The organism is Klebsiella sp. TF21-TM, from assembly GCF_019753495.1.
GTDB classification, from domain to species: Bacteria; Pseudomonadota; Gammaproteobacteria; order Enterobacterales; family Enterobacteriaceae; genus Klebsiella; species Klebsiella quasipneumoniae.
In genome coordinates this window covers 113,111-170,594 of sequence record NZ_JAIJYL010000011.1, presented here as the reverse complement: position 1 = coordinate 170,594, position 57,484 = coordinate 113,111, and the positions used below count along the sequence as shown (strand labels likewise).

Annotated in this window: 51 protein-coding genes, 1 pseudogene and 1 riboswitch; of the genes and pseudogenes, 32 read left to right on the top strand and 20 right to left on the bottom strand. The window is 56.1% G+C overall.

From position 1 onward, the window contains the following. Positions 1-213 precede the first annotated feature (213 nt). The 7 genes from K5R89_RS13135 (at position 214) to K5R89_RS13105 (ending at position 6,919) form a co-directional block, all read left to right on the top strand. Positions 214-1,236, top strand: a complete 1,023-nt coding sequence (locus tag K5R89_RS13135) for a LacI family DNA-binding transcriptional regulator (protein WP_072413204.1) — start codon at positions 214-216, stop codon at positions 1,234-1,236. A 380-nt stretch (positions 1,237-1,616) separates the two neighbouring features. Continuing rightward, complete coding sequence (locus K5R89_RS13130) at positions 1,617-2,363, top strand: ATP-binding cassette domain-containing protein (RefSeq protein ID WP_072199055.1); 747 nt, start codon at positions 1,617-1,619, stop codon at positions 2,361-2,363. An 18-nt stretch (positions 2,364-2,381) separates the two neighbouring features. Further along, positions 2,382-3,383 carry an ABC transporter permease gene (locus K5R89_RS13125; protein WP_072413205.1) on the top strand — a complete coding sequence of 334 codons (1,002 nt, stop codon included), beginning with the start codon at positions 2,382-2,384 and terminating at the stop codon, positions 3,381-3,383. Between the two features lie 3 nt (positions 3,384-3,386). Then, positions 3,387-4,466, top strand: coding sequence for a phosphotriesterase (locus K5R89_RS13120; protein WP_117127783.1), 1,080 nt, complete (start codon positions 3,387-3,389; stop codon positions 4,464-4,466). Between the two features lie 14 nt (positions 4,467-4,480). Then, positions 4,481-5,236, top strand: a complete 756-nt coding sequence (locus K5R89_RS13115) for a glutamine amidotransferase (RefSeq protein ID WP_023289712.1) — start codon at positions 4,481-4,483, stop codon at positions 5,234-5,236. Beyond that, on the top strand, positions 5,236-6,348 hold the full coding sequence (locus K5R89_RS13110) for a M20 family metallopeptidase (protein WP_049014095.1): 1,113 nt from the start codon (positions 5,236-5,238) through the stop codon (positions 6,346-6,348). Before K5R89_RS13115 ends, K5R89_RS13110 begins: the two co-directional genes overlap by 1 nt. A 142-nt stretch (positions 6,349-6,490) precedes the next feature. After that, positions 6,491-6,919 carry a cell envelope integrity TolA C-terminal domain-containing protein gene (locus K5R89_RS13105; protein WP_087827220.1) on the top strand — a complete coding sequence of 143 codons (429 nt, stop codon included), beginning with the start codon at positions 6,491-6,493 and terminating at the stop codon, positions 6,917-6,919. Between the two features lie 187 nt (positions 6,920-7,106). Here the strand turns inward: K5R89_RS13105 and K5R89_RS13100 are convergent, their stop codons facing one another. Next, complete coding sequence (locus tag K5R89_RS13100) at positions 7,107-8,012, bottom strand: LysR family transcriptional regulator (RefSeq protein WP_217259398.1); 906 nt, start codon at positions 8,010-8,012, stop codon at positions 7,107-7,109. A gap of 103 nt (positions 8,013-8,115) precedes the next feature. On the opposite strand from K5R89_RS13100, the gene K5R89_RS13095 reads away from it, so the two are divergent. Further along, a complete protein-coding gene (locus tag K5R89_RS13095; protein ID WP_044523261.1) occupies positions 8,116-9,324 on the top strand; it encodes an MFS transporter in 1,209 nt (402 codons plus the stop codon). Positions 9,325-9,424: 100 nt separating this feature from the next. Here the strand turns inward: K5R89_RS13095 and K5R89_RS13090 are convergent, their stop codons facing one another. Together K5R89_RS13090 and K5R89_RS13085 are read right to left on the bottom strand one after the other, a co-directional pair. After that, positions 9,425-10,054: a helix-turn-helix domain-containing protein gene (locus K5R89_RS13090; RefSeq protein WP_072413210.1), complete on the bottom strand. Its 630-nt coding sequence runs from the start codon at positions 10,052-10,054 to the stop codon at positions 9,425-9,427. 66 nt (positions 10,055-10,120) lie between these two features. After that, positions 10,121-10,780 carry a winged helix-turn-helix transcriptional regulator gene (locus tag K5R89_RS13085; protein WP_049014092.1) on the bottom strand — a complete coding sequence of 220 codons (660 nt, stop codon included), beginning with the start codon at positions 10,778-10,780 and terminating at the stop codon, positions 10,121-10,123. Positions 10,781-11,219: 439 nt separating this feature from the next. On the opposite strand from K5R89_RS13085, the gene K5R89_RS13080 reads away from it, so the two are divergent. The 6 genes from K5R89_RS13080 (at position 11,220) to K5R89_RS13055 (ending at position 17,368) form a co-directional block, all read left to right on the top strand. Beyond that, positions 11,220-11,750 carry a fimbrial protein gene (locus tag K5R89_RS13080; protein WP_023289719.1) on the top strand — a complete coding sequence of 177 codons (531 nt, stop codon included), beginning with the start codon at positions 11,220-11,222 and terminating at the stop codon, positions 11,748-11,750. A 57-nt stretch (positions 11,751-11,807) separates the two neighbouring features. Further along, the gene (locus K5R89_RS13075; RefSeq protein WP_049014138.1) at positions 11,808-12,485 is read left to right on the top strand and encodes a molecular chaperone; all 678 of its coding nucleotides are present in this window, start codon (positions 11,808-11,810) and stop codon (positions 12,483-12,485) included. A gap of 28 nt (positions 12,486-12,513) precedes the next feature. Continuing rightward, positions 12,514-15,048 carry a fimbria/pilus outer membrane usher protein gene (locus tag K5R89_RS13070; protein WP_217259399.1) on the top strand — a complete coding sequence of 845 codons (2,535 nt, stop codon included), beginning with the start codon at positions 12,514-12,516 and terminating at the stop codon, positions 15,046-15,048. Positions 15,049-15,082: 34 nt separating this feature from the next. Further along, complete coding sequence (locus tag K5R89_RS13065) at positions 15,083-16,090, top strand: fimbrial protein (protein WP_032452876.1); 1,008 nt, start codon at positions 15,083-15,085, stop codon at positions 16,088-16,090. 10 nt (positions 16,091-16,100) lie between these two features. After that, entirely contained in the window at positions 16,101-16,613 is a 513-nt protein-coding gene (locus tag K5R89_RS13060) for a fimbrial protein (RefSeq protein WP_217220570.1), read from the top strand. Positions 16,614-16,744: 131 nt separating this feature from the next. Then, a complete protein-coding gene (locus tag K5R89_RS13055; RefSeq protein ID WP_217220571.1) occupies positions 16,745-17,368 on the top strand; it encodes a LuxR family transcriptional regulator in 624 nt (207 codons plus the stop codon). A gap of 254 nt (positions 17,369-17,622) precedes the next feature. Here K5R89_RS13055 and K5R89_RS13050 read toward each other — a convergent pair whose 3' ends face one another. Both K5R89_RS13050 and K5R89_RS13045 read right to left on the bottom strand, forming a co-directional pair. Continuing rightward, entirely contained in the window at positions 17,623-18,813 is a 1,191-nt protein-coding gene (locus K5R89_RS13050; protein ID WP_217220572.1) for an OmpP1/FadL family transporter, read from the bottom strand. Between the two features lie 60 nt (positions 18,814-18,873). Then, positions 18,874-20,499 (bottom strand): mechanosensitive ion channel family protein, encoded by a 1,626-nt coding sequence (locus K5R89_RS13045; RefSeq protein WP_217220573.1) that lies wholly within the window; start codon positions 20,497-20,499, stop codon positions 18,874-18,876. A gap of 619 nt (positions 20,500-21,118) precedes the next feature. On the opposite strand from K5R89_RS13045, the gene K5R89_RS13040 reads away from it, so the two are divergent. The 9 genes from K5R89_RS13040 (at position 21,119) to K5R89_RS13000 (ending at position 30,936) form a co-directional block, all read left to right on the top strand. After that, positions 21,119-22,708 (top strand): arylsulfatase, encoded by a 1,590-nt coding sequence (locus tag K5R89_RS13040; RefSeq protein ID WP_049014088.1) that lies wholly within the window; start codon positions 21,119-21,121, stop codon positions 22,706-22,708. A gap of 96 nt (positions 22,709-22,804) precedes the next feature. Then, positions 22,805-24,100 carry an anaerobic sulfatase maturase gene (locus K5R89_RS13035; protein ID WP_032452881.1) on the top strand — a complete coding sequence of 432 codons (1,296 nt, stop codon included), beginning with the start codon at positions 22,805-22,807 and terminating at the stop codon, positions 24,098-24,100. Beyond that, the gene (locus K5R89_RS13030) at positions 24,097-25,101 is read left to right on the top strand and encodes a MoxR family ATPase (RefSeq protein WP_049014087.1); all 1,005 of its coding nucleotides are present in this window, start codon (positions 24,097-24,099) and stop codon (positions 25,099-25,101) included. Before K5R89_RS13035 ends, K5R89_RS13030 begins: the two co-directional genes overlap by 4 nt. Beyond that, positions 25,101-26,006 (top strand): DUF58 domain-containing protein, encoded by a 906-nt coding sequence (locus K5R89_RS13025; protein ID WP_101989582.1) that lies wholly within the window; start codon positions 25,101-25,103, stop codon positions 26,004-26,006. The genes K5R89_RS13030 and K5R89_RS13025 overlap by 1 nt, the downstream gene beginning before the upstream one ends. After that, complete coding sequence (locus K5R89_RS13020) at positions 26,007-26,447, top strand: DUF4381 domain-containing protein (protein ID WP_101989581.1); 441 nt, start codon at positions 26,007-26,009, stop codon at positions 26,445-26,447. Continuing rightward, entirely contained in the window at positions 26,440-27,417 is a 978-nt protein-coding gene (locus tag K5R89_RS13015; protein ID WP_101989580.1) for a VWA domain-containing protein, read from the top strand. The genes K5R89_RS13020 and K5R89_RS13015 overlap by 8 nt, the downstream gene beginning before the upstream one ends. Continuing rightward, a complete protein-coding gene (locus tag K5R89_RS13010) occupies positions 27,414-28,928 on the top strand; it encodes a tetratricopeptide repeat protein (RefSeq protein ID WP_217220574.1) in 1,515 nt (504 codons plus the stop codon). Before K5R89_RS13015 ends, K5R89_RS13010 begins: the two co-directional genes overlap by 4 nt. Further along, positions 28,925-29,938 (top strand): BatD family protein, encoded by a 1,014-nt coding sequence (locus K5R89_RS13005; protein WP_217259400.1) that lies wholly within the window; start codon positions 28,925-28,927, stop codon positions 29,936-29,938. Before K5R89_RS13010 ends, K5R89_RS13005 begins: the two co-directional genes overlap by 4 nt. Then, positions 29,935-30,936: an HAD family phosphatase gene (locus tag K5R89_RS13000; RefSeq protein WP_032452887.1), complete on the top strand. Its 1,002-nt coding sequence runs from the start codon at positions 29,935-29,937 to the stop codon at positions 30,934-30,936. Before K5R89_RS13005 ends, K5R89_RS13000 begins: the two co-directional genes overlap by 4 nt. Positions 30,937-30,996: 60 nt before the next feature. On the opposite strand, the gene K5R89_RS12995 is transcribed toward K5R89_RS13000, so the two are convergent. The 3 genes from K5R89_RS12995 to K5R89_RS12985 all read right to left on the bottom strand — a co-directional run bounded on the left by K5R89_RS12995 (position 30,997) and on the right by K5R89_RS12985 (position 33,750). After that, positions 30,997-31,617 carry a LysE family translocator gene (locus K5R89_RS12995; protein ID WP_165458204.1) on the bottom strand — a complete coding sequence of 207 codons (621 nt, stop codon included), beginning with the start codon at positions 31,615-31,617 and terminating at the stop codon, positions 30,997-30,999. Between the two features lie 198 nt (positions 31,618-31,815). Further along, the gene (locus K5R89_RS12990; RefSeq protein WP_101989577.1) at positions 31,816-32,607 is read right to left on the bottom strand and encodes an HAD-IIB family hydrolase; all 792 of its coding nucleotides are present in this window, start codon (positions 32,605-32,607) and stop codon (positions 31,816-31,818) included. Between the two features lie 222 nt (positions 32,608-32,829). Then, positions 32,830-33,750: a LysR family transcriptional regulator gene (locus tag K5R89_RS12985; protein WP_101989576.1), complete on the bottom strand. Its 921-nt coding sequence runs from the start codon at positions 33,748-33,750 to the stop codon at positions 32,830-32,832. Positions 33,751-33,854: 104 nt separating this feature from the next. Here K5R89_RS12985 and K5R89_RS12980 point away from each other — a divergent pair, with 104 nt between their 5' ends. Continuing rightward, positions 33,855-34,520, top strand: coding sequence for an SDR family oxidoreductase (locus K5R89_RS12980; RefSeq protein WP_101989575.1), 666 nt, complete (start codon positions 33,855-33,857; stop codon positions 34,518-34,520). 124 nt (positions 34,521-34,644) lie between these two features. Then, positions 34,645-35,283 (top strand): hypothetical protein, encoded by a 639-nt coding sequence (locus tag K5R89_RS12975; RefSeq protein WP_101989574.1) that lies wholly within the window; start codon positions 34,645-34,647, stop codon positions 35,281-35,283. Between the two features lie 42 nt (positions 35,284-35,325). Here K5R89_RS12975 and atzF read toward each other — a convergent pair whose 3' ends face one another. From atzF to K5R89_RS12940, 7 genes are all read right to left on the bottom strand, one after another. Beyond that, on the bottom strand, positions 35,326-37,122 hold the full coding sequence (atzF, locus tag K5R89_RS12970) for an allophanate hydrolase (protein WP_101989573.1): 1,797 nt from the start codon (positions 37,120-37,122) through the stop codon (positions 35,326-35,328). Beyond that, positions 37,119-40,724: an urea carboxylase gene (uca, locus tag K5R89_RS12965; RefSeq protein WP_217220578.1), complete on the bottom strand. Its 3,606-nt coding sequence runs from the start codon at positions 40,722-40,724 to the stop codon at positions 37,119-37,121. The genes atzF and uca overlap by 4 nt, the downstream gene beginning before the upstream one ends. A gap of 166 nt (positions 40,725-40,890) precedes the next feature. Further along, a complete protein-coding gene (locus K5R89_RS12960; protein ID WP_217220581.1) occupies positions 40,891-41,526 on the bottom strand; it encodes an urea amidolyase associated protein UAAP2 in 636 nt (211 codons plus the stop codon). Positions 41,527-41,536: 10 nt separating this feature from the next. After that, on the bottom strand, positions 41,537-42,265 hold the full coding sequence (locus tag K5R89_RS12955; RefSeq protein ID WP_032454968.1) for an urea amidolyase associated protein UAAP1: 729 nt from the start codon (positions 42,263-42,265) through the stop codon (positions 41,537-41,539). A gap of 4 nt (positions 42,266-42,269) precedes the next feature. Beyond that, a complete protein-coding gene (locus tag K5R89_RS12950; RefSeq protein ID WP_217220583.1) occupies positions 42,270-43,046 on the bottom strand; it encodes an ABC transporter ATP-binding protein in 777 nt (258 codons plus the stop codon). Beyond that, positions 43,043-43,858, bottom strand: a complete 816-nt coding sequence (locus tag K5R89_RS12945) for an ABC transporter permease (protein ID WP_221853867.1) — start codon at positions 43,856-43,858, stop codon at positions 43,043-43,045. Before K5R89_RS12945 ends, K5R89_RS12950 begins: the two co-directional genes overlap by 4 nt. Positions 43,859-43,882: 24 nt before the next feature. Then, positions 43,883-44,941, bottom strand: coding sequence for a putative urea ABC transporter substrate-binding protein (locus K5R89_RS12940; RefSeq protein WP_032452903.1), 1,059 nt, complete (start codon positions 44,939-44,941; stop codon positions 43,883-43,885). 56 nt (positions 44,942-44,997) lie between these two features. After that, positions 44,998-45,096, bottom strand: a riboswitch (guanidine-I (ykkC/yxkD leader). Positions 45,097-45,634: 538 nt separating this feature from the next. Here K5R89_RS12940 and K5R89_RS12935 point away from each other — a divergent pair. Continuing rightward, a complete protein-coding gene (locus K5R89_RS12935) occupies positions 45,635-45,985 on the top strand; it encodes a hypothetical protein (protein ID WP_049014075.1) in 351 nt (116 codons plus the stop codon). A 42-nt stretch (positions 45,986-46,027) separates the two neighbouring features. Beyond that, a complete protein-coding gene (locus tag K5R89_RS12930) occupies positions 46,028-46,255 on the top strand; it encodes a hypothetical protein (protein ID WP_101994829.1) in 228 nt (75 codons plus the stop codon). Between the two features lie 227 nt (positions 46,256-46,482). On the opposite strand, the gene K5R89_RS12925 is transcribed toward K5R89_RS12930, so the two are convergent. Next, complete coding sequence (locus K5R89_RS12925) at positions 46,483-46,914, bottom strand: DUF4354 family protein (RefSeq protein WP_217220589.1); 432 nt, start codon at positions 46,912-46,914, stop codon at positions 46,483-46,485. 710 nt (positions 46,915-47,624) lie between these two features. Here K5R89_RS12925 and oxlT point away from each other — a divergent pair. Beyond that, entirely contained in the window at positions 47,625-48,881 is a 1,257-nt protein-coding gene (gene oxlT, locus K5R89_RS12920) for an oxalate/formate MFS antiporter (protein ID WP_217259401.1), read from the top strand. A 38-nt stretch (positions 48,882-48,919) separates the two neighbouring features. Here the strand turns inward: oxlT and K5R89_RS12915 are convergent, their stop codons facing one another. Both K5R89_RS12915 and K5R89_RS12910 read right to left on the bottom strand, forming a co-directional pair. Beyond that, complete coding sequence (locus K5R89_RS12915; protein ID WP_217220598.1) at positions 48,920-49,492, bottom strand: GNAT family N-acetyltransferase; 573 nt, start codon at positions 49,490-49,492, stop codon at positions 48,920-48,922. A 24-nt stretch (positions 49,493-49,516) separates the two neighbouring features. Then, on the bottom strand, positions 49,517-50,134 hold the full coding sequence (locus K5R89_RS12910; protein WP_227523335.1) for an HAD-IB family hydrolase: 618 nt from the start codon (positions 50,132-50,134) through the stop codon (positions 49,517-49,519). 145 nt (positions 50,135-50,279) lie between these two features. Between K5R89_RS12910 and K5R89_RS12905 the strand changes: the two genes are divergently transcribed. Continuing rightward, positions 50,280-50,858 (top strand): TetR/AcrR family transcriptional regulator, encoded by a 579-nt coding sequence (locus tag K5R89_RS12905; protein WP_023289743.1) that lies wholly within the window; start codon positions 50,280-50,282, stop codon positions 50,856-50,858. Here the strand turns inward: K5R89_RS12905 and K5R89_RS12900 are convergent. After that, a pseudogene (locus K5R89_RS12900) lies at positions 50,834-51,932 on the bottom strand (iron-containing redox enzyme family protein). The gene K5R89_RS12905 and the pseudogene K5R89_RS12900 overlap by 25 nt on opposite strands. A gap of 202 nt (positions 51,933-52,134) precedes the next feature. On the opposite strand from K5R89_RS12900, the gene K5R89_RS12895 reads away from it, so the two are divergent. Then, positions 52,135-53,049 (top strand): DMT family transporter, encoded by a 915-nt coding sequence (locus K5R89_RS12895; RefSeq protein ID WP_217259402.1) that lies wholly within the window; start codon positions 52,135-52,137, stop codon positions 53,047-53,049. Between the two features lie 39 nt (positions 53,050-53,088). On the opposite strand, the gene K5R89_RS12890 is transcribed toward K5R89_RS12895, so the two are convergent. Continuing rightward, positions 53,089-54,321 (bottom strand): MFS transporter, encoded by a 1,233-nt coding sequence (locus K5R89_RS12890; RefSeq protein ID WP_049014070.1) that lies wholly within the window; start codon positions 54,319-54,321, stop codon positions 53,089-53,091. 275 nt (positions 54,322-54,596) lie between these two features. Here K5R89_RS12890 and K5R89_RS12885 point away from each other — a divergent pair, with 275 nt between their 5' ends. Together K5R89_RS12885 and K5R89_RS12880 are read left to right on the top strand one after the other, a co-directional pair. Further along, complete coding sequence (locus K5R89_RS12885) at positions 54,597-56,204, top strand: FAD-NAD(P)-binding protein (RefSeq protein ID WP_221853866.1); 1,608 nt, start codon at positions 54,597-54,599, stop codon at positions 56,202-56,204. Positions 56,205-56,311: 107 nt separating this feature from the next. After that, positions 56,312-57,412 carry an NADH:flavin oxidoreductase/NADH oxidase gene (locus tag K5R89_RS12880; protein WP_023289748.1) on the top strand — a complete coding sequence of 367 codons (1,101 nt, stop codon included), beginning with the start codon at positions 56,312-56,314 and terminating at the stop codon, positions 57,410-57,412. Positions 57,413-57,484: the final 72 nt, after the last annotated feature.

Sequence of the window (57,484 nt, the reverse complement as noted above, 5' to 3'; positions counted from 1 at the left end):
GCTTAATGTCATCCCGGCAACCGGTCCGTGTCGGTGCGCGACTGGAATGACTTAAACGGGTTTGGGAATGACTTCCCGGATGATGCGGTAAACTGTCTATACAATTCTCTGCTGATTAAAATTTGTCAAGCATTTATTTTCGGTTATTACGCACAGAGAAATTGCTGTATCCACCGCGCTTAACTATGTTACAGATAGCCGATTCTGGCAGAGATGGCGCAGGAAATGAGTATAAAACGCGTATTGTTATCTGATGTGGCAAAGCTGGCGGGACTGTCGAAAGCGACCCTGTCGCGCTATATGAACAACAGTATTGTGCTGCCGCAGGACACCATCGACCGTATCGAAACCGCCATTCGCGAACTGGACTATCGCGGCAATAGCCTGGCGCGCCGTCTGAGCAAAGGCGGCAGCGAGACGCTTGGCCTGGTGCTCCCCGACATTACCAACCCCTTCTTTGCCGAGCTGGCCGACGCTGCCGAAGAGGCCGCTTCTGCCAGCGGCTACAGCCTGGTGTTGTGTATCACCCGCAACAACCCGGAAAAAGAGTGCCAGTTCATCCGCTGGCTGGATACCTGCCAGGTAGACGGTCTGCTGTTCACCACCAACCGCCCCGATAACGGCCTGCTGCGCAAGGAGATCCAGCGTCACGAACGCATTGTCCTGCTGGATGAAGATATTCCCGGGAGTCAGGTTCCAAAAGTATTTGCCGATAACGTCCAGGGCGGGCGCATCGCCACCGAAAAACTGATCGCCGCCGGGCATCGTCATATCGCTTTCGTCGGCGGCCCGGACAAACTGATGAGCGTCCGTGAGCGCTATCAGGGTTTTTGCACCGCGATGGAGCAAGCCGGCCTGAGCTGGCCGCCCGAATGGGTGATGTACGGCGACTATCAGCGCGAGTTTGGCCAGCAGGCGCTGCGGCACCTCTTCAGCCAACCGGTTCGCCCTACCGCCGTCTTCGCGGCCAGCGACTATCTGGTGCTCGGTCTGCTTGACGGTCTACGCGCCAGCGGGCTCCAGGCGCCGGAGGCGCTTTCGCTAGTCGGCTTCGATGACGCCAATTATGCCGATTTTACCCAGCCGCGGATCTCCACTATCCGCCAGCCCGCCCGGGAACTGGGGCGCACCGCGGTGCACATCATGATGCGCCTGCTAAACGACGATCCGGGTATCCCTGCGGAAACCCGCCTGCCGGTTGAATGGATTGGTCGCGACTCGATCAAGATCTGTTAAGCATGTCCCATAATGACGCAAAAGCGCCCGTTTTTGGCGCAAAAAATGATCAATTAACAATTTATTCACTATAATCAGTAAACCGGTTTACCGGATTGTAATCAATAAAACCTATTGAATACATAAGGTTAAGTTACAGGGCTGCTGTGTTGTTCCTGCCCTGGCACGGATGCTGCAGTGTTCTTACTGGCGAACAAATATCTTACATAGCGTTTGTCCTGACTGTACTGGCGAGGGCTCTGTTCCGCAGGTAAACCGGTTTACTAGATTGTAAACCGTGTCGGATAGAGTCTCTCCCGCAGGATGGCGAACATTTTCCCGGCAATAGCGATGGGAGTTATCAGATGCAGCAGCCACAAAATACCCCGCCAAGGGTGGAGATGATCAATATCACCAAGACCTACGGGTCGATACGTTCATTGCGCGGCGTTAACCTCGAGTTGGCCCCGGGCGAAGTGCTGGGTTTAGTGGGCGATAACGGCGCGGGGAAATCCACCCTCACCAAAGTGCTCTCTGGCGCGGTGATCCCCTCCAGCGGCACGATTCGTATCGACGGTGAACAGCAGCAGTTTACCAATCCGGCCGATTCGCGCCGCTGCCATATCGAGATGGTCTATCAGGATCTGTCGCTCTGCGACACGGTCGACGTCGCGGGCAATCTGTTTATGGGCCGTGAGCCGATGAAATCGGTCCTCGGTATTCCCTTTCTCGACGAGGCCAAAATGCACGCCGATGCCAGAGAGATGCTTAAAGGGCTGGGGATCTCTATTCCGGATACCCGCCTGCTGGTGCGAAATCTCTCCGGCGGCCAGCGCCAGGCTATTGCCATCGCCCGCGCGGCGGCCTTTGACCCGAAAGTGCTGATTATGGATGAACCCACCGCCGCGCTGGCCGTCGCGGAGGTCGAAGCGGTGCTGGAACTCATTCGCCGCGTTTCCGCTCGCGGGGTGAGCGTGATTCTGATTACCCACCGCCTGCAGGACCTGTTCCTGGTGTGTGACCGGATCATGGTGATGTATGAAGGTACCAATGTCGCTGACAGACGGGTGTCCGACACCAGCCTGAACGATATCGTTAACCTGATTGTGGGCGAAAAATTCACCGCCCGCTCTGCGGCTGCACATTGAGGTAACAGGATGAGTATCATGAACTTAAGCAGCTCCCGCATGATCCAGCATTCGCTGCCGCGCCGCCTGCTGCATAACCACTCGGGCGTGGTCAGCATCGCGCTCTTTTTCGTCTTCTGCTGCGTGGTGTTTTCGCTGATCACCAGCAACTTTCTCACCGGCACCAACTGGCTGAATATCATCCGTCAGAGCGCCCCGCTGCTGATCGTCGCGACGGCGATGACCCTGGTGATTACCACCGGCGGTATCGATCTGTCGGTGGGCTCTACCCTGGCGCTGGTCGGCGCACTCTCCGCTATCGCCCTGAATAGCTGGGGGCTGCCGTGGCCGGTGGTACTGCTCGGCGGCCTGCTGCTCGGCGGCGTCGTTGGCGCCATCAACGGCTTCTTTATTGCCTATGAAGGGATTCCGGCGTTTATCGTCACCCTCGCCACTCTGGCAGTGGTTCGCGGCATCGCGCTGCTGATCACTCAGGGTTATTCGATTCCGGTTCCGGCTGACAGCCTGTTTACCTTTATCGGACGCGCGTGGGTAGTCGGTATCCCCATGCCCGCGCTGCTCGGCATTCTGATTCTGGTGATCGGGCATATCGTTCTTAATCACATGCGTTTTGGTCGCTACGTGACCGCTATCGGCGCCAACGCCGAAGGCGCGCGACGCAGCGGGATTAACACCAAAGCCGTCACGATGAAGGTCTATATCCTCAGCGGTATGGCCGCCGCGCTGGCGGGAATGATCATTACCGCTCGCCTCGGCAGCGGCTCCTCCAACCAGGGTGAAGGCTTTGAACTGCAGGTTATTGCCGCCGTGGTGCTCGGCAGTACCAGCCTGTTTGGCGGCTTCGGTACCATTATCGGCACGCTGCTGGGCGCGCTGTCGATTGCGGTCATTCAGAACGGGCTGATCCTGTCGCATATTTCGCCTTTTTACACCCAGATAGCTACCGGCACCATTATCCTGCTGGCTATCTGGCTGAACACCCGCATTCTCAACCCCACGCGCTCCGCGGCAAAAGGATAGCTGATGAACGGATCAATTTTTCGTCATCCCTCACCGCTGCCGGTTGGCGTCAGCAGCGGTTACGTGATGACAGTGCTTGGCCCGCTGCCGATTAACGAAATGGGCGTCACCCTGATGCATGAGCATATTCTGCTGGATGCCTCCGGCAAATGGGTGCCGCCCTGCTGCTGTAGCGATCGCCATCTTGCCGAAATGCCGGTGAAAATGGAAAACCTTGGCGAACTGTCGCTGAATCCGTTGATGAGCCGCGATAACTGTCAGCTGTTTGATGTCGACGTTGCGATTGAGGAACTCACTAAATATCGCGCCCTTGGCGGCGAAACCGTGGTCGACCCGACCAATATCGGTATTGGCCGCGATCCGAAAGCGCTGGCGCGCATCGCGCGTCTGACCGGTCTGAACATTATTATGGGTACCGGCTTCTATCTGGAGCCTTCTCACCCCGAGTGGGTAAAGACCAGCAGCGTTGAACAGCTGACCGAACGGCTGATTTACGATCTTGGCGGCGCGGAGGAGAAACCGGAGGTACTCGCCGGGCTTATCGGCGAAATCGGTATCTCCAGCCGTTTTACGCCGGATGAGGAGAAATCCCTGCGCGCTGCGGGTCGGGCCAGCGCCGCGACCGGCGTGCCGATCGAGGTCCATCTGCCGGGCTGGGAGCGGCTGGGTCATCGGGTGCTGGATATTCTCGAGCTGGAAGGTGCCGATTTACGCCATACCGTGCTGTGCCATATGAACCCCAGCTTTGCCGATAAGCGCTACCAGCGCGAACTGGCCCAGCGCGGAGCATTCCTCGAATACGACATGATTGGCATGAGCTATTACTACGCCGACGAGTCAGCGCAGTCGCCCTCCGACGAGGAGAACGCCCGCGCGATCCGCGAGTTAATTGACGACGGCTATATCCAGCACATTCTGTTGTCGCAGGATGTCTTCCTGAAAACCATGCTCACCCGCTACGGCGGCCACGGTTACGGCTACATACTCAAGCATTTTGTTCCGCGTCTGCGGCGCCACGGCGTCAGCGGCGAACAGCTTGAAACCTTAATGATTGGAAACCCCCAGCGGGTCTTTGGCGGATAAAAGGAAACGTCATCATGCAGAAAAAAATCTTACTGGTCGGTGAGTCCTGGACCAGCACCTCAACGCACGTTAAAGGCTTCGACCAGTTTGCCACCGCCACCTGGCACACCGGCGCAACGGATTTTCTGGCCGCGCTCGCCGACAGTCCCTATGCCATTACCTATATGCCCGCCCACGCGGCGGCGACAGACTTTCCGCTGACGCTGGAAGCGCTGGAACACTGGGATGCGATCATCCTTTCGGATATCGGCGCCAATACGCTGCTGCTGCATCCGGACACCTGGCTGAAGAGCCGCCGCACCGCCAACCGTCTAACGCTCCTGCATGATTACGTGGCCGGCGGGGGGGCGCTGATGATGATCGGCGGCTATTACAGCTTCCAGGGGATCAACGGCGGCGCACGCTACCGTAATACCGCGGTGGAGAAAGTGCTGCCGGTTCGCTGCCTGGCCTGGGACGATCGCATTGAAACCCCGGAAGGCTGCTTTGCTGAAGTGGCGGGATCTCACCCCCTGTTTAACGATATTCCGGGCGAATGGCCGTGGCTGCTGGGCTATAACGAGGTTGAAATGCATCCGGAAGGTAAACTGCTGGCGACCGTGGCCGGTACCGATCATCCTCTGCTGGCCATTCGCGAATATCAGCGGGGGCGCTCGCTGGTGTGGACCAGCGACATGTCGGCACACTGGCTGCCGGAAGAGTTTGCCAAATGGCCCGGCTATCGCCAGCTGTGGATTAACTGCCTCGACTGGCTGACGGAACGCCGCTGATGACCGCTACCCTTGAGCTCGCCCGGCAACTGCTGGGCTTTAACACCATCAACCCGCCGGGCAGCGAAGCTGACTGCATGCGGTTCTTCGCCGACTGGCTTGCCGATAGCGGTTTTGAGGTGTCGCTGTCGTCATTCGGCGAGGGACGCTGCAATCTTATCGCCAGGCTGCCCGGGTCGAAGAGCGGTAAACCGCTGGCTTTTACCGGACATCTGGATACCGTCCCGCTGGGAAATGCCCGCTGGCAGTACGATCCTTTCGGTGCGCAGATGGAAGACGGGCGTCTTTATGGACGCGGGTCGAGCGATATGAAAGCGGCGATAGCGGCATTTGCCGTCGCCTGCGTTCATCAGCGGCAAACGATTCGCGCCGGGCGCGGCGCACTATTGCTGATCACCGGCGGAGAAGAGACCGGCTGCGACGGCGCGCGGGCGCTGATCGCCTCCGATACGTTGCCAGAGGTGGGCGCGCTGATCGTCGGTGAGCCCACCGCCAACTACCCGGTTATCGGTCATAAAGGCGCCCTCTGGCTACGCTGCGAAACGCGGGGAAAAACCGCCCACGGCGCGATGCCGGAGCTGGGGATCAATGCTATCTATCTTGCGGCTGATGCGCTGGGTAAGATCCAGCATTTTTCGCCGGGCGCGCCGCATCCGCTGATGAAGCAACCCACCCTCAACGTCGGACGCATAGAGGGCGGACTCAATATTAATTCCGTACCGGACCGCACGCGTTTTGATGTCGATATCCGCAGCGCGCCCAATTTACAGCACGCCGCTATCCGGGAGCGCTTGACGACGCTGCTGGGCGAAAGCGTTACGGTCACCACGCTGGTCGACCTGCCTGCGGTCCTGAGCCGGGAGGATCATGCATGGATTAAGCAGGTTTACCAACGCTGTCAGCCGCTGCACGCTGAGCCGATTACGCCGCGCGTGGTGCCCTACTTTACCGACGCCTCGCTGCTGCTGCCTGCCCTGGGCGACCCGCCCTGTATTATTCTCGGCCCCGGGGAGCCGTCGATGGCTCATCAAACCGACGAGTACTGCCTGCTCAGCCGGCTGGCGGAGGCAGAACGGCTATACGGTGACCTGATCCGCGACTGGATGGCCTAACCGTCCGCGACGAAAGCCAAAAATGTGTGACGGTGTCACTTAAAGCGAGCATGATGCATTCAGCGTTTGAATAATCTCGCGGAATAACAGAGGATAACCGCCTCGTACACGAAATGTGTCACCACCAGCAAGGAGGCTTACCATGTCCGTGAAAATTAACGCCGTGCTCGTTTGCACCCTCTCTTTCCTCCTTTCCGCCTGTTCGGGTCATGCTTCTGCGCCGGACAGCGCCGAAGACGCTCAAATATCGGCAGAAGTGGATAAGATACTTCGCGATTATCAAACGGGTGCCGATACGTCACCGCAGGCCAATGCCTCACGCTATCTGGCGCGGATCCAGGCGGCTATCTTCGCTAACATAGACCAGCCGGACTCCTGGCAAGGGCAAAAATGCTCGGTGCGCTTTACCCTGCAGCGTGACGGGACGGTGCAGGATCCGACGGTCGAGAACGGCGATCGGCCATTCTGCGCGCAGGTGATGTCCGCGCTGAAAGTCGCCAAAATTCCGCCTGCGCCAGATGAAAAAACCTATCAAACATTCAGCCATGTCGTTCTGGACTTGAAGGCCTGAGCTTGTCCGTAGAAAGCGCCCCGGTCATCGCCAGGGCAATGGCTAAAAAGATAAGCTGACAGCCTGCTTAACAGACGCTTTTTGGCGATCAGCGAGGAATGATTCAATGGTGCTTGAGTCGAGGTGATGAGCGGCAAGAGCGCCGGCTGAACGGGACAGCGCATCCAGGTGCGCTGATGATGGCCTCTTATTCATGACTCAATCTCTGATGCATGAAATCAATAAGTGCTCTTGTTTTTGCCGGCAAATAACGCCGATCGGAATACAGGGCGAACAATTGCAAGGGGGCCGCCGATTGTTCAAATTCAATTTCGATTAACCGGCCATCGTCAATATAGGGCTGGCAGGCTTGTTTCGACAGGATGGCATAACCGACGCCTGAGATGGCCGCTCGCCCTGCCATCTCCCCGCTGTTGACCCGATAACGACCGTTCACTTTAATCGTCTCGAATCCGCCCTTTTTATTCACAAACTGCCAGGGAGCGCCTTTAAGCGCATTTACCGTTGTAATACAGGGCAATTCTTCAAATTGCTGTATACGAGAAGGCGTGCCATAACGCTGGATAACGGAGGGGGCCGCAACGATGGTGCAAGGGATGGTCACCAGATGACGGGCTATGTAGTCACTGTCATCCATCTGACCACGACTCACAATGACAGCGAGATCCAGATCATCGCGCAGGGATTCATAACCAGACAAATTGGTGATGCAACTTATCTCCAGGTCCGGATGCTGACAGGCGAAATCGGCAACAATAGCGCCCAGCAGTGCAGGACCGATTTCATTGGGAATACAGATACGTAGTGGCCCCTTGAATTGCATTTGCCGCAACGTTAATTCGGTTTCAGTTTGCTCAAGCGCTTCCAGTAATGGCTTCGCCCGGGTATAGAGTAGATGCCCCGCCTGAGTGAGTTTCATATGTCGGGTACTGCGTTCAATAAGCTGAAGATTCAGTTTGTCTTCTAGCTGAGCAATGCAACGGCTCACATTTGATGCCGGCATTTCAAGGGCTTTCGATGCCCCCACAAAACTGTCTCTTTCAACTACAGCGATGAAGACTTTCAGCGCATTAAAATCAAGAACTGGCCGCATCAACTATCCCACATATGATAATAATGAGTGCCATTTTTACCATCTAATCGATAAGTTTGATAGCAGTTAAGCTAGGTTATCTTTCATCAACAGGTCGCTTGCTATGCCACGGGTCACCACTACATTTAATCAAAAGGCGCTGATACGGATAGCGCTGGTCATCGCTTTTGTGCAGTTTACTAATGCGCTGGAATATATGATGTTCAGTCCTGTTTTTACATTTATGGCCGCGGATTTCGCTGTTCCCGTCTCCTTCTCAGGCTATGTATCCGGTATGTACACCTCTGGAGCCGTCCTGTCGGGAATTATCGCCTTTTACTGGGTTGACCGTTGCAATAAGAAGCGTTTTCTTATCGCTAATATGGTGCTGCTAGCCATAGCGACACTGTTGACGACATTCATAACCAGTTTTCCTCTTCTTCTTACCTTGCGACTCTTCGCAGGGCTGGTTGGAGGGACGACAATGGGGGTGGGGATCGGTATTTTGATAAACCACACGCCGGCTGACTTGAGCGGAAAAATGTTGGCGACGGTGATTGCGTCATTTTCGCTGGTAAGCGTTGTGGGGATGCCCGCTATATTATTTTTGTGTACTCATTACGGTTGGCATGTCGCGTTGTGGTTAATCAGCACGCTCTGTTTGTTGGCATTGCCATTGATCGTCACTGTCATTCCTCAGGACCCCGTCGCTTTCGACACGTCTCACGCGCTGCCCCTCGATGTTGATACTTTACTGTTTGCTTCCGGTAATGCGCTGGTACAGTTTAGTCCAATGCTGATCATTCCTGTTCTGGCGCCATTAATGACGCAGCTGTTGGGGGCTTCTGAAGGCCTGCTGCCCTGGCTGTTCTTCGACGGGGGACTGGCGGGGTATCTGTCAACAAGAATGACAGGGGCATTAACCTCTCGTTTTTCTGCCTTGAGTTTGGCGACCGGGTCAACCCTCGTTTTTATTCTGAGCTTGCTGATACCCCTCCTGGGCTATCCGCATCCGGCGCTGTTTATGACGTTATTTCTCGGGGCAGCTTACAGTCGTCTGGTTTCATCTTCGGCGGTTACGATTCAGTTTCCTGATAACAACCAACGAGCGGGATTCTCTTCATTACAGACGTCCATGATGTATCTGATGACGACTGCCGCATTTTTCCTGTCCGCTTTTCTGTTACCTGACCATCGCATGGCGCTCCAGAATATGGACACGTTGCTGACGCTATGTGCAATTTCCGCATCAGGATCCCCAATTATTATCATCATTTTGCAAAAAAAACTGGCTAAGCGGACGATCCCGCCCGATCGTTGCACCACTGGGTAGAACATGGCGCGCCCTGCCCTGGGCATTAAAAATTATCATTGACCCTGGTGTGGTCGCTAAATGGAGATGAGGGCGTTTTTTTGTCTGACGGTGTCTGAATTTAGTACCTGGCGGGAAGCTTATGGATTTTAATGAGTCTTCCCTCTTCCATTTCGATAAAACCACCCGTTTTTAAATCTGCAAGAATGCGCATGACGCCGCTGCGAGAAAGATGGGTTTTCTCACGGATGTAGAGTTCCGCTGTGACTGCGGCGCGATAACTCTCATCTTCTTCGATTAAATTGAGCAACTGCTGGCGGATCATCTCGTACGCCGTCGGCGCGCCCTGCGGCATCACATTGTTGTAAAGTCGGCCATACACAAACATCAGTTGCTTTGAGAGCAGCCCCCATAACGACTTTTCTTTAATGATGTCATGAACACGAGCGGTGGAGATCTCGCCAATCACGCAGGAGTTGATAGTTTTAATGTAATCATCGAAGTAAATATCCGTCAGATTGGCAAGACCAAACACGGCGGGACTGCGCGCAGTGGACAGCATCATATTATCGTTTCGGCGATAAACCGCTACGGTTCCCTCAAGGATGAGGTAACACATCCCCTGGCCATTCACCTTGAAATCCAGTTGCTCCCCCCTTTCAGTTTTACGTGGCGTGCAATACGGCTGTAAATGCGTTATCAACTCTTGCGCGTAGGGTGAACCTCTGTGAGGTTTTGCTGAAGAGGACATAACCGATAACCTTTAGATTGACCTGTCTGATTATAGCCTGGCTTCCTGTTGCGGGTATCCTCATCGTCAGTATTTTCGAGGCAAATGGTTGATATCAAGAAGTATACCCCGTTCCATGGTGATGTAGTTCCCGGTTCGCAGCTCTGCCAGAATTCGCATAATCCCGCTCCGTGAAAGATAGGTGCGGCTCTTAATATAGGCTGCAGCCGTAATTTGTTGCCGTATCGCATCCGGCTCTTGCATCAGTTCAACAAGCTGAAAGCGGATGATGTCATAAGCCGACATCTGCGAGATTTGTGCGCAATGCTCATACACCCGGGAGGCCGTGTAAATCAGGAGTTTCGAAAAATGCTCCCATAGATCCAGTTGCGCCACGATGTGATTAAAACAATCCAGTGACACCCGGGCGATCTCTGACGTCTCCAGCGCTCTCACATAGAGATGCTCTGAGGAAAACTGACTACTGACGCCCAGAATAAAGGGTGATGATTCAGAATTTAAAACAATGCCATCGCCGCGACGGTGCAGCGCGACGCTACCTTGCAATAGTAAAAAACATTGCCGGATATCATCTTTATAATAATGCACGACCTCACCTCTGCCGATCACTACTCTTTCTGCTGCTGGCAACACATGATTTATCAGAGTCTCGATGTGCCGAAATGGTTTTAATTCCAGGGCAATTGATTTGTCCTGGTTTTCCGGGGGGGTTAAGCGCGTGTTCATATGCTGCCTCAATTCCTCTACGGTGATCGCTTTATTGATCGACCCGACGAATTATCTTAAAAATGAAGAAACCGCGAAATATTGGTTTAGGGTCCAAAAGTAGACCGTGCTAAAGATGTACTCTAAGTAATTGATTTTGTGCCTCATGACCTTTGAGTCTAAAAATAGACCGGGCCTTAATAAATACAATAAAAAAAGGAATGTTACTTATTCGTTAAGTGAGAGTCTACTTATAGACCCACAAATCATTTGAGTTTAAGAAAGTGATTAGATAAATTTTAGCCAGCCAGCAGAACAGTTCATGATCTTACCGTAATTAATTATGGCTGCCATGCTGCACAGTAAAAAATAAGGCGCTGGTACAAAAAGAGTGTAACGCTCATCGGCACCCTATTGCCTGAATATAAGTGGCAAACCAAGTTAATAAGGAAACAACGTAATGAAAAAGAGTCTTGTTTTAGTTGCCTTGACCGCAACTGCAGCGCTGTCTATGTCTCACGCTTTTGCTGCCGCTGGCACCGTGAATTTCGTCGGCAATATTCTTGATACTGCCTGTGAAGTCGATGTGGCATCGCAAAACCAGCAGGTCAATCTCGGTAACTTTTATAAAACTGAATTTCCGAACAGTGGCGCAAAAGCGGCTGCAAAGGATTTTAATATCGTGCTTAAAAACTGCCCAACCACAGTGACTTCGACAAAAGTACGCTTTGATGGCACCCCCGATCTGACCAACCCTAACCTGCTGGCTATTGATACCTCAACCTCCAGTGCGGCGTCAGGGGTGGCGATTAACCTGATGACCGCCGATAAAGTCGACCTGCCTTTACACGGTGAGAACAGCTATAACTACACCCTTAGCAGCACCCAGGACAATACGCTGAAATTCTACGCGCAATATATCTCCACCACGGCATCAGTAACGCCGGGTACGGCCAACTCTGTTGCTAACTTCTCCATTGTATATAACTGATTTTCTGTCCAGAAAAGCTGATGGGGTCGATACGGCCCCATGTTTCAGAGGTCTAAAATGAATGTTCTTCGCAGTATCTTGCTTACCACCACGATATTGAGTATTGGCTTATCCGCTGCTCAGGCCGGTGTCGTTATTGGTGGTACGCGGGTCATTTTTGATGGTAATAAAAAAGAAGCCTCAATTGGCATAAATAATCCTGATAAAACCCCCTACCTGATCCAGTCCTGGATCGAAACGCCGGGTGGCGGTGCCGAAAAGGCGCCTTTCATCATTACGCCGCCGTTATATCGACTGAATAATGGCCAACAAAACGTCGAGCGCATTGTTGCCACCGGAGCATTACCTCAGGATAAAGAGAGCTTATTTTGGCTTAATATAAAAGCCATACCCTCTGCAGCTAAAGTTGACAATACGTTGCAAATTGCCATTAAAACCAGAATCAAGCTCATCTACCGTCCGGCGGCGATGAAAGGCGCATCCCCTGAAGAGCAGGTCGATAAATTACGCTGGCAACGCGTCGGTAATAAGATACAGGTAAACAATCCGACTCGGCATGTCATGAATTTTAACGAAATTTCACTATCAGGTAAAAAATTACCCGATGTCAGTTATGTATTACCCGGTAGCACAGCGACGTTCGATTTACCCTCCGGCGTAACGGGCGGGCCAGTGACATTCAAAATTATCAATGATTATGGCAGTCCCGGGGCAGAACACAAAGCCAGTCTGTAGACCGGCGAAAAGACACTGAGTGGGATTTATGATGATGGCAATGGATTATATAAAAGCACGTTCTCCACGGTTGGCATTATTGATAACCATCGCGCTCTTCAGTAATACGCAAAATAGCTATAGTCGCGATTTTTTTAATCCAGAACTGGTTGAACTGGATAATCCGGGGACAGAAAAAGTCGATCTTTCTGGTTTTGAATCGGGCGCGCAAGCTCCCGGGGATTATCATGTTGATATCGTCCTAGACGATCGGTTAGTTGATACCCGCGATATCAGGTTTGTGTTGATGAAAGAGCCTGGCGGTGATGACAAATTAATCCCCTGTTTATCCATTGAGCAATTAGAAAGCTGGGGGGTGAAGACTGGACTTTTTCCCGCGTTAAAAGGCGAAACATCCTGTGCGAACCTGTCCGCGATCCCTCAGGCCAGTACGGATTTCCAGTTTGCCATGCAGCGTCTGGTATTGAGCATTCCGCAAGCGGCACTATCAGCGCAAGCGCGCGGAGCGGTGTCGCCGGATCGCTGGGATCAAGGGATTAACGCCGCCCTGCTCAACTACAGTCTGAGTGGGGCCAATAACTGGGCCAAAAATAGCAACAGCAGCACCAGCGATAATCAGTATGCCAACCTGCGTCCTGGCGTGAATATTGGCCCCTGGCGGTTAAGAAATTACACCACCTGGTCGCGCGATTCACAGGGTCACGATGCCTGGAAGACGGTTTATACCTATGCTCAGCGTACGATAATCCCGTTACAGTCGCAGCTCACGCTGGGTGATAGCTCTGCCCCGGCAGATGTCTTCGACAGCATGCCTTTTCGGGGAGGACAACTTGCCTCCGATGATGACATGCTGCCCGACTCCCTCAAGGGCTATGCCCCAGTGGTGCGTGGTATCGCCCGGACCAATGCCCAGGTGATAATTCGCCAGAATGGCTATCAGATATACCAGAGCTTTGTGGCGCCGGGGGCTTTTGAAATCACGGATATGTATCCTACCGGCGGCGCCGGCGATCTTGATGTCACGATTAAAGAGGCTGATGGCAGTGAGCAGCACTTTAGCGTGCCATTTGCCTCCCTTCCCGTATTACAGCGTGAAGGCCGAATAAAATATGCGTTAACGGGCGGCCAATATCGTTCTTACAACGGCAGCGTGGACAAAACGCCCTTTGCTCAGATGAGCGTTATTCTCGGCTTGCCCTATGGCTTTACGTTTTACGGCGGATTACAGGAGTCGAGTAAGTACCAGTCCCTCGCCGCGGGCGTCGGTAAAAACATGGGTAACTTTGGCGCAATCTCCAGCGATATCACCCAGGGCTGGTCCACGCCGCAAAATATGCCGAAATCCAGGGGGCAATCATGGCGGGCTCGATACAGTAAAAATTTTGCCGCAACGGGCACCAACTTCGCGATTGCCGGCTACCGCTATTCGACCAGCGGCTACTATGGCATGCAAGAGGTCCTGGATTCTTACGGTGACAGTCAGGCGCTTCAGGACCGACGCCGCAACCGTGCTGAGCTGACGTTGAGCCAGGGGTTGGGAGACCATCTGGGATCGTTGATGCTGAACGCCGCGCGTGAAGATTACTGGAATTCGGGTAAGGCAATGGAATCATGGAGCGTTGGGTATAACAACTACTGGCACAGTATCAGTTATGGCCTGACCTGGACGCTGAGTAAGAATGGGAGCGCGGGATCGTACAGCTCAGCCCACAGCGACGATAAAAACCAGATGCTGGCGCTGAATATCAGCATTCCCCTGGAAAAACTGTTGCCGCAGACATGGGCAAACTATGGCATGAATACCAGCAAGAATAACGGTACGACACACAGCGCTGGGTTAAATGGCGTTGCTTTGCCGAATAATGCGCTCAACTGGAATATTCAACAGGGTTTCGGCACTCACGATGCGGCCTACACCGGCAATATGAATGGTGATTATCGCGGCACCTATGGCGAAATCACAGCCGGGTACAGCTATGACAAAAATACCGATCGTCTGAATTATGGGATTCAGGGGGGCGTGGTTGCGCATGCCAATGGCGTGACGTTTTCTCAGCCCCTGGGTGAAACCAACGTGCTGATTGCCGCCCCCGGGGCTGCCGGCGTAGGCATCCAGAATATGACCGGAGCGACAACCGATTATCGCGGATATACGGTTGCCTCTAACTTAATGCCTTATCGCAAAAATGATGTGTCATTAATCACTGAAACATTACCGGCTAATGTTGAGTTAGAGCAAACGGTCAAAACCGTGGTTCCTACGCGTGGCGCGATTGTCAGGGCGAACTATCGGGCAAGCGTAGGCGTTCGCATGTTGATGACCTTGAGCCAGCGAAACGGCCAGGTAGTGCCGTTTGGCGCAATGGCCAGCGTTGATGGAACAGATCATAACAGTTTTATCGTGGGTGATAGCGGACAGGTCTATTTGACGGGTCTCGATCCCGAGGTAAACCTGACCGTGAAATGGGGAAATCAATCCGCAAACACCTGCAGGGTTCATTACTCGATAAACATGACGAAGCTGAATAACGATGTGATTATCGATAATGCTGTTTGCCGATAACGTTGAAATGAATTTTTATATCAGGTGCATAGGTATGCGACTTTTCCGATCTGCATTATTAATGCTGGCTGTGTTGTTTCCATTGAGTGGCTTCTGTTGTGATTATACTTACATCGGCTCTCCCTATACCGTGGATTATGGCAATATTATCGTTCAGCGCGATGTTCCCGTTGGCCAGGCGATAAGCAATGAGATATATGGCTCTTTAGCCCATGCTTATACCTGCGTCACAACCGGCAATGAAGGGTCTAGCTCAGGAATGAAAAGCGCTATTTTACCCTATGTCGCGACGTACGGCGCGCGGCGCGTTTATCAAACCAATGTGCCTGGGGTGGGTATTTCTTTTGGCTTTTACATGAACTCCAAAGCAGGCGCGTCGACGTATAGCGGCACCGATTATATTGACCGCGGTAACGCTTCAATGTCCAGTTGGTCTTCAAACCCAGGCGAGCTGGTTATTCATGATTATCAGCCGGTTATACAATTTTGGAAGATTGGTGATATTACATCTGGCTCAGTAACGGGGCAACTGGCATCGTTTGTCGCCTTTACGATGCAATATCTCGGCGGAGAACAAGCTCCTGAGATCCCCGTCAATGCGGGGGCCGGATCTATTACCCAGGTGGCATGCGCGGTGACAACGTCGAATATGGTATTTGAACTGGGGGACGTTTTGGTCAGCGAGTTTGGTTCTGCGGTGGGATCAACCCCCGCTAATGCGCAGAAAACGCAGAATCTCATTCTGGACTGTGATGCCGGAGCCAATATTAACGTCATGCTCTCCGGGGCACAAAATCCAGACGTCAGCGATAATACCGTGCTGGCGTTAACCGGTCAGGGAAGCGCAGGCGTCGCACAGGGGGTTGGCGTGCAGCTGGTTTATAACAATACCCCTCTCATCCTTGGCAATAATCTTGTTCTGAAGAGAACCAATGGCGGCCAGGAGATGTTTCCGTTAACCGCACGCTACTATCAGACCAATACAACGGTAACCACCGGCATCGCCAATGCCTCCGCAACGCTGAGTCTTACCTATCAATAAGGGCTGTTAAATGAAAATAAATAAACTCGTGTTGCTGATGGCATGCGCAATAGTATTGCCTGCGTTGTCGGCAGACAACGTCGATATCAAAGTCACAGGTCGTCTTATCGCAGCGCCCTGCGTCTTTAACGGGGGTAGTGAAAATATGAATGTTGATCTTGGTAATATCCAGGCAACAAACATGTTCACCCCCGGGTCATCTTCCGATCCGGTTACCTTTAATCTCCTGTTTACCCGCTGTCCGCCGGGTACGCTAAGCGTGACAACCCGTTTTAGCGGAACGCCTGACCCGGAAGCGGGCATGAATTATTACCAAAACAGTGGCACGGCAACCCGTGTGGCCATTGCGATGTCTGATGCTACTACAGGTTTGTTGATGGGCAGCGGATCCAGCATCACGCAAAATATTGCCGCAGACAGAACGGCGACGATTCCGATGAGCGCCATGGTGACCTCAGTGGCGGGAAGGCCGACGCCAGGTTCCATTCATGCCGTTGTCGTTTTGACAATGCAATATAACTGACGGGTTGCTGGCTATAGCGGGTCATAGGCGCGTGAGTCGTCATCCCCTTCAGGAAGCTAACAGGGTAAAAAAGCTGCGGCTATTATTCCCCCAATGCAGCTGCGCTTAATAATTATGTTTCGGTATAGTAAATGGTTAACATTGTAATAAAAGAGTGGGATACCCTCTTTAGGCGTGGACTGATCTTTTTTTTTAATGATTTCTTTTCTCAGCACAACACTAAAGTTAATTTCAGCTTTAACTTTACCTCAGAAAGCGTGAAGGTAGCGGACGTTATTGTGCTGGCATTATGCCCAGGAGAATGTTTTATTTGCCGCCCTGAGCTGAGGAGTCGAAAAAAAAGCATTGTGATTGGTATTGTTGATGATGACATGCGTGTTTCAGCGCTACCCTCTTGCTTTCAGGATATTATCTTTCTCTCTCGCCGACATTCCGTGACGCAGTTACGTACAGCAATGCATACCGCCTGGCACCGGCTGCAGCAGACAAATTATCGGCACTCAACCGGGTCATGTTGTGATTGCCAGCTTACCAAACTGTCGCCACAGCAAATCCGCATCATGAGCTATTTAAATGAGGGGATGTCAGTCATGCAAATTGCCGAAGAACTGATGGTGAGTGAGAAAACGGTCTATACGCATAAATATATGGTGATGAGGAAATTTAACTTACATAGCGATTATGAGTTAATGCTCCTGCTCAATAAACTGACAATAAATAGCGACTGGCCCAAGGGCTTTATAAATGTAAATTAATGATAGCTGACAAGTCACAGAAACAGACCGTCGAGCGTCTTCCCAGCGCCACTTACCATCGCCCCCGGGTCTCAAAAAAAGACCCGAGGGATCGTGGATAACCAGCGCTCAGGATATACAGGCGAATTAATCAAACTGATTCAGGATAAACGCCACACCCACCGTACAAAGGCGGTGATGCCCCTTTACGAGGGCACAAAAAATCATTTGTACATCCCTCCCCGCGCTCACTGAACGGCAAAGACATCAGCCCATTAGAATTGATAACTATAGTTTACATTAGCAAACCATAAATATGGGTGGTTGTAGCTACCGCTATAGATAGCAGGCGACTGAACGTGAGACGATTGCATATGCAAGTAGGAGACGGCGACGCCAATATTGCTCTGCGGTGTAATCTGGTACTGGGCGCCTGTGGCAAAACGCCATTCATCACCCGTCGGTAAGGTGAGCGCTACGTCACTCTGCGAATTGTATACCGTGCTGTCAAAGGCAACACCAGCGTTGAGACGCCATTGTTCGGTAGGACGGTACTGCACGCCTAATGCCGTATGCCAGGAATCCTTCAGACGGCTATTTTTATCCAGTTCCTGCCCCACCACGGCAATTTGTGGGGCGCCAAACTGGCTCCAGTCCTGCCAACCGAGATCGCCCATCACCGACCATTGTTTATTGATATCATGCACCAGGCTCAGCATAATTTGCTGAGGCGCGCGTACCTGCGCTGAGACAGGAAGCTCGTACTCAACGTTGGCTAAATTCGGCAAGCGCGCCTTACCATCAATATCAAAATCGTATTCTGTCTTACTCGTCCATGCTATACCAAGCCGGGTCTGTTCCGTCAGCTGCATCAGCAAGCCAAGACGATACCCTAACGCCCAGTCGTGATCCTTCTGCGTTTCATCAGTATTATCGACGTTACGTGTTAATGACAGGAAGCCATAGTTGATGTTTACAGAGCCGCCCACAGACACTCTATCGCTTAATTTGTAAGCGATTGAAGGGCTGAGTGTCATCGCCACCATGGTGCTTTTCTTGATTAATCTGTCCCCAGCCCACTGACCAAAGTCAATCCCCAGGCCGTAGTTGCCGTAAATGCCGAGGCCAGCATAGAGATCATCATTGATTTTTTGCGCATAGAATGCGCTGGCATTAGGGAAGAAGCGCATAATATCCCCAGGGCTCTTACGTCCGGCGTCATCGTTAAGTGAATAAGATACATCACCGTCCATCGCCTGAACTCCCCCGGTAAACATATGGTCAGGCAAACGAGTCATCCCGGCCGGGTTGGTGACAATCGTTGATGCATCCTGAGCGCGAGCAGCCTGCCCTGCGCCTGCCAGTGCCGTATCTTCTGTGCCAATTTCGTAGAAGTAGAGTGCGCTCGCCTGCGTGGTCTGCGAAATAAGGAGCCCAAAACATACCAGTATCAATTTTTTTTTCATGCGCTATCTGCCAATTTATATTACAAAATGTCCCTCTCTGTCAGGAAGGACGGAAATAAGTTACGCACTCACATTTTTACTGCCATCAGGAGGAACCGCCGGGGCTGAATACCAGTTTTCTTTGGCAACAGTGACTGAACCCTCGGGTTGCATAACATAATTCGGGGACATAATCTGTACGTTGAATTCGTTAAATACATCCTGAATATGGCTATAAAGTTCATTGCGAGCTGCGGCTAATGATTGCCCTGCTTTCAGTTGTACCTGTAATTCGTAGGCGATATACCAGTCCATCAAACTGAGCTGGCGTACCAGCGGTGGTTGAGCCGGATCGACTGAGCTTGCCCGTTTGGCGGCGAGCTCTAGCATGGCATGAACCTGTCGCCAGGGTGTGTCATAACCAATCGTCACGCTGATGGTCAGGTTGATGCCACCACCGTGAGCATGTGCGCTCAAATTGGTGATTTTTCCACTCACAACCACCGCATTAGGCACCGTGACCACGTAATTTTCTCGGGTAATGATCTTGGTGGCCAACATACCAATTTCACTCACCAGCCCTTCGTTATCGGCCACGCGTATCACATCGCCTTTGCGCAGCGCGCGGGAATAAATCAGTACAAGACCGCTCATGGCGTGGTTCATCACTCCGGCGGACCCTAACGTCAACATCAGACCAAAGAAGACGCTGATCCCTTTAAACGCGAGCGAGTTAGCGCCAGGCAAAAAGGGGTACGCTGCTGACAGCGCAAACAGCCATACCACCACAGCGATCAGTTTACGAGTCGCCCCGACCGTTTCCGGATGAATGCCAGGAAGTTGCATACGCCCTGCTGCCACCTGATTGAGAACCACTTTAAGCAGTTTCAAAATCACAGCGGTTAGCATAAAAATAATCAGCACGATCATCAGGCCCGGCAAGGCAGATACCACAGCAAGCGCTATGCCCTGAAAAGCGCGCACAGACCAATCGCCCAGTGAGGCTCCCCATACGCGTGTCCATGGGAACAGGCTTAATACCCAGCTCAGCCAGACATACAGTGCTATGACGCCCAGCAAGATCATGAATGTGGCATAAAGTCGCGCTTCGATAGCACCGATAAAGCGTCGCCAGCTTTGGGGGATCCAGCTACGATTCTCGATGATACGTCGCCGAAATAGATGTTTTACCCTGCGCCATGAGCGGTATGCACCGTACCAAAGCGCGACTAGCCCAAGCAGACCTCCAACGGCTTTTATGGCGGAAAGCACCAGCCAGCTGCGGTTATACTGGTCGCGCAGAGCGGTTCTCTGTGCCTCCATACGCGCCATAACCCGCTGCGCAGCCTGATCGAGCGTGAGGTCATCCCCTTCGTCAAGATCACCTTCGGTAAGCAGCATAACTGGCTTACCGTTCATCACGATGAGTTTTCCAGGCTGGTTATAACGGGTAACAGATACCAGTTTGAGAGGTTGGCGAACATCCTCCTCAGTGAAATTCCGCAGCGTATTTCTAATTCGCAATACCCGCTCTTCCGGCGTGGTAAGTCCAAATTTAGCCTGCAGCATGACTATCGGCTGATGAAAGATATATACCGTACGGGCACGCTCTTGCGGCGTCGCCTCCTGTCGTGGCTCTGCGGCATGCGAAATGAAACTTGTTATCGTGAACAAGCTCGCCAGCCAAATGAACAGAATTTGCTTCATTTCCACCCTCAACCCACGAAACATTGTTGTTATTGTTCTGAAAAGTTTTGAACTATTTCTCTTTTACAATTGAGCATAGACTAGCCACTCGCTTCTGCAATACGCACCAGAAGATATTGTTCGCCTATCTTATATCTCTCCCCCCGCCGAATAACGGATACAACCGACTATTTCGAAGTTGAAAGTGAGTTCACATCAATATTGCCCAAACGATAACATTTTTCACCAGTAATGCATAATACGTAGTCTATAAAATAATACGATTATTTAATCGATTCAGCATGAATACACTAAACTTTTGCATGATAATAAGTTAAAGGGATATTCGGATTTTCCTTCCATTTATTTGGCACAACGATGAAACTGATGCTTCGTAACTGACGCGGGATGCCGCAGCGACGCTAATTTATTAATAAACAACATTTACTTTTATATAGTCGCGCTTTTGAATTAATCTGGTATTCCGATGTGTGACAGAGAATTCACTATAACCGCTAGTAATATTTCCTTGACGATACGTGATTTTTCGTCAAGCCTATTAATTTTATTACTAAAATTAATGTAAGCGTTTTTACCCGTCTATACTCAACTTGCCATCATAAAGACTGGAGTGTCCCTAATGCAAAAAAGTGTCCCTTTTAGAAGGACGGTGATTGCCAGCATGCTGACGTTAGCGGCTGGCGTGGTTTCCACAGTCCATGCAGCACCCGCAACGACCGCCGCAGAGAATGCCCCGAAACAAGATCCCGCTAAACCAAATATTGTGGTAATTTTTGGCGATGATATCGGCTACTGGAACCTGAGTACCTACAACCAGGGCATGATGGGATATAAAACCCCAAATATCGACAGTATTGCTGCCGAAGGCGCCAAGTTCACCTCTTATTACGCTGAGCAAAGCTCTACCGCAGGACGCTCATCGTTTATTACCGGCCAGATGCCTTTCCGCACCGGGATGAGTAAAGTCGGAATGCCGGGCGCACCTCAGGGTCTGCAAAAAGAAGATCCAACCATTGCGAACATCCTTAAGCAACTGGGCTACGCTACCGGTCAGTTTGGTAAAAACCACCTGGGCGATCGCGATGAATTCCTGCCGACCGCTCACGGCTTTGATGAATTCCTGGGTAACCTTTACCACCTGAATGCCGAAGAAGAGCCAGAAAACTCAGACTATCCGAAAGATCCTGCCTTCCGTAAGGAATTTGGTCCGCGCGGCGTAATTAAGAGTACCGCAGACGGCAAAATTGAAGATACGGGTCCATTAACGGTGAAGCGTATGGGCACCGTGGATGAAGAGACCCTGGCTGCGAATAATGACTTCATGGAGCGCCAGGTTAAGGCCAACAAACCGTTCTTTACCTGGTTCAATACCACCAGGATGCACAATAAAACCCACCTGAAAGATGCCAGCATTGGTGCAACGGGCCTTGGGACCTATGCCGATGGCATGGTGGAACACGATAAAATGATTGGCGAAGTGCTGAAGAAAATTAAAGATCTCGGCATTGAAGACAATACGATCGTCATTTATACCACTGACAACGGCCCCATGACCGCGACCTGGCCAGATGCCGGTATCACACCGTTCCGTGGCGAGAAGAATACGGGCTGGGAAGGCGGTTTCCGCGTCCCTGCGATGATCAAATGGCCAGGTCATATTAAACCAGGCACGCTAATTAATGATATTTTTGCCAGCTACGACTGGTTCCCTACCCTCATTGCCGCAGCGGGTAACCCTAATATCAAACAAGAGCTTTTAAAAGGTTATAAAACGCCATCTATTACTTATAAAGTTCATCTCGACGGCTATAACCAGCTCGACTTCCTGCAGGGCAAAGGCGAGGATCAGCGTAAAGAATTCTTCTACTGGAGCGATGACGGCGATCTGCTGGCTATGCGCTATGGACGCTGGAAAGCGCATTTCATGATTCAGGAGCATACCGGTCTTGATTTGTGGCGTTATCCGTTCACCAAACTGCGTGCGCCAATGATCTTTGATCTCGAAGTTGACCCGCTGGAGAAAGGCAGCGACGGTATGGGATACAACTCCTGGTTCTACGATCGTATGTTCCTGATGGGCGGCGCGCAGAAGTACGCCAAAGAAATGTTGGCCACCTTTAAGGAGTTCCCGCCACGTCAGAAGCCAGGTTCATTCACGATCTCTGATGCTTCGGCAATGCTGGAACAAGGCTCTAATATCAATAAATGATGAAAGCCTGCGGACAGACTGCCCCGGCAGTCTGTTCGTGCTTTGAAGAGCAGTCAATCTGCGCTTTGTTTGTTTTTCTGTTCAGGGGTCTGCTATATGAAGTACAGCACCACACTACCCGTTAAGGCGCTTCCGTCGGCGGAAAAATATGACGGCAAAGGGCCAGAATACAAGCGCCGCTTTCATGTCATGGCTAAACCAACCGGCTCAACCTGCAACCTCGATTGTTCCTACTGTTTTTACCTGCACAAAGAAGAGCTTCTGCATCAGGACAGACATACCGGAATGAGTGACGAGGTGCTGGAGAATTTCATTCGCCAGTATATTGACGGCCAGGACGGTGACCAGGTGGTATTTTCCTGGCAAGGCGGCGAACCCACGCTGATGGGGTTAGCGTTTTTCCAGAAGGTTGTGAAATTTCAGAAGCAGTACCAGAAGCCCGGACAGCGTGTCGAGAATGATTTACAAACCAATGGCGTGTTGTTAAACGATAAATGGGCTGAATTTCTAAAAGAACATCAATTTCTGGTGGGACTCTCGATTGATGGCCCACGAGAACTGCATGACCGCTATCGCGTGACCCGTAGCGGCAAACCGACATTTGACAAAGTGATGGCGGGCGTTGAGGCCCTGAAGCGTCACGGCGTCCCATTTAACGCGCTGGTAACGGTAAACCGGACCAACGCCCGCTTTCCGCTGGAAGTGTACCGCTTCGTCACCCGCGAACTGGGTGCGACCTATGTTCAGTTTAATCCCTGCGTCGAACCTGTTGATTTCAAACAAACCGCGCCGCAATTCTGGCAGGATGACGCCATCCCGCTCACCGGTAGCCGCCGCGCGCGTCCCGGCGACCTCGACTCCATTGTTACCGACTGGTCGGTTGACCCGGAAGACTGGGGCACGTTTCTGATTGCCGTTTTTGAAGAGTGGGTGAATAACGACCTGGGCCGCGTGCAGGTCAATCTGTTTGAAACGGCGGTCGCCCAGACAATGGGAATGCCGGCGCAAATTTGCACCCACTCAGAATTCTGCGGAAAAGGGCTGGCGATTGAGAAAAACGGCGATATTTATTCCTGTGATCACTATGTCTACCCGGAATATCAGATCGGCAACATTGAGCATGCTCAGCTTTCGCATCTGGCTTTCTCCGAACGGCAGAAAGCGTTTGGCATGGGCAAGCGCGATACGCTGCCCAACTACTGTAAAGCCTGCCCTTATCTGAAGCTGTGCTGGGGCGAATGCCCGAAAAACCGCCTGGTGCGCGCACCGGACGGCGAGTTGGGACTGAATTATCTTTGCCCGGGCATTAAGGCCTTTTTCAACTATGCCGAGCCGATCCTGGTGGGCATCGCCACTTTAATTAAACGTGATTTTGCAGGGCTACGCCGATGATAAATCGAGAGAAGTTATTGCAGCTTGAGCAACGCATGAACGAACAGGTTCTCGGTCAGGAAGAACTGGTGCGCATGTTGATAGTCGCCCTGTTGTGCGACGGACACGTGTTGCTTGAAGGATTACCGGGCCTGGCGAAAACGCGCGCGGTACGCGAACTTGCCCGCCACGTTGAGGGGGATTACCGTCGTATTCAGTTCACGCCTGATCTTCTGCCCTCAGATATCACCGGCAGCGAAATTTATCAGCAAAACGCCACCCGTGAAGAGGATCAGTTCCGCTTCCGTCCCGGCCCGGTGTTCGGCAATATCATCCTCGCCGATGAAATCAACCGCGCCTCGGCCCGCGTGCAGTCCGCGCTGCTCGAAGCCATGGAAGAACGTCACGTCACCGTGGCGGGCAAAAGCTGGCCTTTACCCGGTGTTTTTATGGTTCTGGCCACGCAAAACCCAGTGGATCAGGAAGGTACCTGGCCTCTGCCGGAAGCCCAGCTGGACCGTTTTTTGATGAAGGTACTGGTGCACTATCCGTCAAAAGACAATGAACAGAAAGTGATGCAACTGGTGCGCGCCGAGCAGCAGAAAAAGTATCAACAACTGACGAGTACCGCATCAGCACAGCCAGAACAGACCGATACACTCATGCTGAGTCAGCAGGAAATCGCTGAATGCTGGCAGGCGATTTCCGCTATTCACGTCTCCCCAACCGTCGAAAATTATATCGTCAACCTGGTAGACTTAAGTCGTCATCCACAGTCGGTGAGCGATACGCTGGCCGGTTATCTGACGTTTGGCATCAGTCCTCGCGGCACGCTGGCCCTGGAGCGCTGCGGGCGAGCGCAGGCCTGGCTGGAAGGCCGGGACGCGGTGCTGCCCGAAGACATTAAAAAGATCGCCCCAGCGGTATTACGTCATCGTCTGATGCTCAGCTACCAGGCCAGCGCGGATAACTGCACGCCGGACGATGCCGTGCGGATGCTGCTTGATGCCGTGGTGGCATAATGAGTAGCGCCGTTCGCATTGACCGGGAAACGCTGCTGAAGCTCGCCGCAGAGGCGCGAGCCATCGCCAATCCGCCAGGGCAGATCCCGCCTGGCGCGCTTGGGGGTGAACGTACATCACGCCAGCAGGGCCGCGGGCTGAACTTTGACAGCCTGCGTCGTTATCAGCCCGGCGACGACGTCCGGCTGATTGACTGGCAGGCTACTGCCCGCATGCGTACGCCGTGGATCCGACTTTATAACGAAGAAAAAGAGCGCCCCGTCTTTCTGCTGGTTGATCAACGACGGGATATGTTTTTTTCCACGCGCGTTCAGACAAAATCCGTCGCGGCAGCGAAAACTGCCGGATTGCTGGCGTGGCGCAGCTGGCACGACGGCGATCGTTTAGGCGGCATTGTCTTTGGCGATCGGGACTTTTCTCTGCGTAAATGCCGCGCGCCAAACGGTACGCTTCCCGCATTTCTCGACGATATTGTGCAGTACAACCACGCCGTGGCGGATAATTATCCGCGGGAAACGCCTGACCCACTTTCGCTGGCCGCCATTCTGCGCCACTCTCTGCCGTTAATTCCAACCGGCTGCTGGGTCGCGTTAATCAGCGACTTTCACGATCTGGATAACGAGTGCGATGCGCTGCTGGCAGCCCTGCGCCGTCGAGGGGAAGTGAGTGCATTCGTGATCCTCGACGATCTGCATTTGCGCCTGCCTGCACACGGGCGGCTGGCCGCCCGGTATGAAGGGCAAGAGGTGGCATTTTCGCTCTCGCCTGCGCTACAGGACGGCATCAAACAAAGCATCACGGCGCGACTCTCAGCCCAGGCGTCTCGTCTCACGCGACTTGGCGTGCAGGTGAAGCAGATTGTCGTCGCCGGGGATCTAGTCAGACAGCTTCAAAAAGAGGTATAGATGCTGGAGAAAGGATTTACGGTACCCGAACTGGCGGAACCGGTTCTTCCCGATTCACCGTCATGGTTTCCCCTACCGCCGGGATGGTTTGTACTGGGCGGTATCCTGCTCGCCCTGTTGCTCATTTATCTCATCATCCGCATCGCCAGATGGCGGCGAAACCTGTGGCGTCGCCAGGCGCTGGCGGTTCTCGCTCAACCGCAAACGGTAGACAGCTGGCTGCTGCTGATGAAACGTATTTTGCTGGTGCATCAGCCGCGGGAGCAAGTGAGCGGCGCGCTGGATCCTGCCCAATGGTTGCAAAACGTCCCGCTGGATGACGCGTTACGCCAGCAGCTGTGCGAACGCTACTGTCAGCCAGAGAACCAGCTCAGTGATGGCGATACCGAACGGCTGCGTATGCAGCTTCGCTCATGGCTTGAAGGATTACCCCATGTCTGACTTCTTCTCACGTCTGGCGTTCGCCTGGCCGTGGGCCTGGCTGCTACTGATCCTGCCGCTGGCAAGTCGCTTTGTGATGGCCAAAGAGCGCTCGTTGAAAGAGTATGTCCGGGTTCCTTTTTTGCCTGGGCTGATTAATGAACTCCAGCTTAACAACCAACCTGCACATGGCGGGAAGCTATCCACCTGGCTGTTCTGGCTGGTATGGTCGCTGTTGGTCTGCGCCCTCGCCCGCCCGGAATTGCTTGCCCCGCCGCAGCATACTGAAAAACCGATGCGCGATATTATGCTGATTCTTGATGTTTCCGGCTCTATGGAGAAAAACGACGTCACGGGCGGTATCACCCGTCTGCAGGCGGTACAGAGCTCCGTTAAAAAATTCGTAGCGGCTCGTAAATCCGATCGTATCGGGCTGGTGATTTTTGCCAACAGCGCCTGGCCCTTCGCGCCCGTCAGTGAGGATAAACAGGCGCTGGAAACCCGTATCAATCAGCTTGCGCCTGGCATGGCGGGACAACAGACGGCGATAGGCGACGCGCTGGGCGTCACGGTGAAACTGCTGGATTCCAGCGGCGATACTGACGCCAGTAAATTAGCCATCCTTTTGACCGATGGTAACGACACCACGTCACAACTGACCCCTCGCCTCGCCGCTCAGCTGGCGGCCCGTCATCACGTACAGGTTCACACCATCGCCTTTGGCGACGTGAACAGCGACGGCGATGACAAAGTGGATGCCGCTCTTTTACAGGATATAGCTCGCACCACCGGTGGGCGCGCCTGGACGGCAGAGAATAGCGGGGCTTCGCTGGATGCGGTCTGGCAAGAAATTGACGCGATTACGCCAGTGCAGGTAAAAAGCATCGGCTGGTCGTGGCGTATACCGCTTTTTGCCTGGCCGCTTGCCGCCGCACTGCTTCTGTTGCTGACCTGTAATCTGTATCGCGCGTTCAGGGAGAGAGCGGCATGAGTGATTTTCACTTTTTATACCCCTGGCGTTTGCTGCTGCTGATCCCGGCCATCGCGCTGTGGTGGTTACCCTCCGCCGGGCATAGCGCCTGGTCGCGCATCATGGACAAGCCGCTGGCGAAGGCGCTGATCGCCGGGCGGCAGCGCAAGCTCACCCGCGTACTGCCATGGCTGGCGATGCTTGGCCTCATCGCGCTGGCTGGCCCAAGCTGGCAGCGTCAGCTTCCCGCCGCGCTGACGACGGAAAGTAACGTGATGGTGATTTTGCAACAGGATACCGCCATGTTTGCCAGCGATCTGCCTCCCAGCCGCCATCAGAGGATGCAGACCAAAATCCTGTCCCTCATGGAGCGCATGCCGGGTACCCGATTTGGCCTGGTGGTGTATAACTCCGGTGCCTGGCTAACCACCCCGCTCACTGTCGATACGGCGTTTTATTCGCTATTCCTGCATGCGCAAACCCCCGCGTTATTACCGTCTGGCGAGGGTTCCGGACTTCAGCATGCCATCTCACTGGCCATGCATAATATGCCCACCGCCCCGCGCAGCATTATTCTGGTGGCGGATACCCTAAGTGCGGATGACGCCAGATGGCTAGGCACACAAAAGACACCGCTGCAGATCTGGGTGCCGGGAACCGCTCAGGGGGGGGCGCTGCCTGAAAAATATGCCGCCAGTGAAACCGATACGCGACTGAATGTTAAACGCTTTGAGCAGGTGCGAGACGAGGGGATCCCCGTCACGCTGGTGACCACCGATGATGACGATCTGCCCGTGATACAGAGCCATATTCAACAAAGTGTCACCGCGCAGAACAATGCCCGGAGTGATTTACACTGGCGTAACGATGGCTGGATGCTGGCGATACCTATGCTCGTCATGCTGTTTATCTGGCGACGCCAGCTCTTTTGCTGGGTTTTAATCGCGCCGCTGCTGCTCTGGCAGCCATCCGGCCATGCCGCCTGGCTGGATGCCTGGATAAGCCCCGATGTGCAGGGTCAGCGTGCCTTTGCCGAGGGGGATTATGCCCGCGCGGCCCAGCATTATAGCGACCCGCTCCGGCAAGGTATTGCATGGTATCGGGCGGGCAATTACCCCGCCGCTACCGCCGCGTTCCGCCAGGCGCAACAAACCCCGGAAACCCTGCTCTGGACAGGCAATAGTTATGCCCAGCAAAAACAGTGGCAGCAGGCGCTAAACAGCTATGACCGGGCGTTAAGTCTGCGCCCGGACTGGAAGCTGGCCCAGGGGAACCGCGCCAAAATCGCCGCGATCATCATGCAACTGCGGCAAAAAGAACGCGAGAAAAAGTCGGCGCAAGGTGAAGAAGCCGATTACAAACCTGATGAAATTAAACATGATTTGAAACCCGACGATGGCGTTGAACAAAAGGACATTCAGCCCATTGCTGGAGGGAATCCGCAGGTGAATCAGTGGTACGAAAATCTGACCGTTTCGCCTTCGGGGCTGCTGGAAAGTCTCTACCGGACTCAGTCAGGAGAAGGCCAATGAAACTTATCTGGTTAATTCTGGTGGCGGCGCTTCCCTGTCAGGCAGCCATGACGGTCACGCGCGAGCTGGTCGCTCCCGAACACGTTGTCCCAGGCCAACCGGTGCGCGTGGCGGTGACGTTCTGGACGGATTCATGGTTTAATCCGCCGCCGCAGTGGCCCGGTTTCCCGGTCGAAAATGGCGATATCTCGAGCAAAGCCGAACCCAATCAGCTTCTGACCCGTCACGCCGAGGGAACCAGCTGGAGCGGCGTGCGCATGGAACGCCAGCTCACTGCCTGGGATGCAGGTAAGCTGCGTTTACCGGCTTTTGAAATGACGTTAACCGCCTCCGGACAGGCGCCCGTGACGGTCAAACTACCGGCGCTGGAAACGCAGGTTAACTGGCCGCAAGGAATTGAACAGCCAGACCGTTTCCTGCCCGCTTCAGGTCTCTCGCTCAGCCAGAAGATCAATATTTACCGTAGTGGTAAAGATAAAACGCTGCGTGCCGGCGACGTTATTGAACGCGTCGTCACCGTCCGAGCCACGGAGGTGATGCCCGCCCAAATCCCACAGCTGCTCTATGCCATCAGCGGCACCCATACCCAGCGTCTGCCGCCTGAAAATCGTCTGCTGACTTCGGGTCGGGGGGATCTTGAAGGCGCGGAACGCGTGGAAACGCTCCGCTATTTGCCTGTTGTTGCGGGGGAAGTCACGCTGCCGCCGATCAAATTGCGGTGGTGGGATACAACCCATCAGCAGTGGCAAACCGCTGAATTCCCCGGCAGCACCTACCGGATTGCCGCTTCGCGCTCGGCCGGTGCGGAATCCTCGTTAAAGGGCGATCGTGGCACGTTGACTCGGCAGAATGCGTTAATGCTCGCAGGCGGCCTCGCGTTACTCATGCTGATGTTTATTTTCCGCCGCACTTTGCTGCGTAGCGCGCGTTACTTATCTCACCGTTGGCGCCGATTCTGGCAGCCACTTTCGCTACCGGGACAGACCCCGGATAACAGGAGTTCACGATGAAGCGTACGTTAATCGCTCTGACTTTATTCGCCCTCTGCGGCAACGCAGTGGCAGATCCACTCTCAGCATGGAACGATACGGCAGCCAAGCGCGCCATTGAAGAATGGGTGCAAGGTGCCACCAACCCAGACCGCTCAACGTTTATTCCGGCCGAAAAACGCTACGTCGTATTTGATAATGATGGCACCCTGTGGCCAGAAGCGCCGCTGACGTTTCAGATCCGGTTCGTGCTGGATGAGATCAAACGTCTGGCCCCGCAACACCAGGAGTGGTCTAGCGACGCGTTGGTGCAGGCCGTGTTGAAAGACGATATCAAAACTGTCGCCGCTTCCGGCGAAAAAGGGCTTATTCATCTTTTATCGCTGACGCACAGCGGCATGACGACAGATGACTTTAATCAGCGCGTTGCTAACTGGGTTTCATCGCATAAGGACCCGCGTTTTGGCTGCCAGTACGATCGGATGGGATATCAGCCGATGCGTCAGCTACTGGAATATCTGCGGGCAAACGGTTTCAAAACCTGGATTGTCTCCGGCGGCGGTATCGATTTTATGCGCGTACTGTCGCAAAAGATGTACGGTATTCCACCTGAACAAGTGATCGGGTCGTTTTCGCTTGGCGAATTCGCGTTATCTGATGAAGGGACAAAAATTACCAAGACAATGTCGGGGGCCTTCAATGACGATGCAGCCAATAAACCCGTGGCGATCCACCTTTTCATGGGCCAGCGCCCTGTCGCGGCATTTGGCAATAGCGATGGCGATCTCGCCATGCTGCAATACACCGCCGCCAATCCTGACGTCAAACCCTTTGGCCTTCTGGTGCATCATACGGATTCCGTGCGTGAATATGCCTATGATAGTCATCCTCCAGCCAGCGGAAAGCTGGTTGATGGATTAACGCAGGCAAAAGCGCATGGCTGGACCGTCGTTGATATGAAGCAAGACTGGAAAACGGTGTTTGATCCGGCACAGTGTGTGACCCAGCCGGGATCGTAGAGCCTGTATTTCAAGATAGCTGAGCAAAGCGCAAAAACAGGGGCAAAGGCCCCTGTTTTATTACCGGCGGCTCATCGCCAGCTTCGCCGCAAAAAGCAGAAACAGGCAGCCGGTCGTTCGATCCATCCATTTCACTACCGCCGTTTTTTTCAGGATACCCGCGGCATAGCGAGTGGCGGTAATCAGGGTTAACGACCACAGCGTACCAATCAATACATGGATAGTAACCAGGAGAAAGGTCCATGTGATGGGGGAATGCCCCGCCGGGATAAACTGAGGTAAAAACGAAACGTAGAAGACGCCCATTTTGGGATTAAGCACATTTCCCAGCATCCCACGCAGAAACCAGTTGCTCGTGGCGGTTGCCGATGCCGGATTGCTGTTAAATTGCTGGCGCGGACGCAGAAGCAGCTGGATGCCCAGCCAACAAAGGTAGCCCGCGCCGCACCATTTCAATAAGGTATAAGCCAGCTCAGAAACCGCCAGCAGCGCGCCCAAACCAAAGGCCACCAGCGCGCCCCAGATAAAGCACCCGAGATCGATACCTAACGCGGCATGCAAAGCTTTGCGCCCGCCTTCAGCGGTCGCCGTGCGCAGTATAAGCGCGGTATCCAGACCTGGCGTCAGGGTAAGCAGAGTGGCAGCGAGGGTGTAAGCCAGAAGTGAATCAGTGACGAGCATTTCCTGTCTCCGAAAGAGACAAGGCTACTGAAGTGTTCACATTTTTGCAACAAGAATGATGAGCCATTCAAGGTGAATGGCGTTCCGCCTGGATAACGGGAAGTACCCCACATGAAGCTCTCTATCTAACGCATACAACAACCGGACCTGTTGCAACGAACGGAGCCGGTTTAATTCTGTCAGAGCGGAGAAGGCAACTTAACTGATGCTTGCCCTTTTAGCATTTAAAATTCTGTTCGCGCCATCGACAAACCCTTCACCACCTGGAAATTGACTTATCCAGCGAGGCAATGATGGTATAACTTGCGCTATGTCATTGACCGTGTTCATTCCCAACGTTTTGCTGTAGTAACTGAACATAGGTGCATCATTGAGCGAATCACCACTGTAGAAAACCGATGCTTGTTCATCAGATTCTTCCAGTGCATAAAACTGCTTTAACACCTTTCTGCTCATGACGAGTTTGTCATATCCCCCTAACCACCCCAGTACCCATAAATTATTAATGGTATAGCTGCATTTATTTTCCACTAATTCGTCAATAAGTTGTTTGGTCTGCTCATGATTTTTGGGAAGTTTGAAAGCAATACTCGTCAGGCGAAAATCCTGATCGTCAGAAACCTCAACCCAGGGGTATTTCTGGCGAATCTTGAAAAGAATATGGCTGATGTTTTTTCGATTAAGAAGATAGTTGTCTTCATGCCAGAAATACCTGTTAATACCCTCACCGACGTTATTTCTGATAAGAAATAATCCTCCATTTTCAGCGATGACCCCATCAACAGGCCACATTCTCGCCATCTGATCGGCCCACCCGGCAGAGGCCGCCGTTACCGGAATAACCTTAATGCCCGCATGTTGTAGCATTTCCAGACTCTGATAGGTTCTGGCCTGCAGTCTGCCCTTATAGGTCAGCGTTTCATCCATATCAGTTAAAACAAAACGAATATTCCGTAGCTCTTCATTCTTAGCACTATCAATTAAATTCATAATCCCTCCATACTGGTGATATTAATGGCTTTCTTGATAAACGTTAATATCAATTTGGCATTTGATATTCACTATTAATTCGAGTGATTAAACCTTCTCACTGCACGAAGAAAGTCCGCCAGGGCATTATCTGTCCGAGGATAAATTTATTGCTCCGTACATTCAGCAGGAACACTTCGAGGCCCTTCTCCATCAACGATCTGCGCAATCGGCCCCCCCTGCTTATCGCTTCAATTCGTCCTGCCACAGCGGGGATGACGCCAGTTGATGGCATAGCGTGTCGATAAATACCCGGGTCTTGGCGGGAACCAGCGTGCCGGGCGGCATCAGGGCATAAACGCTGACCTTCGCCGCGCTACGCCAGTCGGGCAGCACGCGGACCAGTTCCCCGCGCTGCACCGCCTGGCAAACCATCCACCCCGGCAGCAGTGCGATCCCGGTTGCCCGAATGACCGCCGTCAGCAGCGCTTCACTGATATTGGTGGTGAGGGGGCCGGCTGGCGTCACCTGGATATGCTCCCGACCATTTTCGAGGATCCAGTAGGGCCAGTCCGGATGGTGGGTAAAGCCAAGGCACCGATGGGCTGCCAGTTGCTCAGGATGAGTCGGCTCACCGAAGCGTTGCAGATAGACCGGCGAAGCAATCAGCTGACTTCTAAACGCCCCCAGCTCGCGCCCGGTTAAGGTACTGCCCCGCACGCTCCCCAGGCGAACCACCGCATCAAACCCCTCCGCGACAATATCGACCCGTCGATCGAGAAAATGGGCATCCAGGCGAATATCCGGATACGCCTGCAGGAAATCAGGAAACACCGGGGCAATCAGCTCCCGGCCAAAGGTCACCGGCAGCGAAACCCGCAACGTTCCCTGCGGGGTGGCAGCAAAGTCTCCCACCTCCCGGCTGGCGGCGCTGAGCTCATCCAGCGCCGCGCGGGCGCGCTGCAAAAACCAGGTTCCGGCTTCGGTAAGCGTTACGCTACGGGTAGTGCGCACCAGCAACCGGACGCCCAGTTTTTTCTCGAGGTGGCTAACCCGGCGGGAAATGACCGACGCATCCCGAGCCAGCCTGCGGCTGGCCCCGATAAAACTCCCTGTCTCGGCCACACAGACAAACGCCATCAGCTCTTCAAAATCATCGAACATGATTCCTGCACCCAGCACATTAATCATTTGCAAATAAGGCTGATTATCAGCGATCTGCCAGGGTATTAACATAGCGGCTCAGCAAACTACAGTGAGAGAAGCACATGAAAACGTTTTTGAGTATCGGGTCCGGTCCTGGGATGGGAATGGCGACGGCCTCACGATTTGCTGGTGAGGGATTCCGGGTGGTGCTGTCCTCACGAAATAAAAACTATGTGGCGGCGCAGGCCGACCAACTGAGAGCGGCTGGATTAGCCGCGGAAGGCCGCGTGGCGGACGCCAGCGATATCACCAGTATCGTGGAACTCATTCGCGAGGTAGAGGTGGAGACCGGCAGCGTGGATGTGCTGCACTTCAACGCCGCGGCCATGCATGACGGTAATCTGGAGACCCAGTCGGTGGCAGGCTTCATCCAGGATCTCACCACCAATATTGGCGCGGTATATGCCGCCATCAAAGCGGTCACTCCTCGGATGGCCGCGCGTGGAGAAGGCGCGATCCTGCTGACTGGCGGGATGTTTGCCACTCAGCCTCATCCGGAGTATCTGACGCTGAGCGTCGGCAAAGCCGGGCTGCTTAACCTGACGCATGGCCTTTTTCCGTTATTAAAAGCGCAGAATATTCATCTTTCCATCGTGACGGTGGGGGCGTACGTCACGCCGGGTTCCGCCGAAGCCCGGGAGATTGCCGAACTGTTCTGGCAGCAATACCGCCAGCCATCAGCGCAATGGACAGCGGAAGCGTTTTATCCCGCCCCACACCATCAGTAACCTTCCCCGGCCGTCGCTCGGCGTCCGGGAGGCATCGCCCGGACATGTGGAAAAGACATCATCCATCGCTTGCTTTCCCTGTCACCTCGGATCAGGATACGTCGATATTCATGGAGGCTATGTGATGAAATATTTTATCGGTATGGCGGTGACGTTATTGTTGAGCACGCCGGTGCTGGCGGCGGGCGAGCTTGAGATAAACCAGTCTCCTCTGACGCTGTTGCTGAGTGACCAGAATCAGGCACGGGTCTCTTCCTGTGCCGATTTCATTGCGCTGCGTAAAGCGGGAGAGACCGTCGATGCGCTGCCCGGACTTTCCGACCCGGATGGCCGTGCGGCGGAAGCGGCGTTATTCTCCTGCTGGCTACAGGCCTACACTATCGATCACACGTTATTCCCCTCTGCCGCGCCGAAACCGACCCTGGCTGACGTGGTTCAGCACTTTCCTGCCAGCGCGGCGTTTATCGTCAGCGTTGACGAAAAGCAGGACGTCGCCAAAAACTTTGTGGGGAAAACCATCGCGGACTATACCCCGGACCTGAAAGCCAGGGACGATCGTCTGGAATCAGCGGCTAGCGCCAGCGGCTATGTGCTGGATGAATATTATGCGTTTACCGATAAGCAGGGGCATCAGCTCAACATTGTGGCTCTGGTGGGCTACGCCATCGGCGGTACGGCAAGCGTGAAAAGCTACTATCGCATTGATGACACGCACGCCCGCGTCTGGAGCGTCACCCGGCTCGATGAGAACAGCCCGCTATAAGCGAGGGTTCCCTCTGCGGCGCTACCGCAGAGGGTGTTCCGTTTACCTGGCCAGCCACTGACGCCAGCCGCCCCAGGCGGTGATCTCGGTGGCCGCGCCCAGCCCCCCGGCTTCACAGATAAAGCCTGTCACCCAGCGGCCGTCCGCCAGCTCAATCTGTCCCAGCCCCAGCGGCGCGGGGATGGCGGCCAGCAGCGACCCCACCTCAGCGCTGGGGATCGCCCAGACTTCCACCGCTATCGCGGCCCCCTCTGGTTCGTCACGCACCATCGCCGGGCGCTTGCCATCCGGGAGGGCATACAACCGATAGCGCGGCGCGCTGTGGGTCGCCTGCAGCAGCCGGCCGCCCCGCGCCAGCAATTGACCGTTCAGCGGCTGGCCGGTCAGGTGGGCGCCGCATACCGCCAGGGCCATCCGATCATGGCCCGCGGGGTGCGCAGGCGGCGGGCTCTCCAGCCGCGCGCCGCCTGCCAGCGGCAGCCGCTCCGCGCGCTGGAAGGCGTCGGCCAGGCTCAGCAAATACTGATCGGTAAAGGCCCGGCCGAACAGCGTGACGCCGGAGGGCAGTCCGTCGGGCATAAACCCGCACGGCACGCTCACCGCCGCATAGTCCAGCAGGTTCATAAAGTTGGTGTAGTAGCCCAGGTCGGCGTTGCGGGCGATGGGCTCCGCCGCCAGCTCGTCCAGCGTTACCGGCCGCGGAAAGGTTGGCGTGAGCACGCAGTCCAGCGTCCCGAGGATAGCATCGCACTGCGCTTTATACTCCTGTAGCTGATACATCGCCTTAAAGGTCGCCGTCGCGTCGATATCAGGCGCTTTCGCCAGCACGTCGCGAATGACCGGCAGCACGGCGTCAGGCTGCTGCTCAATCAACGGGCCAGCCACCGCATAGCGTTCAGCGACCCACGGCCCGTCATACAGCAGGCGGGCGGCGGCGAGAAAAGGCGCAAAATCGATCGCCACGGCTTCCCCACCGAGCGCCGTCAGCCGCTGCACGGCCTGGGCGAACAGCGCTTCGCTGGCGCGGCAGCCGAGGAAGTTAAGCTCCCGCGGGACGCCAAAGCGAAACCCGGCGGACGGCTTGCCGAAGGCCTGACGACTGTTCCACTGGGGATTGCGGCGGCTGTAGCTATCCTGCGGATCGGCCCGGGCAACCAGCGCCAGCAGCTGGCTGGCCTCGTCGGCGGTGGCGCTGAAAAAGGTCACGCAGTCCAGCGTGCGGCAGGCCGGTACCACCCCGGCGGTGGAGATCACCCCTTTCGTCGCTTTCAGGCCCACCAGGTTATTCAACCCGGCCGGGACGCGACCGCTGCCGGCGGTGTCGGTCCCCAGCGCGAAGCTGGCGACGCCCAGGGCTACCGCCAGCGCCGACCCGGCGCTGGAGCCGCCGGAGGGATAAGCGGGATGGTACGCGTTGCGGCAGCGACCATACGGCGAACGAGTCCCGTTCAGGCCGGTGGCAAACTGATCGAGATTGGTTTTGCCCACCGGCACCGCCCCCAGGGCAATCAGCTGTGCGACAATGGTCGCGCTTTGCGTCGGCCGGTAAGCAAACGCCGGACAGGCGGCAGTGGTGACGATCTCCGCAAGGTCAATATTATCTTTGATGGCGAACGGCACCCCGTACAGTGGGAGCGTGTCTGGCGAATGGCCTTCCAGCGCCGCCAGAAACGGCGCCTGCTCCGCTTCGCTCAGGAGATGGATAAACAGATTAAACTCGGGATCCAGCGCTTGCGCCCGCTGGCGGATCCCCGCCAGCAGCGCGCGCGGGGTGGTGTGGCCGTTACGATAGTTCGCCGCCAGAGTCGCCAGGCGTAAATCAAACGTCTGCTGCATCATGCCTTCTCCTCAATAATCACTGCCACCCGCTGCCCGGCACGCACCGCGCTGCCTGGCTGCACATTGACCTGCCGAACCCTGCCATCGCACGGCGCCAGCAGCGGGATCTCCATTTTCATCGACTCAAGCACCACCAGCACATCGCCGGCGCGTACCTGGCTGCCGGCCGCGGTCTGTACCTGCCACAGATTACCGGATACCGGGCTTTCCACCCCCTGCTCCCCCGGCTGCAGCGGCGCATCGCCCACCTCTTCTGTCGCGCTCTCCTGACTGTCGAAATGGGCCTGGCCGCTGGCGATCCAGCGCTCGCGCTCGTCGTTAAACGCCCGCTGCTGATGGTCGCGAAATGCGCTAATGCTCTGCGCCTCGCGAGAGAGAAACTGCTGGTACTCCGCCAGCCGCAGCGTGCTGTGCTCGATGCGCAGCGGGTAGCGTCCGAGCGGGAAATCGCGGCGAATAGCCAGCAGTTCTTCCGCCGAGACCGGATAGAAACGCAGCTGGTCGAAAAAGCGCAGCAGCCAGGGCTTGCCGGCAAAATCGGCCACCTCATGATAGCGATTCCACATCTGCAGGGTGCGGCCGACAAACTGATAGCCGCCCGGGCCTTCCATGCCGTAAACGCACAGATACGCTCCGCCGATGCCCACCGAGTTTTCCGCCGTCCAGGTTCGCGCCGGGTTGTATTTGGTGGTGACCAGCCGATGGCGCGGATCAAGGGGCGTGGCCACCGGCGCGCCGAGATAGACATCGCCGAGCCCCATCACCAGATAGCTGGCGTCAAACACCGTTTGCCACACCGCCTGCTCATCCGGGAGATCGTTTATCCGGCGAATAAACTCGAGGTTGCTTGGGCACCAGGGGGCGTCCGGGCGGACGGTGGTCATATATTTGTCGATCGCCTTGCGGCAGGCCGGATCGTCCCAGGAGAGCGGGAGATGCACCACCCGTGTCGGAACCTGCAGATCGTCGCTCATGCAGACCGTGGCCCACTCCTCGCGGACCCACGCCAGCAGTGTCTCCAGCGCCAGCGTTTCCGGCTGGAAATGGAGCTGCAGAGAGCGGATCCCCGGCGTGATATCGATGATCCCGTCCCGGGATTGCCCCTCAAGGGCCTGCATCAGGGCATGGATGCGAAAGCGCAGCACCAGATCCAGCTCCGCCTCACCGGCCTCCAGCAGCAGGTGGGTATCGCCGGAGAGGCGCGCCACCAGGCGTTTGTCAGCGTCGCCGCAGGTCATCACCACCGGCGAGGTGAGCGGCACAGGCTGCCAGGCAACGTCCTGCGCCTGCAGGGTCGCCAGCTCTGCGCGACGGCCTGCCGCCAGCCGCCGGGCGGTGGGGACGTCAATCGCCACAAAGCGCACCTTATCCCCCGCCTTAAGCTGGCCCAGCTGCCAGAGATCGGCTTCGATCACCGTGACCGGGCAGACGAAGCCCCCGAGGCTTGGGCCGTCCGGCCCGAGGATCACCGGCATATCGCCGGTAAAATCCACCGCCCCCACCGCGTAGGGGTTGTCGTGAATATTCGACGGATGGAGCCCGGCTTCGCCGCCGCTGTCGCGGGCCCAGACCGGCTTGGGCCCGATCAGGCGCACGCCGGTGCGGCTGGAGTTAAAATGCACTTCCCAGTCGGTGGCAAAAAAGGTCGCCATATACGCCGGGGTAAAGAACTCCGGCGCGCCGTGGGGGCCATAAATCACCCGCAGCGTTCGCACTTCCGCAAGCTCAGGGCGCAACCCTGCGGGAAGCGTCGCGCCTTCGATGGTTTCAGCCGTAGGCGCAAGATGCAGCACGTCGCCGGCGCGCAGCGCCCGTCCGCCGTGGCCGCCAAACTGACCGAGGGTAAAGGTGCTTTTACTGCCCAGGTAGTCCGGCACCTGAATGCCGCCGCGCAGGCAGAGATAGCTTCTGACGCCTGGCCCGCTTATCGCCCCCAGTCTGAGGGTCGCCCCCGCCGGAACAGAGAAGACGCCGTCCATCTCCTGGTCGATGCCGTCAAGCGTTACGGGCAGCGGCGCGCCGCAGACCACCGCCTGCACCGCGGTATTAAATTTCAGAGTGGGCCCGCTAAGGGTGATCTCCAGCGCGGCGTCGCCCTCGGCATTGCCCAGCAGACGATTGCCCAGGCGCAGCGCCCGGTCATCCATCGGGCCTGAGGGCGGTACGCCCACCGCCCAGTACCCCAGACGTCCCGGGTAGTCCTGGACGCTGGTCTGGGTGCCGGCGCTGAGTACCTCCACGGTATCGGCCCGGTAGCGCAGTTGCTCCAGACAGCGGGTCCAGGGTTCACCGGCGGTGAACGGCGCAAAGCCAAGGATCTGCTGCAGGTACTGGCGGTTGGTTTCGACGCCGTACAGGCGGGTCTCCGCCAGGGCCTGCGCCAGGCCGTCGATCGCCTCATCGCGGCTGGGGCGCCAGACGATAGCTTTCGCCAGCAGCGGGTCAAAAAACGGCGGCACTTCACAGCCGGCCTCCACCCAGCGGTCGATGCGCAGGGTAGCGCCGTCCGCCGGCGGAAACCAGACGTCGGTTAACAGTCCGGGCGAAGGCTGAAACTGGCGGCCAGGATCTTCGGCGTAAATTCGCGCCTGAATGGCATGCCCCCGGGGCTGTAGCCCGGCGGCCAGCTCGCTCAGCGGCGGTAAATCCCCTGCCGCCAGGGCGATCATCCAGCGCACCAGGTCCACGCCCCACACCTGCTCCGTGACGCCGTGCTCCACCTGCAGCCGGGTATTGACCTCCAGGAAATAGAAGCGCTGCGCCGCGCTGTCGTAGACAAACTCCACCGTCCCGGCGCTGCGGTAGTTCACCGCTTTCCCAAGGGCAATGGCCGCGCTACACAGCGCCTGCGCCATCCCGTCCGGCAGATTTGGCGCCGGCGTCTCTTCAATTACTTTCTGGTTACGCCGCTGCAGCGAGCAGTCGCGCACGCCGAGGGCGATAACCGCCCCTTTCCCGTCGCCGAAGATCTGCACCTCGAGATGGCGGGCGCGTTCGATATATTTTTCGAGAAACACCCCGGCGTCGCTGAAGTTGTTTTGCCCCAGCCGCTGCACCGTGGCAAACGCCTCGCTCAGTTCGCGGGCGTCGCGGCAGACGCGCATGCCAATCCCCCCGCCGCCCGCCGTGCTCTTGAGCATCACCGGGTAGCCCACCGCCTCTGCCGCCCGGCAGGCTTCTTCGCTGTCGGCCAGCAGGTCGCTGCCTTCCAGCAGCGGAACGCCCTCCGCTTTGGCCAGCGCGCGGGCGGTATGCTTCAGGCCGAAGGTTCGCAGCTGTTGCGGGGTCGGGCCTACAAACGCCAGTCCCGCCGCCTCACAGGCCTCGGCGAAGGCGGCGTTTTCCGACAGAAAGCCGTAGCCGGGGTGGATGGCGCGGGCGCCGCTCTGCCGCGCGGCGGCAATGATCTTCTCTACGACTAAATAGGTTTGCGCTGCCGGCCCCTCGCCAAGGCTCAGCGCCTCATCCGCTTCGCGGACGTGCAGACTGCTCAGGTCGGCTTCGGCGTAAACGGCGACGCCCTTCACCTGCATGGCGCGCAGGGTGCGCAGAATGCGGCAGGCAATCGCCCCGCGGTTGGCAATCAGTAAGGTATCAAACATAAGCGGAACTCACAGCGAAGCGGGTCGTCCCGCAACAATTCGTCTTCCCCTGAGGTCGTCCCCGGGAGAACCGGCGCTTAAAGGTGGCGCGTCGGCGTGTGGTTCAGGCGGTCGGCGCGAACGGCGAACAGCCGAAAGGCCAGCAAACGCCAGCGCTGCCAGCGGGTCAGTTCCATACCAGCACCTCGGCGGGGGTCGGGTTCCAGCCATTGCAGGGATTGTTGAGCTGCGGGCAGTTGGAGATCAACACCATGGCGTTACACTCCGCGCGCAGTTCCACGTATTTTCCCGCCGCCGAGATGCCATCCGCAAAGGTCAGCCCCCCCTCCGGCGTCACCGGCACGTTCATAAAGAAGTTAATGTTGGCGCCGATATCGCGCTTATGCAGACGGCCATCATGCAGACAGGCGCAGAGGAAATTATCCCGGCAGCTGTGCATGTAGCGCTTGTCGAGGGCGTAGCGGACGGTGTTGCTCTCCTGGGCGCAGGCGCCGCCGAGGGTATCGTGCCGCCCGCAGGTATCGGCCACGATGGTCATCAGCGGACGGCCAAGGTTGGAATAGAGCACGCTGCCGGCGGTGAGGTAGGCGTTACCCTGGCGGCGCAGCGTGCGCTGCGCATCGTAGCGCTCGCGCGGGTTGTCGGCGTTGTAAAACAGGGTATCAATCGCCTGGTTGCCTTCGAGATCGAGCAGACGCAGGGTTTGCCCTCGTTTAACCTCGAACAGCCACGGCTCCCCGGCGGGGATCACATGGCGATAGACGGCCTCTTCCGGACGTCGGTGACTGGTGATAAGGGTCATAAACGCCTCCTTACAGGGCAAAAAGTTGGGTATTGCGGAACGCGCGCAGGTTCTCATCGCGGGTCAGGAGCGCCTGAGTGGCCGCGTCTTCATCGTCGGCCTGATACCAGCTCAGCTGCACCGGACGGGGGGCATACTCTGTGGCCGGATCCTGAGGATGCGGTAGCGCGGTGAGGACCAGCAGGACGTCCATCGGGGCATACAGTTCCACATAGTCCCCGGCGCGGCTGTTGCCGGAGACAAAGTGAAAGCGCCCCTCGTCATCGACGGTCACTTTGCTGAAGAAGTTGACCACCATCAGCAGATCTTCCAGACCGAGATCCCATTTCCCCATCTCCACCAGCAGGTTATCGACGCCGTTGCGGTAGAAGCCATTGCGTAATTCCTGGTAGCGTCCGGCGCCATATTTGTCGTGCGTCTCCCCGGCGTTGAGGACCCCGCCGAACGGATCGTGCCAGCCGCAGCTGTCGGCGACGATCCCGGCCAGCACCCGGCCCATATCGGAGTAGAAACAATGCCCGGCGGTCAGGCGCGCGGTATGCTGTCCTTTGAGGGTATCCGGCAGGTTGAGGCGCTCACTTTTCTCATGAGGATTGAGCATCATCATGCTGACGTTTGCCCCGCCGTCGAGATCGGTCAGGCGCAGGATCTGCCCTTTGCGCAAAATCAGCGAGGTGTGCGCCCCGCCGGGAAGCCGCTCTTCGCGCAGGCTGGGGGTGGAGTGAAACAGTTCAGTCATCAATTTATCTCCTTAATGCGTAAACGTTGGTGTCGCTACCGGCGGCCAGTTGCGCCATCCGCGCTTCATTGAGCGGGATGTCGTAGGTAATACGCGCTCCCCAGGCGTTGGGCGCCTGCGGGTCGATGCGCACTTTGTCGAACACCAGCAGCCTCGTGCCCAGGTTGAAGCCTTCGGCCAGGTCGTGGGTGACCATAAACACCGTCATGCGCGTTTCGCTCCACAACTGGAGCAGCAGCGCATGCATATCCTTGCGAATGCCGGGATCCAGCGCGCCGAAGGGCTCGTCCAGCAGCAGCACCCGCGGCTGCATCACGAACGCCTGGGCAATGGCCAGCCGCTGCTGCATCCCGCCCGAGAGCTGCGCCGGGTATTTATCCAGGGCGTGTCCCAGGCCCACTTTCTCCAGCATTCGCTGGGCCTGTTGCCGGGCTTCGCGCTTTCTGCCGCCAAACAGGCGCCCCAGCAGCGGGGACGCCGGCAGCTCCAGGCCGATGGCGACGTTATCCAGCACGTTGAGATGCGGAAACACCGAATAGCGCTGGAAAACCACGCCGCGACTGCGGTCCGGCTCCGCCGCCAGCGGCTGGCCGTCGAGCAGGATGGCGCCGCGGGTCGGTAGCTCCTGACCGAGCAGCAGACGCAGAAAGGTCGATTTACCACAGCCGGACGCGCCAACCATTGAGCAAAACTCGCCCTCTTTCACCTGCAGATTGATGCGCTCCAGCACCACGTGGTCGCCGTACTCCTGCCAGATGTTTTTGATGTCGATAAAACTCATCCCCGGCCTCCTTCCGCCCACGGGAAACAGGCTTTATGCAGCTGACGCAGCGCCAGATCCATCAGCCATGCCAGCAGCGTGATCCAGATGACATACGGAATAATCACGTCCATCGCCATATAGCGCCGCACCAGGAAGATGCGATACCCCAGCCCGGCGGTGGCGGAGATGGCCTCGGCGGAGATCAGGAACAGCCATGCCGAGCCCAGCAGCAGGCGCAGAGAAGCGATCAGCCGCGACAGCAGTTGGGGAAGCACCACCCGCAGCACCACCGTCCAGCTATTGGCCCCCAGGGTCTGCGCCTTTATAAACAGCTCCGCAGGGATTTCCCGCGCCCGCTGCTCCAGGTCGCGCGCCAGCATCGGCGTAATGCCGATGACGATCAGCATCACTTTCGACAGCTCATCCAGGCCAAAGACGATAAACAGTACCGGCAGGATCGCCAGCGGCGGGATCATTGACACCACCGTCATCAGCGGCGACAGCGCCGCGCGGTACATCGGGAAGACGCCGGCGGGGATACCGATGCCGAGGCCGATCAGCGACGAGACGGCCAGGCCCGTCAGCAGACGGCTCATGCTGATCAGCGTGTCGGCCCACAGCAGATACTCGCCGCTGCGTTTGTCCGGGGTGAACGCCATCCGGTCAATGGCCGCCGCCATTTGCGACAGGCCTGGCAGCAATTTGTCCTGCGGATTGGCTTCCAGCCGCACCGCCGATCCCATAAACCAGGCGGCGATCAGCAGCACAAACGGCAGCAGCATCAGCGTCAGGCGCATCCCCTTTTGGGGATATCGGTTAATGTGGCGCATGGCGTGGTCTCCCGGCGGCAATCATTACAGCTGGCCCGCGGCGGCCAGCTTCAGATAGCTGTCGTCAAAGCGCAGTTTGCGGTTGGCGGCATCGCCGAGCGTGACATTGCCCGGGAAGGTCATGCCGATAAAGTCCGCGCTCTGCGCCCCCTCGCCCAGCAGACCTTTATCGAAGGAGAACTGCGCCACACGCTGCATGGTTTTCGCCAGATCCGGCGAGGCGATAAACGCCAGGGTGTCGGCAGGCGTCCAGAAAAGATGAGTGGTTTTGAGCTGCGCCTGGTAGCCGGCGAGATCGGTACCGGAGTCGGCGGCCATAGCGCTCAGCGCCTGGGTATCGCCGGCCTTCATTTTGGCCATCATTTCAAACCACGCGCCGGTCAGCGCTTTGCCCAGCGCCGGGTTATCTTTCAGGGTCTGGGTATTGACCACCATCATGTCGATGAGCTCGCCTGGCACCTGCGAGGAGCTAAACACTTCGCTGGTTTGCGGGGTCTTTTTGATAACCGACAGCTGTGGATTCCAGGCCACCGCCGCCCGCACGCCGCTTGTGCCAAAAGCCGAGACGATATCGGCATCGGAGGTATTCACCACCTTGACGTCTTTTTCCTGCAGCCCGGCTTTTTCCAGGCCGCGCACCAGCAGATAGTGGGAGACCGACAGCTCCGGGAGATACACCGACATCCCTTTCAGGTCGCTGAGCTTTTTATCCGCCCCTTTCAGGACCACCCCGTCGTTACCATCGGAGTAGCTGCCGGTGATCAGCGCCGTGCTGTCGACACCGCCGGCCGCCGGAATGGTCAGGGCGTCCATATTCGTCATCGTGCAGCCGTCAAACTGCCCGGCGGTGTACTGATTGATGGATTCGATGTAATCGTTGAGCTGAACAATATTGATTTTGATGCCGTACTTGCTGGCCCATTTATCGATGATCTTTTCATTGCTGATGGCGCCCCAGGGCATCCAGCCGGCGTAGATGGTCCAGCAGACGTTGAACTCTTTCTTGACGGCGGCAAAGGACGGGACGCTGGTCAATAGCGTCAGCGACAGGACAAGTGAGCGGAGGAGCGGCGATGTTTTCATGGTGGACCTCTGGTTAGCACGAGAAACGGAGCAGCGCGACACCCAACGGTGCTGCTGTCTCCCGGGCTTTTATCCCGCCGTGTAACCTCGCCGAGGTCGCCAGCTCTCGGACCAGACGTTCACCGCGGTGAACCGGAACCCTAGCCAGCTATTGTGTGATCTAAATTGTCTGTTGCGCTGCTTTCTGCTGATGGTCTTGCAAGCGCCATGCCAGGAGCCAGACAGGCGTGCTTTCAGTGATTTACCGCCAACCGGCGCATCGCCTCCCAAAAATGGGGAGTAAAAGTGGGGCATTGCATAACTTTGGTGCAAAAGGAAAGCCCACCGCGTCCTGGCAAACAACCGGCCGGGGGGCATGGGGGATGAATCCTGTAGCTGATTATCATGGCACGGGGTAAATGTTTGCCATTACGCCGCTTCGACATGGGGATGTCGCAGGCGCTTCTCCCCTGTCCCGTCGCCAGGGGGCATCATATTTTTACCGCCTGTTTTACCCGCCTGACGGTAAAGCATTTAAATGTTGAATACATACTAACGCTAAATCGCAAGCTTGTGCGCTTTAACGCACGGTGATAATATTGCGCCACGTTAAGTAGAGGGGTGGAATAAATTCACCATTCGTTAACTCAGAATGCTTGGCCTGTTAAATACAAGTTAAAATCACGCCAATGTTATTTAACACAGAGAGGTTCCATGAAAATATTGCTGATGTTGCCCACCCTTTTTCTGTTAAGTGGTTGTGTGGATCTGGGGGATGTGGGCATACACCCGGAAGAAGAAACCTATTACGTTAATCAGGGAAAACATCAGGTGATCGATTGCCTTCATTATGCCGCTTCTAAAGCGAATTTATCGCTGGAATATGATGACACCCTTCCTGAAAACATCGATAAATACAACCTGATGAATACTGAAAAAACGACTGTCGCGTGGGTGGAAATCAGTAACTTCAACGGCAGGCAGACTTCGGTAGAATTTTATTATGCGCCGCATGCCCCGGATATACATCGGTCGGTCACTACCATTGCTGAACGGTGTTCATAATGCCCGGATAACCAGAGACAGAGTTAAGCTGAAAAGAAACGAATGATGAAAACCTCTCTCCTTTTGCTAATAGCTGTGCTGGTGATTTCTGGCGAGTTACACGCAGATACTGTTTTTTATCAGGATAGCCATTTTGTCGGGCACTCTCTTTTTACAGGCACCGTAAGCAAAGCGAAGCACCATAATAAATTAGCGATGAGTTTTGGCATTTGCCAACTGAGAAAAATCATCAGGAGCGTCACGGATAGCGACGCAAAAAAAGACGCGTAAAGATTGTCCAATAACTGGCCAGTGTATCCCCCTCCCGGCAGACGCACCTCCCCCGTAAAATGAAATACGAGTGACCTACTTCAGATGAGCGTAGTGCTTGACACAGTTGATGTCTGCCGCGCACGGCCCTCATCATCCAGATGTTATGTTCATCTCGTAACACCTGACGGACGCCTGGTGTTACGCTAACGTCATATAAGGCAGATCATCCACGCTCGGGATGGTAGTTATTTTGTTAAGCAGTCTTTACCGAAAGCGAGACGGACAAAAGGTATATTCAGTATTTCAGGATCGGCGCTGCTGAAGAACACGTTACCTGTTCGGCTTTCAATGGGTTTGTATTTTTTCAGCATCTCCATTTCAATACCCGTGCTCATAAATGACTTGCCATTTTTATCATACAATAAGAAGCACATTTTGTTATCTTTGCCAGGTTCAATGCTTTTATCAGAGAAGTTATCAAGCGTAACTTTATAGGTCACCAGATACTTCGCCTCGCCGGTCACGCTATCCCATTCACTTCCGGCGGCCTCCTTTAGGGCAAAAATCTTGACCCCTGAAAAATAAGGATCAGGATTCTTTTTATCAATAGCCTGCACCGTTCCTGAGGCAGCGATGGCTACAGCCAGCGCAATACCTTTGGCAATATAATTATGCATTTCCCACCTCATTCAATTTACTATTAAGTGAACGCTACCATAGATCATGATATTGGTATTATCAATGATATTCTCCGTTATCACTATTTGATGAAAATCCAGGCTGTCATTATATTTAAACTTATAAATCAACGCATTGAGAAAATAACCATTAAAATAATTCCAATGTGAATTTAATAAATTGTTACCTGTAACTTATTTTTCACTTATTTCTGCGTCATGTTTAAGCAGGGTTTATCTTCAACTTCATCAGCATGCGATTTAAAGCCGTTCGCACCGACCAGGTTAGCGCCTCCTGTATCTATAGCGTGAATATAATCAGCGATCAGGAAGAGGATAAACAGGTGGGTGCCTGTCCCCCGCCTGAATGCCATGCCTCTTTTTCCATTGGACCTACCATCGGCCTTGAGCCAATCAATAAGTGAAGCGCACAGCGATGACCCATTTGCACCGACTCAGTGCCGCCTGTTCACCATACTGAATCCCATCCCCTCCCACACTTCCATGTTAACTGTTTGTATATAAAGAACTATTTTAACTGGCACGTTTAATGCTCTGCGGTTGTATACAGCGATGTTGACAAGATCTCAGGCCAGGAGGCGACAACCCATAGCCACCTGCGGTCGCGACGCCAACGCCTTCTTCTCTCCGTGAAGCCTCCAGGGCGGATGCGTTTCACGGAAACCTGTTAACTGAAAACGGAGAACAACATGACGACACTCAGCGAACCGTTGGTTACCCCGAAATATGGCAAATGGCGCCAGCTGGTGCTGGGCCTGATCTGTATGGCCGCCATCTCCAGTCCGCAATATGTCTGGACGCTGCTGACGAACCCCCTGGCCGCAAAGCTGGGCGTCGGTCTGCCCGAGCTGCAGGTAACCTTCTCGCTGCTGATCATCCTCCAGACCTTCTTTTCGCCCTTTCAGGGGCGGTTAGTGGAGAAATTTGGCCCACGGCGGCTAATCGCTATCGGCACGGTGATGGCGGGAATGAGCTGGGTGCTTTCCGCACAGGTAAATGGCCTGGCGACGCTGTGGCTGGTTTATGGCTGCATGGGCGGCCTTGGAACCGGGATCGTCTACATCGGCGTTGTCGGCCTGATGGTCAAATGGTTTCCGCGGCAGCGGGGGTTCGCCGCCGGCGCGGTGGCGGCGGGCTACGGGATGGGGGCCATCCTAACCACCTTCCCCATCTCCCTGTCGCTGACCACCAACGGCCTTGAACACACGATGACGACCTTCGGGGTCCTCTTCGCACTCGTCGGCTTCCTAGCCAGTCAGGGACTGAAGCTGCCGCCGCCTGCTGTCTCTTTGCCCGTCAGCCAGACGGTGGCGCAGAGCAGCAGATCGTTTACCTCCCGGGAAATGCTGCGTCAACCGCTGTTCTGGCTGATGTTTGCCATGATGGCGATGATGTCGACTTCCGGGCTGATGGTCACTTCGCAGATGGCGGTGTTCGCCGAGGACTTCGGCATTAGCCAGGCGGTGGTGTTTGGCATGGCGGCCCTGCCGCTGGCGTTAACGATAGACCGCTTCACCAACGGTTTAACCCGGCCGCTGTTTGGTTTTATTTCCGACCGCTTCGGCCGCGAGCAAACCATGTTTATCGCCTTTGCGCTGGAGGGGGTGGCGATGACGCTCTGGCTGGCGTGCCGGGAAGATCCGCTGCTGTTTGTCCTGCTTTCCGGGGTGGTGTTCTTTGGCTGGGGGGAAATCTTCTCCCTCTTCCCGTCGACGCTCACCGATACCTTCGGCAGCGAACATGCCGCCAGCAACTATGGCTGGCTGTATATTTCTCAGGGCATCGGGTCAATCTTCGGCGGCCCGCTGGCGGCGTTGCTCTATCAGTACACCCACGGCTGGCATGTGGTTTTCAGCTGCGCCATTGGCCTGGATTTTGTCACCGCCGCCCTCGCGCTGTGGGTGCTAAAACCGTGGCGCGCGCGCTTTATCCGCCAGCATACCTAACCGGCAACCCTGGCAGAAGTGACGGCCAGGCCGTCACTTCACTGATATTCGCTGCGCAGCAGCGCGTACAGATACTCATCGCCCCACTGGCCTTTAAAAAAGATATTCTGCCGGTAATGCGCCTCGCGACGAAAGCCCAGCCCTTCCAGAAGTTTGATCGCGGCGGTATTGCGGGTGTCTACCACCGCGATCAGCCGGTGATGGGCCAACGGTTCAAAGAGTAAGGCCATCACCGCCTTTATGGCTTCCCGGGCATACCCCTGATGCTGATACGCCGGGGAAAAGGTCATCCCCAGCTCGGCCTGTCTGCCCTGATCGAAAAAGTGGATCCCCACATTTCCCGCCAGCGCACCGTTGGCCTGGATCTCTACGGCAAGCTGGAACCAACTCTCATCCTCAGCAAAGGCCAGGGAACGCTGTTGTTCATAGAAGGCAGTCGCCTCTGCCATACCGTAATGGCTCCAGCTCTGAAAGCGGGCCACTTCCGGCAGGTTGCGATAGCGGCTGAAAGACGGCAGATCTTCCGTTCTGAACCGGCGCAGCAGCAGCCGGGGCGTGGTCAGGGGTAGCAACATCTCTTCTTCCTGGTGAGGGGGGCAATAGCGCGCCATCTTAACCTGCGCAGCCTGACGCCGCTAGCCGCATGGCGGTGCCTCCTCCCAGCGATAGATTTGAGTGGTGGCCAGCGCCAGCATGGCGAAATCTTCCGGCGTATCGCCGTAAGCGAAGATCGCTTCGTAATCGGTCAGGGCGTAGTTCGCCAGGATACGCGCCTTTTTGGCCAGGCCGCTACAGTCTCCACCCTGATACTTTCCGGTCGCTGCCCCGTTTTGAAATTCCACTTCGCTGCACAGTAGCTCAAGATTATGCTGCTGGCACCACGGTCGAAGGTAGACATCCAGCGAGGCTGAGACCACCACCACGGTGTCCCCTCGCGCCTGATGCCAGGCTATACGCTGCATCGCGTTCTCCCGCAGCGTGCGGGGAATAAACGCCTGGCTATGATCGTTCCCACGCTGCAGGATCTCAGGTTGCGATTTCCCGGCAAAAGCATAATGAAACACTTTTTGCCGGATGGCAGAGGCTGAAAGCCAGCCCATTTTCCAGGCGAGAATATAGGGCAACAGCCGCAGTTTGCCCCGACGAATGGCTTTCGCATCGAGGGACTGATAAATGAAAGGGGTAAACGTATCTTCGTGGGTTATCGTGCCATCGAAGTCAAAAAAGGCAATGTTCTTCTTTATCCTTGTCACCTTATACACCAATACCGGCGCCGCGCGTGGCGCGGCTGATTTACTTTTTGCTCGCCTGGCGGCAAGATCCGGCATAATGCACCGCTGTCGCAGGACGACCGGGTCACCGGCAGTCATGACAGCGAACCATTCGACAGGAAAACGCATGAAGCCAAAACAAGCGGACATTCTCCGCCACGCCAGCGCGCTGTTTAATCGCGAAGGATATCAGTCGCCCAGCATCGAGCGGATTGCTGAGCATGCCGGCATCTCCAAAATGACCTTCTACCGCTACTATGCCGATAAAGAGGCGCTCATTCTGGCTATCCTCCGGCAGAAAGAGAGCGAGTTTATGCAGGATCTGACGCAGATCACCGCGGATAAAGCCACCGCGCGGGAGAAGCTGTTCGCCGTGTTCGACTACTATCAGTGCTGGTTGACCTGCGAAACGTTCCACGGCTGCATGTTTACCCGCGCGCTGTTTGAATATGGCGCGTCATCGCCGGCGATCCGGGAGCAGTGCTCCCGGTTCAAATCGCGCCTGTGGCAGTTCTTCCGCGATATTCTGACTCGGGTATTAAAACCAGAGCCTGCCGAACGGGTCGCCATGATGATGGTGATGCTCATCGATGGCGCCATCGCCGCCCAGCAGGCCGAGTCCGCCGAATGCCGGGAGATCCCGCCGGGGACGACCGCCTGGAGCGCGGCCAAAGCGCTGATCTACTCAGAAGGCGGTACGCTGTGAGCGCATGCTGCCGTCCAGCGACTGCAGCGCCGCCAGCAGACCGTCATAGTAATCGTTGCAGGTTTGCAGGCGCAGCGCGGCGCCAAAGTAGACCTCCTCCATCGCCGCCGGATGTTTTTTGCCAATCGGCACAATCACATTGTTCAGCCAACCGTCCGCATGGCCGATATCGACCGTGATGTGTTCGGCATAGTAATGCACGTCGCGATCGCTAAGCCCAATCCGCCGACAGCCCGCCACCAGTTTTTCATACTGCGGCGGGTCGAGCAGTTCGGTCATCGCCATCACCCCGAGCGATTTGTAGTAATGCTGACGATTTATGCCGCCAAGCATAAAGGCGTTATACCCGGCCAGCCCCTGCCACTCATAAAGATGGGCAAAATGATTGTCCGGTAAAGCGATATTCCGCCGCTTCAGTAAATCCTTATACAGATTAACGTGGGTGATCTCAGTGCTGCCCTGGCCTATCTCATCCCACAGATTTTGCGCAATCTCGGCGCGGGTTTCCGGCAACGAGCCCACCAGCCCCATCGCCACCAGATCGAAGAAAAGCAGATTCAGCGCGCTGTCGCTTTTGAAGAAATAGTCGATTTGCGCCGCGGAGGCCTCGCTGGCAAGAAAATCGAACAGCGGATGATGAGACGCCGGGTGCTGCTGGCATAAGGCGCGCAGTTCGTCGACGATATTGCCGGCATTGAGCACCGGCCTCTGGCGGTGGAAACGTTTGCTTTCCGCCCGCAGCCATTCAGACTCAATGTAATTTCGGATCCCGGAGAGCAGCGGATGAAACTGATTGGCAGCCGCCGGCGAGAGCGGGTCGGCAAGCCAGGACTGATAAAGGATGAACAGCGCATGGTGCGCGCGCTTTTTGGCCTGCGGATCGTCAGCGGAGAAGGCGCGGATGCAGGTATTCTCCGTCAGATGCCAGGCTCTGTCAGCGACCAGCGGATTGGCCGTCAGCTTCAGCGACAGCGCGTTGCTGTGCAGAAGCTGGTCAATTAACTCATCCAGCGCCAGCCTGGCCATCACCGCGGTTTGGTCACTACCAATGACCCCATTGTCGGTATTACGCATGAATTTGTCCCTGTGAAATGCATGGCGACTATACGGTATAGTACCGCTCACAATGCGGCAACGGAAATTTCAACCACATTGTTAATATGCTGTTTATTAACGACTTTAAATAAACAGAACAAAAGTCACTAAAATAGTGTTGATATTATAAAAATAATAACGTTACCATTCAGTACAGTGACAAACGACACAAGGAATCACGATGCCCTATCTGTTACTGACGCTGGCCGCCCTCTTCTGGGGTGGGAATTACATTGTCGGTCACGTGCTGGTTCAGGGCGTGGATCCGATCCTGATGACCGAAGCGCGGTGGGCGTTAACGGCGCTGCTGCTGGGCCTGCTCTACCGTCGGCAGATTGCCGGCAGTCGTCATCTGCTGCGGGAAAACGCCCCGGCGGTGCTGGTGCTCACCCTCTTCGGTCAGGTCAGTTTCCCGCTCACGCTCTATATCGGTCTGCAAACCACCTCCGCCCTCAACGCCGCCATCTATATGTCCGCCACGCCGAGCATGGTGCTGCTGATTAACCGGCTGATTTTTCGCGACCCGGTATCGGCCCGCAACTGGCTGGGGGTGGTCTTCAGCACCCTCGGCGTGATGATCCTCTTATTCCAGGGCAACCCGCTGCATGCCGCCTCGCTGCATACCTTTTCCGTCGGCGATCTGTGGGCGATGGGGTCGGCGCTGAGCTGGGCGCTCTATTGTTCGCTGTTACGTCTGAAGGACCGCCGGATCCCGGCGAATGGCTTTGTCGCCGTCAGCTCGCTGCTCGGCGCCCTGCTCCTGCTGCCGATCGTCGCCTTCTGGCTGATGCGCCACCCGGCGCAGGACTGGGATGCCTGGCGCGAGCCGTTTTTCCTCAGCGGGCTGGCTTATCTGGTGATTTTTCCGTCATGGCTGGCCTATCTGTTCTGGAATAAAGGGATCGCCACCATCGGCACCACGCGGGGGGAGATTTACACCCACATCATCCCCCTCTCGGGTGGCGTGTTAAGCATCCTCTTCCTGCATACCCAGCCCCATGCCTGGCACCTGTTCAGCGCGCTGTTCATTATGCTGGGGATTGGCATCTGCTCGCTGGAAAAACGCCAGGCGGCGACGGTTCGCCTGCGCGGTTAGCGTGTCTGCCGGGCGCCTGATTACGCCCGGCGTCAGCCCTTAACGGCTGGTGGAGAGCGGCTGGTGACTCGCCGCTCCGGCAGGTTGCGCCACCCGGCCCTCGCGGCCAAAGAAGGTGAGAATGGTAATGACGATCGCCACCGTCCCGGCCACCAGGGCCATCGCCAGGCCGTAGTTATGCCCGTGGTGCTGCGCAATGGAGGCCTGCAGGGTGGCATTCACCGAGGCCAGCAGATTCCCCAGCTGATAGACGAAACCGGGCAGCACCGCCCGGGTGTTGGCCGGGACCAGTTCGTTGAGCCAGGTCGGGATCACCCCCCAGGCGCCCTGCACCATAAACTGCATCAGAAACGCCCCGGCCCCTAGCGCCAGCGAGCCGCTGGCGAAAGCCCACAGCGGGATCACCGGCAGCGCCAGCAGAGCGGCGATCATAATCGCTTTGCGCCGGCCAATCTTCTCCGACAGCGAGCCGAAGAACACCCCGCCGATGATTGAGGCGATGTTGTAGCACACCGCGATAATGCTGACCGTTTCCGGCGCAAACCCGTGCTGGACTTTCAAAAATACCGGGTAGAGATCCTGCGTCCCATGGGAGAAGAAGTTAAAGGCCGCCATCAGCACCACCAGGTACAGGCACAGCTTCCAGTGGCTACGCAGCACCGGCAGCAGAGCCGTGCTCGCTTTACTCTGCCGGGCCGCCAGCCAGACCGGGGACTCCTCGACGCAGAAATAGATAAACGGCAACAGCAGCACCGGGGCGGCGCCAATGACAAACATCCCGCGCCAGCCGAGCTGTGCAAACAGCAGCCCGTAGGCTACGGCCGCCAGCAGATAGCCGAAGGGATACCCCGCCTGGAACAGACCGGACATCAGGCCGCGCGAGCGGTCGGGGATCGTCTCCATCGCCAGCGACGAAGCCACGCCCCAGATCCCGCCCATCGCCACGCCGTACAGCACCCGCAGCAGAAAAAACAGCATCAACGACGGCGCCGCGGCGGAGAGCAGCTCAAAGGCGGAGAAGAAAACGATATTGAGCATCAGAATCGGTTTGCGGCCAAACTTTTCCGCCGCCCTGCCGAAGATCAATGCGCCGACGGGCCGCACGGCCAGGGTCAGCAGAATCGCCAGGGTGACCTCTTCGAGGTCGACGTGAAAGGAGTGGGCGATATCGCTCAGTAAAAAAACCAACAGGAAAAAGTCGAAAGCATCGAGCGTCCAGCTTAAAAAACTGGCGATCGCCGCATTGCGCTGTCGTGAAGTCCAGCCGTGCATCTTGTCATCCCTATCCCGACGGCGTTGCCGGGAGCTTGCGCGGCGTCCGGCAGAGCAGGCAGGTGCCACCGCTTGTGTAAATTGTTTGTATATAAAGTTGCTCTTTTGTTAATTACACCCCTTTTCCGGCCGTCGGCAAGTTTATTAGCACGCTAATTTGTTTCAAATTGCGTTCGACGGCCCACCGGTTCGCTAATTTTCGACCAGAATTAAGGACAGGCTGGTTTCAGTGCACTGCCCCGATGCCGTATCCACCCACAGGAAGGGAGAGAATCATGAAGAGAATCGCCATCGTCGGCGCCGGGCCGACGGGGATTTACACCTTGTATGAACTGGTGAAGCGCGGTGAGCCGCTATCGATCGCGCTGTTTGAAAAAGAGGCGCAGGCCGGGGTCGGTATGCCCTACAGCGATGATAATACCGCGGCGCAGATGCTGGCCAACATCGCCAGCATTGAGATCCCCCCTATCGACCTGACCTATCTGCAATGGCTGCAGCAGCAGAGCGATGACTGGCTGGCGGCGCGCGGTCTTGAACGGCACGCGCTGCATGAGCGCCAGTTTCTGCCGCGGGTGATCCTCGGCGAGTACTACCGCGACCGCTTTCTGTATCTTGTCCAACGGGCCAGAGACGCCGGCTTCGTGGTGAACGTTTGCGAGTCCTGTGAGGTCACGGATATTGCGGTGCAGCCCGTCGGGATCGCCATCCACACCGACAGCGCGGCGCAGCCGGATATCGTCGATCTGGTGGTGGTAGCCACCGGCCATTTGTGGCCTGAAGAAGAACGCGCCAGCCGGCAGTACTTCCCCAGTCCGTGGACCGGCCTGATGGAGGCCCACATCGCCCCCTGTCGGGTCGGGATCCTCGGGACCTCCTTAAGCGCGATTGATGCCGCCGTGGCGGTTGTGGCCCGCCACGGCGTTTTCCATACTGAACATGACAAAACGACCCATTTTTCCCTGCATCCCGGCAGCGAAGCGCTGGAGATCACGCTGATGTCACGCAACGGCGTGCTGCCGGAGGCCGATTTCTACTGCCCGATCCCGTGGGAGCCGCTGGAGTTCGCCACCCCTGCCGCCCTCGAGGCGCCCGTCGCTCAGGGTAGCGACGGCCTGCTGGAGCGGGTGTTTCAGCTGATCGTCCAGGAACTGGAATATGCCGCCCCGGCCTGGTGCCAGGCGATGGGGCTGCGCCAGCTGACGCCTGACAGCATCGCCGACGCCTGGTTTGCCGACCGTCTTACCCATGACCCCTTCCAGTGGGCGCAGCGCAATCTGCAGGAGGTGGAGCGCAATAAGCGCGAGCGCCACACGGTGCCCTGGCGCTATGCCATTCTCCGCCTGCACGAGGCGATTGAAACCGTGGTGCCGCAGCTCAACGACGAGGACAGCCGTCGCTTCCGCCAGGGGCTCGCCCGCGTGTTTATCGATAACTACGCCGCGATCCCGCCGGAGTCCATTCGCCGCCTGCTGGCCCTGCACCGGGCGGGCATTCTGCGAATTGTGGCGCTGGGTGAGGATTACGATCTGCAGCGCGAGTCTGACCGGACGCTAATTGTCCATCATCAGCAGCGCTGTGAATTCGATGTCTTTATCGATGCCCGCGGACAGAAAGCGCTGAAAACCCGGGATCTGCCCTTTCCTTCACTGCGCCAGCAGCTGCTGGCCTGCGGCGACGCTATTCCGGACGTTGGCGATGACTACACGCTGCAGGCGCCGGAGGCAGTGCGCGGCCGGGTCGCCTTCGGCGCCCTTCCCTGGCTGATGCACGATCGCCCCTTTGTCCAGGGGCTGACGGCCAGCGCCGAGATTGGCAGCGCAATGGCCCGCGCGGTGTCACAGCAGGCAACCGGCCGGCGGCGCCGTCTCTGGTTTATCGACTAGCGGGACGTTTAAACGCAATATCCGAATAAAGGGGGGCTGGCTGGCGTGCTATAAACAGTGGCTGTTCGCCCCCGAGCAAGACCACGTCTAACATTTACGAGGTACTCATGAGTCATCTTTTTAGCGCGACGCGTATTGGTCAGTTGACGCTGGATAACCGTATCGTTATCGCCCCCATGTGTCAGTACTCTGCCGACGAGGGGAAGGCGACGTCCTGGCACCGGATCCATCTCGGGCAGCTGGCGTTCTCCGGCGCCGGCCTGTTAATTCTGGAAGCCACGGCGGTAGAGCCGGCGGGACGTATCTCGCCGGGGGATCTGGGGCTGTGGGATGATGAAACCGAAAACGCCCTGCGCGCCGTGGTGGAGGATATCCGGGCCTGGTCACCGATCCCTCTGGGGATCCAGCTGGGGCATGCCGGGCGCAAGGCCTCCTGCGCGGCCCCCTGGCAGGGTGGCCATCAGCTGGCGCTCAACCAGGGCGGCTGGCAGACCGTCGCCCCCTCCGCGGTGGCGTTTCACGACGGCGATCGCGCCCCGGCCGAGCTGAGCCATGCCGATCTGGCGCGCATCAAAGCGGCCTTTGTCGCCAGCGCATTGCGCGCCCAACGCCTGGGCTTTGAGCTGATTGAGCTGCACGCTGCCCACGGCTATCTGCTGCACCAGTTTCTCTCGCCGCTCAGCAATCAGCGCCGGGACGAGTATGGCGGTTCGCTGGAAAACCGCATGCGCTATCCGCTGGAAGTGTTTAAGGCAATCCGCGAGGCGGTGGGCAACGCCATGGCGGTGGGCGTCAGGTTGTCGGCTACCGACTGGGTCGAAGGCGGCTGGGACGGCGAGCAGTCCATTCAGTTCAGTCAGCAGCTGGAAGCGCTGGGCAGCGACTATATCCATGTTTCCAGCGGCGGATTGTCGCCGCAGCAGGCAATCACCGTCGGGCCGGGGTATCAGTTGCCTTTCGCCCGCGACATTCGCGAGCAGGTAGCCATCCCGGTGATTGGCGTGGGACTGATCACCGACCCGCAGCAGGCGGAAGCGGCGCTGGAGAATGGCGATGCCGACCTGATCGCCCTCGCCCGCGCGGTGCTCTACGATCCGCACTGGCCATGGCACGCCGCGGCCAGCCTTGGCGCCCAGGTTCGCGTACCTTCGCAATATCTGCGCTCCGAGCCGCACGGCCTGAAAGGCACCCTGCTTCCAAACCGCTGAACCCGGAACGGGCATCAAAAAGGGGTATCGTAAGATACCCCTGAGCAGGATGTTAATGCCGTTCTATGTGCC

What these genes read in the sequence shown, in the direction of transcription:
- K5R89_RS13135 (WP_072413204.1), top strand. Translation starts at nt 214, where the DNA reads ATGGCGCAGGAAATGAGTATAAAACGCGTATTGTTATCTGATGTGGCA.
- K5R89_RS13130 (WP_072199055.1), top strand. Translation starts at nt 1,617, where the DNA reads ATGATCAATATCACCAAGACCTACGGGTCGATACGTTCATTGCGCGGC.
- K5R89_RS13125 (WP_072413205.1), top strand. Translation starts at nt 2,382, where the DNA reads ATGAACTTAAGCAGCTCCCGCATGATCCAGCATTCGCTGCCGCGCCGC.
- K5R89_RS13120 (WP_117127783.1), top strand. Translation starts at nt 3,387, where the DNA reads ATGAACGGATCAATTTTTCGTCATCCCTCACCGCTGCCGGTTGGCGTC.
- K5R89_RS13115 (WP_023289712.1), top strand. Translation starts at nt 4,481, where the DNA reads ATGCAGAAAAAAATCTTACTGGTCGGTGAGTCCTGGACCAGCACCTCA.
- K5R89_RS13110 (WP_049014095.1), top strand. Translation starts at nt 5,236, where the DNA reads ATGACCGCTACCCTTGAGCTCGCCCGGCAACTGCTGGGCTTTAACACC.
- K5R89_RS13105 (WP_087827220.1), top strand. Translation starts at nt 6,491, where the DNA reads ATGTCCGTGAAAATTAACGCCGTGCTCGTTTGCACCCTCTCTTTCCTC.
- K5R89_RS13100 (WP_217259398.1), bottom strand. Translation starts at nt 8,012, where the DNA reads ATGCGGCCAGTTCTTGATTTTAATGCGCTGAAAGTCTTCATCGCTGTA.
- K5R89_RS13095 (WP_044523261.1), top strand. Translation starts at nt 8,116, where the DNA reads ATGCCACGGGTCACCACTACATTTAATCAAAAGGCGCTGATACGGATA.
- K5R89_RS13090 (WP_072413210.1), bottom strand. Translation starts at nt 10,054, where the DNA reads ATGTCCTCTTCAGCAAAACCTCACAGAGGTTCACCCTACGCGCAAGAG.
- K5R89_RS13085 (WP_049014092.1), bottom strand. Translation starts at nt 10,780, where the DNA reads ATGAACACGCGCTTAACCCCCCCGGAAAACCAGGACAAATCAATTGCC.
- K5R89_RS13080 (WP_023289719.1), top strand. Translation starts at nt 11,220, where the DNA reads ATGAAAAAGAGTCTTGTTTTAGTTGCCTTGACCGCAACTGCAGCGCTG.
- K5R89_RS13075 (WP_049014138.1), top strand. Translation starts at nt 11,808, where the DNA reads ATGAATGTTCTTCGCAGTATCTTGCTTACCACCACGATATTGAGTATT.
- K5R89_RS13070 (WP_217259399.1), top strand. Translation starts at nt 12,514, where the DNA reads ATGATGATGGCAATGGATTATATAAAAGCACGTTCTCCACGGTTGGCA.
- K5R89_RS13065 (WP_032452876.1), top strand. Translation starts at nt 15,083, where the DNA reads ATGCGACTTTTCCGATCTGCATTATTAATGCTGGCTGTGTTGTTTCCA.
- K5R89_RS13060 (WP_217220570.1), top strand. Translation starts at nt 16,101, where the DNA reads ATGAAAATAAATAAACTCGTGTTGCTGATGGCATGCGCAATAGTATTG.
- K5R89_RS13055 (WP_217220571.1), top strand. Translation starts at nt 16,745, where the DNA reads ATGGTTAACATTGTAATAAAAGAGTGGGATACCCTCTTTAGGCGTGGA.
- K5R89_RS13050 (WP_217220572.1), bottom strand. Translation starts at nt 18,813, where the DNA reads ATGAAAAAAAAATTGATACTGGTATGTTTTGGGCTCCTTATTTCGCAG.
- K5R89_RS13045 (WP_217220573.1), bottom strand. Translation starts at nt 20,499, where the DNA reads ATGAAGCAAATTCTGTTCATTTGGCTGGCGAGCTTGTTCACGATAACA.
- K5R89_RS13040 (WP_049014088.1), top strand. Translation starts at nt 21,119, where the DNA reads ATGCAAAAAAGTGTCCCTTTTAGAAGGACGGTGATTGCCAGCATGCTG.
- K5R89_RS13035 (WP_032452881.1), top strand. Translation starts at nt 22,805, where the DNA reads ATGAAGTACAGCACCACACTACCCGTTAAGGCGCTTCCGTCGGCGGAA.
- K5R89_RS13030 (WP_049014087.1), top strand. Translation starts at nt 24,097, where the DNA reads ATGATAAATCGAGAGAAGTTATTGCAGCTTGAGCAACGCATGAACGAA.
- K5R89_RS13025 (WP_101989582.1), top strand. Translation starts at nt 25,101, where the DNA reads ATGAGTAGCGCCGTTCGCATTGACCGGGAAACGCTGCTGAAGCTCGCC.
- K5R89_RS13020 (WP_101989581.1), top strand. Translation starts at nt 26,007, where the DNA reads ATGCTGGAGAAAGGATTTACGGTACCCGAACTGGCGGAACCGGTTCTT.
- K5R89_RS13015 (WP_101989580.1), top strand. Translation starts at nt 26,440, where the DNA reads ATGTCTGACTTCTTCTCACGTCTGGCGTTCGCCTGGCCGTGGGCCTGG.
- K5R89_RS13010 (WP_217220574.1), top strand. Translation starts at nt 27,414, where the DNA reads ATGAGTGATTTTCACTTTTTATACCCCTGGCGTTTGCTGCTGCTGATC.
- K5R89_RS13005 (WP_217259400.1), top strand. Translation starts at nt 28,925, where the DNA reads ATGAAACTTATCTGGTTAATTCTGGTGGCGGCGCTTCCCTGTCAGGCA.
- K5R89_RS13000 (WP_032452887.1), top strand. Translation starts at nt 29,935, where the DNA reads ATGAAGCGTACGTTAATCGCTCTGACTTTATTCGCCCTCTGCGGCAAC.
- K5R89_RS12995 (WP_165458204.1), bottom strand. Translation starts at nt 31,617, where the DNA reads ATGCTCGTCACTGATTCACTTCTGGCTTACACCCTCGCTGCCACTCTG.
- K5R89_RS12990 (WP_101989577.1), bottom strand. Translation starts at nt 32,607, where the DNA reads ATGAATTTAATTGATAGTGCTAAGAATGAAGAGCTACGGAATATTCGT.
- K5R89_RS12985 (WP_101989576.1), bottom strand. Translation starts at nt 33,750, where the DNA reads ATGTTCGATGATTTTGAAGAGCTGATGGCGTTTGTCTGTGTGGCCGAG.
- K5R89_RS12980 (WP_101989575.1), top strand. Translation starts at nt 33,855, where the DNA reads ATGAAAACGTTTTTGAGTATCGGGTCCGGTCCTGGGATGGGAATGGCG.
- K5R89_RS12975 (WP_101989574.1), top strand. Translation starts at nt 34,645, where the DNA reads ATGAAATATTTTATCGGTATGGCGGTGACGTTATTGTTGAGCACGCCG.
- atzF (WP_101989573.1), bottom strand. Translation starts at nt 37,122, where the DNA reads ATGATGCAGCAGACGTTTGATTTACGCCTGGCGACTCTGGCGGCGAAC.
- uca (WP_217220578.1), bottom strand. Translation starts at nt 40,724, where the DNA reads ATGTTTGATACCTTACTGATTGCCAACCGCGGGGCGATTGCCTGCCGC.
- K5R89_RS12960 (WP_217220581.1), bottom strand. Translation starts at nt 41,526, where the DNA reads ATGACCCTTATCACCAGTCACCGACGTCCGGAAGAGGCCGTCTATCGC.
- K5R89_RS12955 (WP_032454968.1), bottom strand. Translation starts at nt 42,265, where the DNA reads ATGACTGAACTGTTTCACTCCACCCCCAGCCTGCGCGAAGAGCGGCTT.
- K5R89_RS12950 (WP_217220583.1), bottom strand. Translation starts at nt 43,046, where the DNA reads ATGAGTTTTATCGACATCAAAAACATCTGGCAGGAGTACGGCGACCAC.
- K5R89_RS12945 (WP_221853867.1), bottom strand. Translation starts at nt 43,858, where the DNA reads ATGCGCCACATTAACCGATATCCCCAAAAGGGGATGCGCCTGACGCTG.
- K5R89_RS12940 (WP_032452903.1), bottom strand. Translation starts at nt 44,941, where the DNA reads ATGAAAACATCGCCGCTCCTCCGCTCACTTGTCCTGTCGCTGACGCTA.
- K5R89_RS12935 (WP_049014075.1), top strand. Translation starts at nt 45,635, where the DNA reads ATGAAAATATTGCTGATGTTGCCCACCCTTTTTCTGTTAAGTGGTTGT.
- K5R89_RS12930 (WP_101994829.1), top strand. Translation starts at nt 46,028, where the DNA reads ATGATGAAAACCTCTCTCCTTTTGCTAATAGCTGTGCTGGTGATTTCT.
- K5R89_RS12925 (WP_217220589.1), bottom strand. Translation starts at nt 46,914, where the DNA reads ATGCATAATTATATTGCCAAAGGTATTGCGCTGGCTGTAGCCATCGCT.
- oxlT (WP_217259401.1), top strand. Translation starts at nt 47,625, where the DNA reads ATGACGACACTCAGCGAACCGTTGGTTACCCCGAAATATGGCAAATGG.
- K5R89_RS12915 (WP_217220598.1), bottom strand. Translation starts at nt 49,492, where the DNA reads ATGGCGCGCTATTGCCCCCCTCACCAGGAAGAAGAGATGTTGCTACCC.
- K5R89_RS12905 (WP_023289743.1), top strand. Translation starts at nt 50,280, where the DNA reads ATGAAGCCAAAACAAGCGGACATTCTCCGCCACGCCAGCGCGCTGTTT.
- K5R89_RS12895 (WP_217259402.1), top strand. Translation starts at nt 52,135, where the DNA reads ATGCCCTATCTGTTACTGACGCTGGCCGCCCTCTTCTGGGGTGGGAAT.
- K5R89_RS12890 (WP_049014070.1), bottom strand. Translation starts at nt 54,321, where the DNA reads ATGCACGGCTGGACTTCACGACAGCGCAATGCGGCGATCGCCAGTTTT.
- K5R89_RS12885 (WP_221853866.1), top strand. Translation starts at nt 54,597, where the DNA reads ATGAAGAGAATCGCCATCGTCGGCGCCGGGCCGACGGGGATTTACACC.
- K5R89_RS12880 (WP_023289748.1), top strand. Translation starts at nt 56,312, where the DNA reads ATGAGTCATCTTTTTAGCGCGACGCGTATTGGTCAGTTGACGCTGGAT.